The following is a 57,671-nucleotide window of genomic DNA, read 5'->3' as shown; positions in this document are numbered from 1 at the left end:
GCCTCAGCTACATCGTCGCCGCGCTCTTCGGCGTGCTCTGCGCCTCCGGCGGGGTCCGCCTGGCCGTCCTCCTCCTCGCCGGAGGGGACATATCCCACAGGGCCGGCGCCAGCCTCGCACTCATCGCCCCCGTCGCCGTCGCCCCTATGCTGTGGGGCGTGTGGCAGGGGTGGGTCTACCGGGTACGGCCCCGTCCCCTGGGGGTCCTCCTCTCGGTGTGCTGCGCCGCGGCGGCCGTCGCGGTCGGCGCCGTCGTGTTCCTGCGGGGATTCTGAGCAGCGGCGCCGCCTTTCCCGTGGTCACTCCCACAGCCCGCGCCAGTGCCCGCGCGCGGTGAGACGCTACCCTTGAGTGGACACACCACGACTACCGACCTGCGAGGGGAAATACAGTGTTCGACGCTCTGTCCGAACGGCTGTCAGGCATCTTTGCCTCCATCCGGTCCAAGGGCCGCCTGACCGACGCCGACATCGACAAGACGGCCCGCGAGATCCGCCTCGCGCTGCTCGAGGCCGACGTCGCCCTCCCGGTGGTCAAGGCCTTCATCGCCCAGCTCAAATCGCGGGTCAAGGGCACCGAGGTCTCCCAGGCGCTCAACCCCGAGCAGCAGATCGTCAAGATCGTCAACGAGGAGCTCGTCGAGATCCTCGGCGGGGAGACGCGGCGGATCAACTACGCCAAGCAGCCCCCGACCGTCATCATGCTCGCCGGCCTGCAGGGCGCCGGTAAGACGACCCTGGCGGGCAAGCTCGCCTCCTGGCTCAAGAAGGACGGCCACTCGCCGCTCCTCGTCGCCGCCGACCTCCAGCGCCTCAACGCCGTCGACCAGCTCAAGGTCCTCGCCGAGCGCGCCGGCGTGGACGTCTACGCCCCCGAGGCCGGCTCCGGCGCCGGAGACCCGGTCCAGGTCGCCAGGGACTCCCTGGCCGAGGCCGAGCGCGCCGGGCGCGACGTGGTCATCATCGACACCGCCGGACGCCTGGGCATCGACGAGGAGATGATGCAGCAGGCGCGCGACATCCGCGACGCCACCAAGCCCGACGAGACCCTCTTCGTCATCGACGCCATGATCGGCCAGGACGCCGTCTCCACCGCGGAGGCCTTCCGCGACGGCGTCGGCATCTCCGGCGTGGTGCTCTCCAAGCTCGACGGCGACGCCCGCGGCGGTGCGGCCCTCTCGGTCCGCCACGTCACCGGGCAGCCGATCATGTTCGCCTCCACCGGCGAGAAGCTCGCCGACTTCGACGTCTTCCACCCCGACCGGATGGCCTCCCGCATCCTCGGCATGGGCGACATGCTCACGCTCATCGAACAGGCCGAGGCCGCGTTCGACGCCGAGCAGAAGGAGGAGATGACCCAGAAGCTGATGGAGGGTGACGACTTCACCCTCGAGGACTTCCTGGCGCAGATGCAGTCCATCCGCAAGATGGGCCCCATCGCCAACATCATCAAGATGATGCCCGGCGCCGCCCAGATGAAGGACCAGCTGGAACAGGTCGACGAGAAGCAGCTCGACAAGACCACCGCCATCATCCGCTCCATGACCGCCGAGGAGCGGCGCAACTCCAAGGTCATCAACGGCTCCCGCCGCCTGCGCATCGCCAACGGCTCGGGCGTGACGGTCAACGACGTCAACCAGCTTCTGAACCGCTTCAAAGAGGCGCAGAAGATGATGAAGAACATGACCGGCATGATGGGCATGGGCGGCGGCACCAAGGCCACCAAGTCCAACAAGGTCAAGCGCAAGGGCAAGAAGGGCAAGAAGAAGACCGTCAAGCGCGGCGGCCCGTCCCGCAACCCGATGGCCGGCCAGGCGCCGCAGCTGCCCCCGGGCATGCCGGGCGGCCAGATGCCCGAGCTCCCCGGGGCGCAGGAGGGAGGGGGACTTCCCTCCGGCCTCTCGCAGAAGGACATCAAGAAGTGGATGAAGGAGCAGGGCGAGTAGCGCCCCGATAACACAGCGTCAAGGGAGGCCCTCGGGCCTCCCTTTTTCCATGCGCCGACACCGCTCCGGCCGCCGGGAACAACGCGGCCGCGACACGCCGTTTCCCACATGTCGAACCGGAGGTTGACCCGGGGCGCCCTTCGATGCCATAATCTCTACCAATTTGGTAGGAATAAAGGTCGGAGGACGCCATGCAGACACTGCTTCTCGTGGGAGCGGTCGGGTTCGTCGCCCAGGTGATCAACGGCAGCCTCGGCATGGGCTACGGAGTCACCACCAGCTCCTTCCTCCTCGCCATGGGACTCGCCCCCGCCGCTGCCTCCGCCACCGTCCACCTCGCCAAGATCGGCAGCGCCCTCACCTCCGGATTCGCCCACTGGCGCTTCGGAAACGTCGACTGGTCCGTGGTCGCCAAGGTCGGCATCCCCGGCGCCGTCGGCGCCTTCATCGGCGCCACCGTCCTCGCCCGCCTGCCCATCGCCGCCGCCCGCCCGGTCATGTCCCTCGTCCTCCTCCTGCTCGGCCTCTACCTCCTCGCGCGGTTCACCCTGCGCAACGTGCCCAAGCCCGTCGCCGGAAACCGCCCCGGCGTCCGCTTCCTCGTCCCCCTCGGGCTCGTCGGCGGCGTCCTCGACGCCACCGGCGGCGGAGGCTGGGGCCCGGTCGGCACGCCCGCCCTCATCGCCGGCGGACGCATGGAACCCCGCCGCGTCGTCGGGTCCGTCGACACCGCCGAGTTCCTCGTCGGCGTCGGCGCGACCCTCGGATTCGCCCTCAGCCTCGACCACCAGGAGGTGAACCTCGGCTGGGTCGGCGCCCTGCTCGTCGCCGCGCTCTTCGCCGCACCGCTCGGCGCCTGGCTCGTCAGCAAGTTCCCCTCGCAGGTGCTCGGCGCCGGCGTCGGCGGACTGCTCGTCTTCACCAACGTCTACGGCCTCCTCACCCTCGTCTCCTGGGGGTACCTCGAAGCCGCCCTCATCGGCGCCGTCCTCGTTCTGTGGGGCGTCGCCATCGCGCACACCGTGCGCGTGCACCGCCGCAAGGCCCGCAACGCCGGAGACGTCCGCACACCGGAGGCCGAGCCCGTCTGCGCCGAGTAACCTTGGGGTCGCATCCGTCCCCGAGCGAGAGGTCAACGATGACCGGTACCAGAGGCCCCTGGCATTTCCGCGCGGTCTGGCTCCCCGACGACACCGTCCGCGACATCTACATCGACGGCGACAGCCTCGGCTTCGAGCCCGTGCCCGGCGCCGAGACCCTGGAGACGACCGGCTACGCGCTCCCCGGACTGGTCGACGCCCACTGCCACATCGGAATCCGCTGCGGCGCCAAGCCCATCGAGTCCGTCGACGACGCCCGCGCGCTCGCCTACCAGGACCGCGACGCCGGCGTGCTCGCCATCCGCGACGCCGGATCGCCCTACCCCTATCCCGAGCTCGTCGGCGAGGACGGCATCCCCCGGCTCATCCGCGCCGGACACCACATCGCCGCCTCGAAACGCTATCTGCGCGGGATCGGCCTGGAGTGCGAACCGCACGAGGCCGTCGCCGCGCTCGCCCGGCAGGCCAAGGAAGGCGACGGCTGGGTCAAGCTCGTCGGCGACTGGATCGACCGCTCCGAGGGCGACCTCGCCCCGTCCTTCGAACCCGAGATCCTCACCGCCGCCATCAAGGCCGCCCAGGCCGAGGGCGCGAAGGTCGCCGTGCACACCTTCTCAGAGGAGGCCGTCCAGTGCGTCGTCGAGGCCGGCGTCGACTCCGTCGAGCACGGCACAGGGCTTTCCACCGACGTCATCGACACCATGGCGCGCCAGGGCACGGCGCTCGTCCCGACCATGATCAACATCGAGACCTTCGACGACATCGCCGACCAGGCCGCCGAGAAGTTCGCGACCTACGCCGACCACATGCGTCGGCTGAAGGAAGGTTTTCCACAGGTCGTGCGCCAGGCCGTGGAGGCCGGGGTGAAGGTCTACCTCGGCACCGACGCCGGCGGCGGGATCAACCACGGACTCGCCGCCCGCGAGATGCGGCTGCTTCACGAGAAGGCGGGACTGGACCTGCCCGGCGTGCTGGCGCGGTCGTCGTGGGAGGCGAGGGAGTGGCTGAACATCCCCGAGGGCCTCGGCGACCTCGTGCTCTATGAGAAGGACCCGCGCACGGACATGGGAGCGGTCTTCGAGCCCAAGAGGATCGTCCTGAAGGGTCAGGTCATCCGCTGACTTCCCGGAGTGCCGCGCCGACGGCGCCAATGTCTAGAGACTCTGGAATCGGCGGAAAGAGCGCCCACCCACGTCAAAAATCGGTGTTGCGCGAGGTCAAAAGAGTCCGTGCTAAGACTGTCCTGTCGCGGACACAACAGCATCGTTGTGTCCGCGACAGGACAGTCTTTGTTAAGCTGCGTCCATGGAGTTTTACAATAGGACCGAAGAGCTGGCGCTGCTCAACGACAGAATCGACTCGGACGAAGCCGATCTCCTGGTCGTATACGGCCGCCGCCGTGTCGGAAAGACAGAACTCCTCTCACATCTCGCCGAGACACGGAAATCGCTCTACTTCGAGGCGACGGACACGGTAGCGGCAGAGCAGCTGAACGACCTGACCCGCGAACTCGCCCTCGCGTCGGGAAGCGATCTGCTCAGAAGCCAGCCGCTGGGCTCCTGGGAAGCGGCCCTGGCCGCCATCGCCGACTATGTCGGAGACGAGCGGACTCTGATCGTGCTCGACGAATTCCAATACCTCGCCGTGCAGTCACCCGAACTGGAGACCACACTGAGCCGGTGGTGGCGGATTCAAGGCCGGAAACTGCCCGTGACCCTGGTGCTGGCGGGCAGTGAAATCTCCTTCTTCGAGGACGAAGTGCTCGCCGGGCAACTGTACGGCCGTCGGACGGGCCAGCTCAAGGTTCAACCGTTCCTGGCGAAAGAGGCGGCCCTCTTCCATCCCGGATACTCATACGAGGACAAGGTCCGGGCCTACTCCGTCTGTGGAGGGATACCCTACTATCTCGAACTCTTCCGAGGCGACAGGCCACTGGACGAGACGCTCCTCCGTTCGGTGTTCCAGAGGACCGGCCTGCTCCACGACGAAGCCGAACTCATGATCCGGCAATCCATCGCCGACCCCACGAACTACATGGCGGTACTCCGCTCCATAGCGCAGGGACACAACAAGAACAGCTCCATCCGCGATCGGACGGGCCTGGAACCGTCCCACATCACCAAAATCCTGACCGTGCTCATCCGCCTCGGGCTCGTCGAAAGACTGCGTCCGATCACGGCGTCTCCCCGGGTCAAAAAAGTGGCGTACACGATCAAGGACCAGTTCCTGCAGTTCCATTTCCGATTCGTGGAGCCCGGCAGGTCGCACTTGCGCACGAACAAGCTCGCTGAAACGTATGTGCGGGACAAGGTGCTGCCGGAACTCGACCACCACGCGTCCATGGCCTGGGAACAGATCAGCCGGGAACACGTTATGCTCACCGATCCGAACGTCGCGGCCGTCGGACGGTGGTGGGGCCATGTGCCCACCGGAAGGGGCAGACATGTGGAAGAGCGTGAAATCGATGTCGTCGCCGTCGACGCGGAAGGCGCTCCCATCGTTCTGGGAATGTGCAAATGGACCGTGAACAAAGTCGACTTCGACGAACTTAACCTACTCGATCGGTTGGCCGGGTCTGTGGAAGGGCATACCGGCGAAGAGCAGAGAATCCTGTTCTCACGCAGCGGTTTCACCGACAGAGTGAAGGCGCACGCCGAGTCGGACCCGAAACTCCGCCTGGTCACGCCGGTGGACGTATACGGGTGAACGGAGGACTGCGCGCGCGTCGCGCTCCAGCGGACCACAGTGAATGGACGGGTGGCTCGCCGGAATCCCGGACTGCGGCCGGACGTGAGTCTCGCTCGTATCCGTGAGCGGGGCTCACGGAGTGAACGGCGGACTTGTCCGGTAGAGGTCGCCGATGGCATAGGCGGACTTGCCCTGGACCTTGTCCGGCAGGTATCTCCCCGGCGCGGTCTTCAGCTCGTCCCTGAGCGCCCCGCCGACATTGCCACCGTCCTCGAAGCCCTGGAAGTCGGTGGCCGACTGGTTCAGACCGTCGCGCACGGCGTCAATGGTCGACATCGGCTTCCCGTAGGAACTCGACAAGAAGGTGCGGTTGGCCGGGATGTTCAACCACGTCACGTCCTCCGAATAGGCCTCGATCTCGAACGCCACCATCTGCTCGAACGTTCCGGGAGGCCCTCCTCCCGGACGGTTGAACTGCTCGATGTGCTTGAACTCGTGGCGCAGCACCAGGACACCGATGAACCGGAGCGTCTGGATCGCGTCGAGCAGGTTCCCATTGGCGACGGCCGGCATCACGTCCCTCACCAGCTTCCTCACGTTCACGTACACATCAGTGCCGCTGTTGGTCCACGCCGAGTAGTCCGTCCGCTCGAAGTCGGCGCCGTTGTCGTGCAGGCGCATGGGGATCAAGCGGACGTTCGGCGGCAATATGCCCGCCCGGTCCGCCTCGAACCTGAACAGGAACAGGACCAGATCCTCCACGGCGTCGATCGCCGAGTTCTGCAGAAACGCCTGGACACCCGTGCCGGCCGCCGCCGGGGACGCGGCTCCCAGGGCCGCCGCCGTCGCGCCGATCAACTGCGGAGAGGCTCCCACGGCACTGTCGGAGAAGGCCTGCTCGCTCGAGAAGCCGCCCGACCCGGTCCCCGGCCCCACGAGATTCGCCTGCTCCAGGAAGTCGGTGAACCCCGGGTCGACCCCGGGCATCTCACCGGGCCTCACCGGACCCCGCAGACCCCGGTCGTTCGAGATGCCGCGCTCGTCCAGGTCGCGACCCTGGTTGATGTGCGCGCCCTGCACGCTCGGACTGGCACCGGACAGGCCGCCCGAACCCCCGTCCGAGCCCCCTCCGCCGGCGGACTTGTTCGCCTTCCACAGGTCGGCGGCGGCCTTGCCCATCTCGGTGGCCTGCGTGGTGGCCGCCTTGAAGTTCTCGCTCGCGATCTTCCCCGCCTCGGTGGCGGCGGACAGAGTGCCCGCGCTCGCCCCCTGCGCGACCTGCTGGGTTCCGGCCAGTCCGCTCATGTCGCGGAACATGCTGCCGTTGGCGAGCGCGCCCAGCGCCGCCGTGAGCCCGGCCGGCTCGGGCAAGGGCGCGGCGTTCTGCATCGTCACCACGGGCTGGCCCAGCTGTCCCGGAGTGAGGTCCTCGGCCTGGGCCCTGGAGCCGGGCGTGACGCCGGTGATGTCCGGCGGCTCCAACGGGATCGGCGAGTCCTGCCAGTTCCAGAAGCGGGTGATGTCGAGCTTCTCGGCGGAGTTGGACCGGCCCAGGACGGCCTCGGCGAAGACGCCTCCGGTCGGGATGGGCACCAGTCGGTCGTTCTGCTGCTTGGGCAGGGACTTGCCCCGGCTGCGGTCGAACAGGTCGTCGAGCACCTCGCCCCAGGTCCGGTCGTCGCCGAGCCCTGAGGTATCGGACTCCCGGGCGGGGGCCCGCAGGACGAGGTAGTTGCCCGCCACGGCCACCGGGGTGGGCTCGATCTGGTCGACCAGCGGCTCGCCGTCCCATTCGTGTCCGGCCAGCAACTGCACCAGCGACGCCGAGTCGAGGCGGGAGAAGACCGCCTCGGTGTAGTAGCCCCGGTTGCTCTGCAGGTGGGTGAGCAGTTCGTCGCGGCGGTCGGAGGTGTCGGACTCCAGATAGGCCGCCCGCTGCATCCTCCGCGAGTCGGTCAGGTCCAGATTGACCACCGCGCTGGCGAGCCGTCCGCCGACCTCGAAGGTCAGCGTCATCGAACCGCGTTTCTGGTCGCCGTCGTCGCGGGCGACGCGGATCTTCTCGATCTGGCGGAGGAACACCGGTTGGGTGAAATCGATCTGGTCGGTGCCGTCGGCAAGGGGAAAGGTGTCCTTCGAACTGTCGCTCCCGGGACGGTCTATGTGGACCTTGTCGATGCCCACCGACTCGAAGCTGAGGGAGACCAGCCGGGCGTCGCCGGGAATCTCGGCGACGACCGAGCCGGGCCTGACGACGGTGGGCAAGGAGAGCGGCCCGATGATCCCGGTGCCGGTCTCGGAGGCGGCGGCGCTCGCTCCGGCGGCGGGTGAGGCCACGACCGAGCCGCTGGCTTCGGTGAAGACGTCCCCCTGCTGGTGGAAGAGTATGTCGTCGGCGACCGAGAGGGGCCGGTGAAAGCGCCTCGCCTCGCGCACGGTCACCGTGCCGGCGGGGTCCTGGAGCAGCCCGGCGGCACGGACGTTCAGCGCCGCCTCCATGAGCTGGGCGCGGAATCGGGCCACCAGGTCCATCCCCTTGTCCGAGGTGAAGTCCAGGGGCTTGAACGGGAGGAACAGGACCCGGGTGAGGCGGTTGAGCTCGACGGCCACCCGGTAGATCTGGACGACCTCGTAGTACTGGACGGTGAGGGCGTGCATGTGGTTGTAGTTGGCGACCACTCGCGTGCTCACCTCTTCGTGCTCGGCCTGGGAGACTTCCCGGACGGCCGTGGCACGCCGGTTGCGCACCGAGGTGGAGTGCTGTTCGGTGCGGTCGTTGACCCGCTGCGTCATCTCCGCCATGACTTCGCGCGATCCGACCGACCAGGACGTACTCGTCGCGCGGGACGAGGTTGTGGACTGCTGCGAGGACTTCGAGCCGCCCAGGCCGAAGCCGAGGACGCCCGAGACGCCCTTGAACATGCCGGCGACTCCGCCGCCCACGCTCCCGGCGAACCCCTTGGCCTTGCTCGACGACTCGGCCCAGCCGGTGGTGATCGACCCTCCCGACTGCATCTCGTTGGCCACGGCGTTCTGGACCTCGCTGATGGAGCGGGCGTGGGTCTGCGAGCTGTCGAGCTGCTCGGCCTCTTCGACGGTCTCCGCAGCGGTGGCCCGGGTGCGCCGCGACCAGTCGACCACGGCCACGCGGGTGGCCTCGCCCGGAGCGAGCGCGAGGGAGTGGATCATGTGGCCGAGCGTGATGCCCTGGGCGAACCAGGACTGGGAGTAGTCGGCGAGGACGCCCACGGCGGGCGTCTCGAACCCCACGTCGCCGGACCCGGCGAGGTCGCCCAGGTCGACGGCCCTGGACACGGGAGTGCGATCGCGGATTTCCTGGCCGAGGGACTCGCTGCTCGCCTTCCTGGCGCGGTCCTCGTCGACGGTTCCGAGCATGAACAGCGTGTCGTAGTAGACGCGCTCGGTCGGGTACTCACCGAACCGGGGGCGCAGTTCCTCGGCCTGGCGTTCCTCGACGTCGCCCAGGTCCGTGCCGAGCGCCTCGGTGACCATGTCGTGGGCCAGGCGCCGGGGAGGCCAGTGGGCGAGGTCGCGGATGGTCTGGACGTGGAGGGCCTCCTTGACGCGCGCGCCGGTGGTGAGGCCGAGCCCGCGCAGCGACGTGACATCCAGGTCGGGGACCTCTTCGAGCGGGGTGAGGGCGGCGGAGTCGGAGAGGATGTCGGCGGCGATCAGCTCCACCGGAGTGCGGGAGGCGCTCGCGGCCGTGGCGGCCTGGGCGAACAGAGAGGACGATCCCAGGTCGAAGACGCTGGTGATGTTGATGTCGGCGAGGGCGGTGGCGGCGTCGACCCCGACGCCGAGAAGGACGTCGACCGGTCGGCGGAGGACCTCGGAGAGCGTCAGGTCGGCGGCCGACGAGGTCAGAGAGTCGCTGTAGCGGGACATGGAGAGTCCTTCCCAAAAGTGGCGTCCACCCTTGACCCTACTCTTTACTATGAAGTAGATCACTTTGATGGGAGTTCGGCTGACATCCCGGAACACCGGCAGGGGCCCGGACGCGGAACCGGCGTACGCAGGAGCGCCCGGGGCCGAGATCGAGAAGCTCGGCAGGTGCACGCATTCAGGACGAGAAACGTCCCGGTGCGGACACAACGGATCCGTTGCGCCCGCACCGGGACGTCTTAGGCCCTCACCGGATTATTCAGGAGGTGAACACCGCGGTCCCCCAGGCCGGAACGGAGACCGTTCCACCGGAGAGCTCGGCGTCCCGCATCGGCTCGTCGAACGACTCCCGCAGCACCGGGTGCAGCTCGTAGTCCGAGTCGAGCCCGTCCACGGCGGCGTGGAGGTCCTCTCCGCCGTTGTTGAACACGACCACCATCGACTCGTGCTCCTCTCCCAGTCCCGACAGGTCGACCTCCATGGCGATCACACCGGGACGCCCCTCCGCCTCGTGGAAGGACACGCGCTCGCGGACCTCGTCGGCGTCGCCGAGGCTGAACGCCTTGGTGGACGAGGCGATCCGCAGCAGTTCCAGGTACTTCTCCTTGGCCAGCAGCACGTCGTCGCAGTCGGGGGCCTCCACGGCGGCGAGCGTGTCCGCCGCGTAGTCCCAGTGGTGCTCGCTGGTCCACCGCGGCGGCATCCCGGCGGGGAACCCGTTCGCGCTGTCGCCGAAGCCTTCGGCGTTCGCGCCGGCGGAACACTGCCAGCGGATGGCGTTGAACCAGTCGCCGGAGTCGTACGAGTCGCGGTCCAGCGACTTCGACCGCATCAGCTCGCTCCCGGCAGTCACCAGGCCGGCGCCCTGGTTGAATACCGTGGTCGACAGGTTCAGCACCTGGGCCCGCGCCCGGTCGGTCCCGGAGGCGGAGGCGTCCAGCTTGTAGGCCAGCGCGTCGAACAGGATCTCGTTGTCGTGGGCGTCGACGTAGTTGACGACGTCCCCCGGCTGCTCGGCGTACCCGGCGGGCGAGCCGTTGTAGTCGATCTCGTCGCCCCGCACGGACCGCCCCTCGTGGTCGAGCATCTCGTAGGCCGCGAGGTTGCCGACCAGGCCGATCTTGACGAGGTCGGCGTTGTGCCCGGCCCCGTCGCCCTGGCCGGTGCCCCAGCCCTGGTGGGTCGGGTCGTCGTCGAACGGTCCGCCCCCGCGGGCGCCGTCGCGCAGCCGGTCGTTGAAGGTGGCGATCCCGGTGCCGGCCATGGTCGTCTGGGACGCCTGCTCGAAGCGGGCCCCGTCGGCGACCTCGCCGAAGTTCCATCCCTCGCCGTAGAGGACGACGTCCGGGTCGACGGCCGCGACCGCCTCTTGAACACGCAGGAGGTTCGCCTTCGGGTGGTGCCCCATGAGGTCGAAGCGCAGCCCGTCGACCTTGTACTCGCGGGCCCACAGCTCGGCCGAGTCGGCGATGAAGCGGTCCATCATGGCGTGCTCGGGCGCCGTGTTCTGGCAGCAGGTCGACGTCTCCACGTTCCCGTCGGCGTCGAGCCGGTGGTAGTAGCCGGGGACGATCCTGTCGAAGACCGACTTCTCGCCGGCCCCCGAGGCGGAGGTGTGGTTGTACACCACGTCGACGACGACTCGCAGACCGAGGTCGTTGAGCGCCTTCACCATCTCGCGGTACTCGCGGATTCGCCGCGCCCCGTGCGGATCGGTGGCGTAGGAGCCCTCCGGGGTGTTGAAGTGGTGCGGGTCGTAGCCCCAGTTGTAGGCGTCGTCGGCGCGGACCTCGCCCACGCACTGCTGCTGCTCCTCCGACGCGCCGCCGTGGGAGGGCAGGTCGCAGTCCGGCTGTGCCGCACCGGTCTCCGGCACGGTGGCGAAGTCGAAGGTCGGCTGCAGATGGACGTGCGTCATTCCCGCGTCGGCCAGCTCCTCCAGGTGCCGGACGGAAGCCGAGTCCTCTTCGGCGAAGGCCATGTAGGTGCCCCGCAGCTCCTCCGGCACGGTGGGGTCGGCGACGGAGAAGTCGCGGACCTGCACCTCCCAGATCTGGGCCTCCTCCAGGGCGGCCGCCGCCGGCTTCTCATAGCCGTCCCAGCCCTCCGGCTTGAGGTCGGCGTCGTCCAGGTCGACGATCTGGCTGTGCGTCGAGTCGGCCGCCAGCGAGACCGAGTAAGGGTCGGTGACCGAGGCGGTCTCGAAGGCCCCGGTGGCCGGCTGCCAGGCGGAGACCCGGTACCGGTAGTACTTCCGGTCCCAGTCCTTGGCGCCCTTGACGCTCCAGACGCCGGTCCCGGAGTCGTACTCCATCTCGTGGTCGCTCGGTTCGCCGTCGGGCGCGTCGAACAGTTCCAAGTGGACGGACGTGGCGGTCGGCGCCCACACGCTCAGCCGGGGCTTCTTGCCCTTCCAGGTGAGGCCCAGCGGTTCGTCGGCTGCCGGCGCGGCATAGAGGTCGTCCAATACTCCGGGAATCTGGACGCCGGTGGCGTTCAGCAGGGTCCCGTCGTGCCTCTCCTCGACGACCGCCAATTGAGTGCGCAGGAGCTCCCCGGCGTTCTCGGTGTCCACGCGGAACGCCGAGTAGTCCCACAGGTGCGGGTTCGCCTTCCTCAGGTGTTCGGGCAGTCCGCCGACCGGCGTCAGCGGGACCGAGGAGAAGTCGCCGACCACGGCACCGTCCTCGATCGCGAGGCCGCCGTCGGCGCTCGACAGGAGCCGGTGCGCTTTTCCGTCGGTCTCGGTGCGGGGCAGGGCCACGGTGTCCTCGCTGAGCCAGTGCGCCCGGCTCTTGGACAGGTCCGGGTTCTCGCCCGGTTCCACCGCGCCCGAACCGGGCCGCACGTAGCCGGGCGTGCTCTCGACGATCCAGACCTCATTGCCGAATTCTGCCGTGTCCAGCAGCTGGTCATCGGGCAGGTCCTTCTCGTCGCCCCGGTGGAGCACGTAGGAGAGCGCCTCCGCGCCCTCTTCCAGCGGGACAGAGTAGACGGCGCCGAACCGGTCGGTGCGGTCGGGCTCGATCCCGCCGTCCCAGTCGGTCGGGGTCTCCGCCCCGGCCCAGACGTGGGCCTTCCAGTCCTCGTAGTCGCCTCCGTCGCGGCGGTAGTGCAGGACCGCTTCGTTATCGGCGGCCGCCCGGGAGTCGTGCGCGCCCTCGGGCGTAACCCACAGGTCGCCGACGCGGGCGGGCTCGACCAGGATGTCCTCGGGGTGGGCGCGGTCGTCGCCCTTGTGGACGATCAGGCCGAGCTCCCCGTTCACGTCCTGGACGGGCACGTCCCAGTAGGCGCCCCAGGAGTCGGTCCCGCTGGGCTGCAGGGGTTCTTCCCAGGGGGTCTCTTCGGCGGCGGCGCTGCCCCAGACGTGCAGGTCCCAGTCGGGTTCGGGGTAGCGGACCCTGACGTGGCCCCGCGCCTCGGCCAATGAGGTATGGACTTCCTCGGATCCGGCCTCCAGCCATATCTCGTCGTTCACCGACGGGTCGAACTCGCGGTCGCTCTCGACCAGCTTGTTCCCCTCGGAGTCGATGACCAGGAATCCCACATTGGCGGCGTCGGGCGCGAGCTTGATCGAAGCGAAGGAGCCCCACTCGGACTCGCCCCAGAACGGGTTGCTCTCCGGCCAGGTCGTGCTGGACCGCTCGTCGACGTCGCCCCAGGCGTAGACGCCGTACTCGTCGGCGTCCCCGTCGAAGTGGATCGTTGCCCAGCCCGGTGCCGAGCCCGACTCGTCCGGGGTGGCGACGGTCGTCGTCCCCTTCGCGGAGGCGGTCCGGCCGTCGCGGTCGACAGCGACGGCCTTGACCTCGATCTCCGTCGCCCCGGCCAGACCCTCGAGGTCCAGCGCCACGGCGTGGTCGGGGCCGCGCGACGTGCCGAGGTGGAACCAGTTCGATCCGTCCACAGTGGCGGCGAAGACGACCTGGGCGAGCGGGTCGCCCTGGACGTTCGCGCGGAAGGAAGCGGTGGTGGCCGACTCATCGGGGACGTCCAGCCCGATCTCGGGGGCCTCCCCGGTCGGGGCGCCCTCGCCGGAGCGGAAGACCGCGGCGGACAGTCCGTCCACCTCGACGGTCGCCTCGCCGTCCGCGACGGCGGCCGTTCCCTCGCCGTAGACCGGTTCGAGGGAGGAGGCCCCGGTCGGGACCGTGACCGAACTCGGATCCACCGCGTTGGACAGGACGGCGAGGTACTCCTCGCCGGTCTCCGGGTCGCGTGCGGTGATCGCGAAGGCGTTGTCCGACACGGCCCGCACGGTCTTGACGCCGTCGGCGAGCGCGGGGTGGTCCTTGCGGAGCGCGCCCAGCTCGGCGATCGCCTGGTAGAGCGGGTGTCCGGTGTCGTAGTGGTCCTCGCCGTGGCCCTTGTCGGTGCCGATCACCGGCAGGTCCTGCCACTCGGGCACCTCGGAGGCGAAGAGGGACTGCCGGGAGGCGTCGTCGCCTCCGTGGCCGACGAATCCCTGCTCGTCGCCGTAGTAGACGACCGGCTGGCCGCGCGTGAGGAACATGGCCTGGTGGGCGAGGACCATCCGGTCGAGCCACTCGCCCTCCGGGTGCTTCTCGGTGATCCCGCGGCCGATACGGCCCATGTCGTGGTTGGACAGGAACGTCGGGAGGGAGTAGGCGTCGGTGCCGCGCGCGGTGTAGAGGTAGTCCTGTGCGGCCAGGTCGGCCATGGCGCCGGGTGCTCCGCCGGAGGCGAAGGACGAGGCGGCGCCCTGGAATCCGAAGTCCAGTGTGGCGTCGAGCTTCCCCTGCCGGACGTAGGGGCTCGTCTCGGAGGGGTCGCCGGAGTAGACCTCGCCGAAGGCGAAGAAGTCGACGCCCTCCCGCTCGGCCCGGGTCTTCACGCCGTCGACGAACCGCGGCCAGAACTCCATGTTGACGTGCTTGACCGTGTCGATGCGGAATCCGTCGACGCGCATGTCCGCGATCCACTGCGAGTAGACGTCGACCCAGCCGTCCACGACCTCGGGCCTCTCCGTCCACAGTCCGTCGAGGCCGGCGAAGTCGCCGTAGGTGACCGACTCGCCGGCCCAGGTGGAGTCGCCCCGGTTGTGGTAGTTCGCCGTGTCGTTGAGCCAGTCGGGGTTCTTCGCGTCCTCCCTCCCCTCGGGGATCTCGGGGGTGTGGGGGAACGAGGATCCGTCCACTTCGGGGAACCCGTCTCCGGAGGCGTAGGCGGCGTCGTCGAAGGCGTTGCCGTCGGTGTCGGTGTAGGGCGAGTCCTCCTTGGACACGTAGCCGTTCCCGTCCTCCGCGTACTGGATGACGTCGGCGGTGTGGTTGACGACGATGTCCAGGTAGACCTTCATGTCGCGCTCGTGGGCGGCGCCGATGAGGGACGAGAGGTCCTCTTTGGTCCCCAGGTGCGGGTCGACGTCGAGGAAGTCGAGGCCCCAGTAGCCGTGGTAGCCGGCCCCGGTCCACTCCTCCGAGGACTGGACCGGCGCGTTGACCACGACGGGCGTCAACCACAGGGCGGTGGTGCCGAGGCCCTCGATGTAGTCGAGGTTCTCCTCCACGCCCTGGAGGTCGCCGCCGTGGTAGAAGGCCTCACCGGTCGGGTCGTGGCCGTGGTCGAGCGGGCCCCCGTCGATGCCGCCGGTGTTGTTGCCGGGGTCGGCGTCGGCGAAGCGGTCGGTGAGGACGAAGTAGAACTGTTCGGCGGGGTGCTTCTCGCGGGCGGCGAGCCGGGCGAGTTCGCCGTCGTCCGGCTCGGCGGCCCAGACGGTGTCGCCGGACGGGGTGGTCTGGTCGGGAGGCCCGCCGCCGGGTGCCGTGCATCCTGCGAGCACGGCCCCGATGGCCAGGGCTCCCGCCGTATAGCTTCCAGTACGCCGCATTGCGTACTCCTCTCCGGGGTGGGAAACGCGGGCAGGGTGTGTGCAGGAAATTAACACAACATGAAGGAGATTGCAAATATTGCAAGATCTTGCAAAGACGGGCGCCGGCGAGTGCGGATAGATACTGAGTATGTTTCTGGGCCGGAAAAAGGGACCGGGAAGGGAGGATAGCGCGATCAGGTCGCGTCGTCGAAGGAGGCGCGGCTGCGGGGCGCCTCGGACTGCGAAGGGGCGTCCGAGGACTCGGAGGCGTCGGTGGAGGCGGACTCCGAAGACGTGCGCTTCGGTTTCGTCGACTCGCGGACCGCGCGGCCGGCGTCGTCGGCCTCGCGGGCGAGCTTCTGCGACTCGTCCGACAGCGGCTTGGTGGACTTCTTGAGGTCCTCGGCGGTCGCCTTCAGGGGGTTGGTCAGCATCGCCTGGTCGTCCTCGGACAGGACGTGCTTGCGCACGAACGCCTTCGGGTTCAGGTCCTCCGGCTTGACCTCCGTGCCGATCTCGCTGGAGAGGGTGTCCGCGGCGTTGGTCGCCATGGAGCGGAGCTTCGAGATGAACCGCCGGAGGTTGGCGATGGCCCCGGGGATCTTGTCGGGGCCCCAGAGGAGCAGGGCGAGCAAGATGAGGATGAGGAATCCAGGTCCCCCGATATTGCCGAGCACGTCCACCTCGCTTGCCGAATTGACAGGGTTCGGCTCCGCAGCCGGGAGAGGGGGCGCGGGGCCGATCTCAAGCGTAGGCCCCGCGCCGGTGAATGGCAACGGGGGCCGGGCAGAGATGGTTAACAATTCCGTTAACGTCACTGCCGGATCTCGGCGGGCGGGTCGGCCCGCCCGCCGCTTCGGGTCAGTCGGAGCCGGCGGCCAGCTCCACCTGCACGCTGTCGTCCTCGCCGTCGCGCCGGTACTCGACCGTCACCGACTCGCCCGGGGCGTGCTTGCGCACCAGGGCGACCAGTTCGGTGTTGTCCGTCACCGGCTTCCCGGAGAAGGAGAGGAGGACGTCGCCGCTCTTCAGCCCGGCCCTCTCGGCGGGGGAGTCCTTGACGATCTCCTGGAGCTCGACCCCGACCCCGGCCTTGGGGCGCCCGAGCGTGGCGCCGAAGACGGTCCGCGAGGCCTTGCCGGTCTCGATGATCTCGTCGGCGATGCGCTTGGCCTGGTTGATCGGGATGGCGAATCCGATGCCGATATTGCCGGCCTGCCCCTGCTCGTTGGCGAAGGAGGCGATGGCCGAGTTGATCCCCACGACCTGCCCGGCCATGTCGGTCAGCGCGCCGCCCGAGTTGCCCGGGTTGATCGCGGCGTCGGTCTGGATCGCGGCCATGACCGACTCGGTCGACCCGTCGTCGCTCTGCGTCATCACGGGGCGGTCCAGCGCCGAGACGATGCCGGTGGTCACCGTCGAGGACAGGCCCAGCGGGGCGCCGATGGCGATCACCGGGTCGCCGGAGGCGAGCTTGTCGGAGTCGGCCAGCTTCATCGGCTGGAACTCCTCTCCCTCTATTTTGATCACCGCCACGTCGGAGGCCGGGTCGCTCCCGATCGGCTCGGCCTCGAAGATCCGCCCGTCGGAGAACTGCACCTGGAGGCCGTCGACGGGTTCGTCGCTCCCGGCGGCGGCCACGTGGTGGTTGGTGAGGATGTGGCCCTCCTTCGAGATGACGAAGCCCGAACCGTTGCCGCCGTCCGGCGTCAGGATGGTGACCACGGACGGCAGGATCTCCTCGACCACCCCGGCCACGGAATCGGGGTCGCGGTCGACGACCGGGTCGCCGCCGGCGGAAGTCGTGCCCGTGACGGGCTTCAGGTCGCCGAGCAGGTAAGTCGAGAGGACCGCGCCCAGCACCGAGGCGATCACCGCGGTGACCGCGCACAGCACCGTGACCGCACCGAGCCCGACCGTCTTGGGCGCCGGCGGCGGTGGGACGGACGGTTCGGTGGGAGGCGGCGGCGGAGCCGGCAGCCGGACCTGCGCGGGAGACTGTGGATTGCGCCAGGGGTCCTCGGCGGCCCCCGGATTCCAGCTGGCGGAGGAACCGCCCAGCGGAGGGGGAGTGGCCTGGGGCCCGGGAGAGTTGGCAGCGCTCATAGTGCAATTCTCTTCGACTTCGTGTACCGGCGGGTGGATTTCGGCCCACGGGGAGGCCCCGAGGGCTGACTACAGTCTGCCTCAGCCCGTCGAGTCGGGGAACGGGGGCGCGGCTCGGAGTTCGTTGAGATTCGGGTCGCGGACAGGGAGGGAGGACCTGGCGGGGAGCGCTCTTCCCGGGGCACCGTCGTCCGGGCGGCGGTCGGGGAAGGAGCGGGACGGCGCCCGGGAGGGCACCGTCCCGGGGTCTTCATCGGACACGGAGTCCGCCGTGGCGGACGCGTCCCGCGGGCCGACTCGGAGGCGGGGTTCCGCGCCCGCCGACCGAACCCGGAGGGACGGGTGCGGGCCGCGGGTTCCGAGGCCGCCGGCCGGACCCGGCGCACTGGGCGGGGGCGGCCGACAGTCGGGAGTCCGCGTGCGGGCGGCTGAGGTTGGTTCACCACCGTGCGACCGCGGAACGGGGTGGTAGGGAGGGACCGTTATTCGACTAGAGCGACTTGCAGTTCCTTGGCGAGGGTCTTGGCCTCGTCCTCGGTCATCTCCACGACGAGCCGGCCTCCGCCCTCCAGCGGGACGCGCAGGATGATCCCCCGCCCCTCCTGGCTGACCTCCAGAGGGCCGTCGCTCGTTCGCGGTTTCATAGCCGCCATGTTTGTCTCCCCTCGGTGAGCAATGTCGCAGCTGCGACCTGACGTAGCTGAGTCAATTTTCCCCTACCGGCCCGTCGGGGTCCAATCCGGCCCCAGTGTGTTCTCCGAAAAATCGCATTTCGCCCAAATCGACATATGCTTGATAACCGAAATCTCATGGTAGAACACGTGTTTTAGAACAGGACCGGGGTCATTGACTTGCGTCACACCCCCGGCGGGCGCAGAGGGGGAGCCGCCCCGGCGGCTCCCCCTCTGCTTATCGCCTCTTCCGGTCAGGTCGTCCGGTGGTGCTTCGGGCGGACGACCATCCACACAATGAGCGCGGCGATGCCGGCCCCGGCGGCGACGGCCGCGATGAACGTGTTGTAAGTGCCGGGCAGACCCAGGTCGAAGAACTCGGCCAGCGGCGGGATGAACAGAGTCAGCGCGAAGGCCCCGCCGCAGCAGAGGACCAGGACGCCCTTCCAGAGGCGGTAGGGCCGCGACACGAGGGCCAGGGCGGTCAGCGCGACGGCGAAGAGCACGATGGCGGCCGTCGTCTGCCCCGGGGTGGCGCCGTCGACCTCGCTGGGGGTTCCGCCGGTGCCGTGCCACCAGACGGCGACATAGGCGCCGAAGGTCGCCAGGGCGGCGATCAGGCCCGCGGGGATGGCGAACCTGAGGACCCTGGTGACGAAGCCGGGCCTCGCCCTGTCGAAGGTCGGCGCCAGAGCGAGGAAGAAGGCCGGGATGCCGATCGTCAGCGAGCCGATGATCGTCACGTGGATGGGGAAGAAGGGGTAGGGGAGCGCGTCGGTGTCCCCCGCCCACGCGACGACCGCGCCGACGGCGATGAACAGGGCGAGGCAGATCGAGTAGATCGTCTTGGTGAGGAAGAGGTTGGAGACGCGCTCGATATTGCCCAGCACGCGGCGCCCCTCGGCCACCACGTGCGGCATGGTGGCGAACTCGTCGTCGAGCAGGACGATCTGAGCGACCGAGCGGGCGGCGGGAGAGCCGGAGCCCATCGCGATGCCCAGGTCGGAGTCCTTGAGCGCCAGGGTGTCGTTGACGCCGTCGCCGGTCATGGCGACAGTGTGCCCCTTCGACTGCAGGGCCTTGACGAACGACCGCTTCTGGTGGGGGCTGACGCGGCCGAAGACGGTGTTCTCCTCCAGCACCCGGGCCAGCTCCGCCGGGTCGTCCTCGGGCAGGGTGCGGGCGTCGACGGTGTTGCCCGCCCCGGCGACGTCCAACTGGGCGGCGACCGCGCCGACGGCGGCGGGGGAGTCGCCGGAGATGATCTTGACGGCCACGCCCTGCTCGTCGAAGTAGGCGAGCGTCTCGGCGGCGGTCGAGCGGAGGCGCTGCTTCAGGACGACCAGCGCCCGGGCCTCGACGCCGCGGGCGCCGCCGGTCGTGGTGGCCTCCTCGGCCGTCGCGAGCACCAGGACGCGAAGGCCCTGGGCGGAGAGGACGTCGGCCTCCAGGGCCGTGGGGTCGTCGCGGTCGAGCAGGACGTCGGGGGCGCCGAGCAGCCAGGTGCCGTTGTCGGTGAAGCGCACGCCGCTCCACTTCCGCGCCGAGGAGAAAGGCATGGTCTCGATGACCCGCCAGCCGGGATCGGCGACGCCCTCGGCGTCGAGGTACTCCTCCACGGCCCGCATGGTCGGATTGGGGCTGTCGTCGGCGTGCGCGAGCGCCGAGAGGACGACGGTGACCGACAGGCCGTCGAGCGAGGCGTCGTCCTCGGCCCGCTCGACCGGGCGGATCTCCTGGACGTCCATGCCGCCCTCGGTGAGCGTCCCGGTCTTGTCGAGGCACAGCACGTCGGTCCGCGCGAGCCCCTCGATGGCGGGCAGCTCCTGGACGAGGCACTGGCGCCGGCCCAGGCGGATGACGCCCACCGCGAAGGCGATGGACGTCAGCAGGACCAGCCCCTCGGGGATCATCGGCACAATCCCGGCCACTGTGGACAGGATGTTGTCGAGGACGCTGTCGCCGTTGGCCAGCGCCTGGCCGAGGATGAGCAGCAGGGCGATGGGGATGATCAGCCAGGTGATGATCTTGATGAAGCGGTTGATGCCGTCGCGCAGGTCCGAGTGGGAGAGGTGGAACTGGCTGGCCTCCTCGACCAGCTTCGCGGCGAAGGACTCGTTGCCGACCCGCTCGGCCCGGAAGAGGCCGGTGCCGGCGACGACGAACGATCCGCTCTTGAGTTCGTCGTCGAGGTCCTTGGCCACCGGGTCGGCCTCCCCGGTCAGCAGCGACTCGTCGACCTCCAGGTTGGACGACTCGACGACCGGGCCGTCGACGAGGATCCTGTCGCCCGGGGCGAGGCGGATCAGGTCGTCCTTGACGATGTCGACCGGGGCGTGCTCGTCGGCCTGGCCGTCGCGGACGATCGTCACCTTGGCCTGGTTGACCAGGGACAGCTTGTCCAGCGTCCGCTTGGCCCGGACCTCCTGGAAGGTCCCGATGGCGGCGTTGACGACGATCACGAATCCGAAGAGGCCCTGCTTGAAGCCGATCCAGCCGTCCTGGTAGACGGCGACGGAGATGGCGATGACCGCCAGGACGAAGATGACGGTGTTGAACAGGGTCAGCAGGTTGGCCCGGAGGATGGCCGAGAGGGGGCGCGAGGTGCGGCGCTTGGCGTCGTTGACGAGGCCTGCTTGGCGGCGCTCTTCCACCTCGGCGGAGGTCAGTCCGAGGCGGGAGTCCAGAACGGGTGTAGTCACACCGCAAAGTTTAGGCTATGAGGACACTTATATGGCCCGTTGGTCGACGCCGGTCACGCGGCCCCTCCCGGAGGCGGGGGCGGCCGGAGGCGAGCCCCGCCGCGTGCCCGCCCTCGCGCCCTGCCGCGCCCGCCGCGCGCCCGCCGCGCGAAACCCATGTGGCTCCCGGCCCCGGTCACACGTAAGATGGTCGGCATGGCCAAAGTACTCACAAGTCAAGCCGAGGACTTCCCTCGCTGGTATCAAGACGTCGTCTCCAAAGCGCAGCTGGCCGAGAACGGGCCGGCCAAGGGCCAGCAGGTGATTCGACCGACCGGCTTCGCCCTGTGGGAACGCATGGTCGACGAGCTCGACGAGCGCATCAAGGAGACCGGCACCGAGAACGCCTCGTTCCCCCTGCTGATCCCCGAGTCGTACTTCGCCAAGGAGGCCGACCACGTCGAGGGCTTCGCCCCCGAGGTCTGGATGGTCACCCACGGCGGCGGCAAGGAGCTGGAGGAGAAGCTCGCCGTGCGGCCCACCTCCGAGGCCATCATCGGCGAGTACATGGCCAAGTGGACCAAGTCCTACCGAGACTTGCCCCTGCTGCTCAACCAGTGGGCCAATGTCATGCGCTACGAGCTGCGCACCCGCCTGTTCCTGCGCTCCTCGGAGTTCCTGTGGCAGGAGGGCCACACCGCCCACGCCTCCTACGAGGACGCGCACGCGTTCACCCTGCGCATCCTCCACGACGTGTACGCCGACTTCATGGAGAACGTGCTCGCCGTCCCGGTGCTGCGCGGCATCAAGACCGTCGACGAGCGCTTCGCCGGCGCCCTGAACACCTTCTGCGTGGAGGCGTTCATGCGCGACAACAAGGCCCTCCAGATGGGCACCAGCCACGAGCTGGGCCAGAACTTCTCCAAGGCCTTCAACATCCAGTTCCAGGGCGAGGACGGGCAGCAGCACCTCGCCTGGACCACGTCGTGGGGAACCTCGACGCGCATGGTCGGCGGGCTCATCATGTGCCACGGGGACGACTCGGGACTGCGCGTCCCGCCGAACCTGGCGCCCGTGCAGGCCCACGTCATGGTCGTCAAGGACTCCGACGAGGTGCACGCCGAGGCCGAGCGGATCCACGCGGCGCTCAAGGCCGCCGGCGTCCGCGCCAAGCTCGACCTGCGCGGCGACGTGGCCTTCGGGCGCCGCGCGGTCGACGCCGAGCTCAAGGGCTACCCGGTCCGCATCGAGATCGGCCCCCGCGACCTCAAGGAGGGGCAGGCCACCATCGCGCGCCGCATCGCCGGCACCAAGGAGCCGGTCGCCCTGGACGGCGTCGTCAAGGCCGTCGAGGCCGCCCTGGAAGAGGACCAGAAGGCCCTGTTCGACGAGGCGCTCGACCGCCGCGTCTCGGCCACCCGCGAGGTCGCGACCCTGGCGGAGGCCGTCGAGGTCGCCCAGACAGGGCTGGCCCGCGTGCCGTGGAGCGCCGTCGGCGTCGAGGGCGAGGCCGAGGCCGCCAAGTCGGGCGTCACCGTCCGCTGCCTGCAGCGCGAGGACGGCTCGGTGCCGGACACCCTCGAGGAGGAGGGCCTGGTCGCGTACCTGGCCCGCGCCTACTGAGCCGCCGCGTCCGGGCGGCCCGCCGGGCTCCGCGACGGGCGGACGTTCCTCCAGGTCGGCCGCCGTGCCGGGCGGTCCGGCAGTTAGACAGCCCACGCCGGGGGTCCGAGACGAGGTCTCGGGCCCCCGGACTGCTATGATTGGCCACTGTATTTCGGCTTTCGGGCGGCTGCCCTCTTCTACCGCGACGTGAGCCAAGTCGAGCACGGTCCTAGCCGTGCGGCGAGTCCATTTCTCCACGTGGACGAACCGCGCCGCGAACCCGTGCGTGTCCTCAATGGAGATAAATCAAGTGGCAGTCAAGATTCGCCTCACCCGTATGGGCAAGATCCGTTCGCCCCAGTACCGCATCGTCGTCGTCGACTCGCGCGTCAAGCGCGACGGCAAGTACATCGAGAACCTGGGCATCTACCAGCCGAAGGCCAACCCGTCGGTCATCCAGGTGAACTCCGAGCGCGTCCACCACTGGCTGAAGGTCGGCGCCCAGCCCTCCGACACGGTCCGCAGCATCCTGGCCCGCACCGGTGACTGGCAGAAGTTCAAGGGCCTCACCGCCCCGGGCGAGCTGAAGGTCGCCGAGGCCAAGGTCGACCGCGACACCCAGTACGAGGCCGCCCTGAAGGACGCCGGCATCGACCGTGCCGCCGCGCCGGTCGCGGAGCCCAAAAAGGAGTCCAAGAAGGAGGCCTCCGAGGAGGCCAAGACCGAAGAGGCTCCTGCGGAGTAAGGGCTTCCTGGCGTGCTACTGTACTTGTAGCCGAGGCGGACAGCACGCCTAGAAGTCTCTACCGCGGCGCGCGGAGCGCAGGCCGACGAGCCGGCGTGGGGCCGCGGTCGCCCAGCGGTGGAGGCGAGCAAGCCTCCAGCGAATTCACAGAAAGTGGGAACCGCCCATGTTGCGACCGGCGCTTGAGCATCTGGTCAAAGGTATCGTCGCCCATCCTGACGATGTTCGGGTCCGACTGGTCGACTCGCGGCGCGGCAAGCGCCTCGAAGTGCGCGTCCACCCCGACGACCTGGGAACGGTCATCGGCCGCGGGGGCCGCACCATCAACGCGCTGCGCCAGGTGATCACCTCTGTCGGTGGTCGCGGTGTCCGCGTCGAGGTCGTCGAAGGATACTAGGCGACACGCAAACGCAGAGAAGCCCAGCGGTGACGCTGGGCTTCTTTTTTCGGTTCATATGAGAGGGATTCACATATGGAAGAGGTAGTGGTCGGCCGCGTGGCCAAACCACACGGGCTCAAAGGCGAGGTCGCCGTCGAGGTGCACACCGACGAGCCCGAGTCGCGGTTCACCGCCGGCAGGGTCTTCCGCACCGACCGGGGAGAGCTGACCGTCGAGTCCGTCCGCTTCCACAAGGGCCGGCCGATGCTGCGCTTCGCCGAAGTGCCCGGCCGCAACGAGGCCGAGGAACTGCGCGGGCTGTACCTGCGCATGGACATCGACCCCGACGAGGTCACCGGCGAGGACGAGTTCCACGACGTCGACCTGCTCGGGCTCACCGTCGTCCACGAGGGCGAGGCGGTCGGCGAGGTGCAGCGCGTGGACCACGGCCCCGCCTACGAGACCCTCGTCGTCAAGCGCCGGGGGACGCATCCCGCGCTCATCCCCTTCGTCGAGGCCATGATCGTCGACATCGACCTCGACGAGGAGACCCTCACCGTCGACCTCCCCGAGGGACTGCTGGACCTGTTATGCGCATCGACATCGTCTCCGTCTTCCCGGAGTACTTCGCCCCCCTCGAACTCTCCCTCATCGGCCGCGCCCGGGAGCGGGGCCTGCTCGAGGTCAACACCCACGACCTCCGCAAGTGGACGCACGACGTCCACCACTCCGTCGACGGCCCGCCCGCCGGCGGCGGCGCCGGCATGGTGATGAAGCCCGGCCCGTGGGGCGAGTGCCTCGACGAGCTCGTCCCCGGCCCCGAAGTGCCGCACCTGCTGGTCACCTCCCCGGCCGGACGGCCCCTGACCCAGGAGTTCGCCCGCGAGCTGGCCGCCGAACCGTGGCTGCTCTTCGGCTGCGGGCGCTACGAGGGCCTCGACCAGCGCGTCGTCGACCACGCCTCCGAGCGCATGCGCGTCACCGAGGTCTCCCTCGGCGACTACGTCCTCTTCGGGGGAGAGGTCGCCGCGCTGACCGTCGTCGAGGCCGTCACCCGGCTCCTCCCCGGAGTCCTCGGCAACGCCGCCAGCCTCGACGAGGAGTCCCACACCGGCGGGCTCCTGGAGGCGCCGGCCTACACCAAGCCCGCCGAGTGGCGCGGCCACGAGGTCCCCGACGTGCTGCGCTCCGGCGACCACGGCAAGGTCGACCGGTGGCGCCGAGATCAATCTCTCATCCGCACCGTCGAGCGCCGGCCCGATTTGATCGCCCGACTCGACCCGGGTACCCTGGACGAACGTGACCGGCGTCTGATCGAGCAGGCCGGGCTCGCTCCGCCTCGAGACGATGAGGCAGAATCAAAGGGTTGACGCCTCCATGCGGGGTGCGTCGACAATGCGGTTCGCGGACTCCGGTCCGCGCCTATCCCGACGTCCCGACCGGGACCACTCGGGATTGTAAGACAACTACGACTTTCAACGAGGTTCTCATGAACATTCTGGATGAGCTGAACGCGCAGTCGCTGCGCGCCGACGTCCCGGACTTCCGCGCCGGCGACACCGTCCGTATCCACGTCCGCGTCCAGGAGGGCTCCCGCTCGCGTATCCAGGTGTTCCAGGGCACCGTCATCCGCCGCCACGGCGCCGGAATCGGCGAGACCTTCACCGTCCGCAAGCTGAGCTTCGGCACCGGCGTCGAGCGCACCTTCCCGGTGCACGGCCCCATGATCGACAAGATCGAGATCGCCGCCCGCGGCAAGGTCCGCCGCGCCAAGCTCTACTACCTCCGCGACCGCGTCGGCAAGGCCGCGAAGGTCAAGGAGAAGCGCGAGAAGTAGACTCACCGCGTGGGAACGCGCAAGAGACTCCGCAAGCCGCCGCCCGCAGAGGGCGGCGGCTTGTCGCGTACCGGGGGCCCGGAGGGCGGGCAGGCCGGCGACTCGACGGTCATGATCCCGCGCCTGAGGATGCGCAAACCCCGCCGCCCCGTGACCGACTCCCGTCTGGCGCACGGCAACCGGCGCCACTACCTCTCCCTCTGGATCGAACTGCCCCTCCTCCTCGTTGTCGCCTTCTGCGCGGCCGTGCTGCTGCGGACCTTCGTCGTGCAGCCCTTCTTCATCCCTTCCGGATCCATGGAGCGGACCCTGGAGGAGGGCGACCGCGTCATCGTCCTCAAACTGACCGCCGAGCTGCGCGAGCCCCAGCGGGGCGAGGTCGTCGTCTTCCGCGGCACCGACAAGTGGGCCCCCGAGACCCGCGTCGACGAGAACGGCGGCGTGCCGGGCACCGTCCTGAGGACGCTGTCCGACCTCGTCGGCCTCGGCCAGCCCGACGAGAAGGACTTCATCAAGCGCGTCATCGCCACCGAGGGCGACACGGTCGCCTGCTGCGACGGGGACGGCAACGTGACCGTCAACGGCAGTCCCCTCGACGAGTCCGAGTACCTCTACGAGAACGCCCCGCTCGACCTCCCGCCCGGAACCTGCCACTCCCGCGTCTTCGACGAGGTCACCGTGCCGGAGAACCACGTCTTCGTCATGGGCGACCACCGCGGCGACTCGCGCGACTCGCGCTGCCAGGGGCCGGTGCCGGTGGAGAACATCCTCGGGAGGGCCGTCTACCTCGCCTGGCCCACCTCGCGCGCGGGGCCGCTGGAGATCCCCGAGGCGTTCTCCGAGCTCGATTGACCGGCGCCCCATAGATGTTTGTGAGATTCTAAGCAACGACCGCGTTCTCACGGTGTGTGATGAACCCTGCGTGTGAACGGGCGGGTGAGGCGAGCGCCGGAGCGGCGACGCCTTAGACTCGTAGTGTGATCGATGAAGGCAGCAACCCCAAGCCGGACCCCTCGTCCGAGGGCGGCGACCCCGAGCAGGACGCCAAGGCACCCGAACGCAAGAAGACCTCCCTGTGGAAGGAGATCCCCATTCTCCTGGGGATCGCGATCGTGGTGGCGATCGTGGTGCGCTCCTTCGTCATGCAGACGTACTTCATCCCCTCGGGGTCGATGGAGCACACACTCGACATCGACGACCGCGTGCTGGTGAACAAGCTCGTGTACCTCTTCGACGAGCCCGACCGCGGCGAAGTGATCGTCTTCCACGCGCCCGACTCCTGGAAGACCTTCCCCGGCAACGGGGACGAGGAGTTCATCAAGCGCGTCATCGCCACCGGCGGCGACACCGTCGAGTGCTGCGACGAGCAGGGCCGCATCCTGGTCAACGGGCAGCCGCTCGACGAGACCGAGTACCTCTACACGGACGACGCGACCGGGGAGCGGGACGCCCCCAGCCGCGACAAGTTCTCGGTGACCGTCCCCGCCGACCGCCTGTGGGTCATGGGCGACCACCGCTCCGACTCCGGCGACAGCCGCGAGAGCTACGTCAGGACCGGCGACGTCACCCAGTCGACGATCCCCGAGGACGAAGTGGTGGGCAAGGCCTTCGCGCTCTTCTGGCCGTTCGACCGCGCCCGGTGGCTGTCGATCCCGGACACGTTCGACGACGTGCCCGCCAGCCCGCCGGCCCGGTGACGCTCCGCCCGCGACGCGCCCGGGTGTCGCGCCGGGCGGGACTCTACGCCTGTGAATCGGCGCTGGCGAGGAACGGCCTCGGCCCCGTCGCCGGCGTCGACGAAGCGGGGCGCGGCTGCTGCGCCGGCCCCCTCGTGGTCGCCGCGGTGGTCCTGCCCCCCTCCAGCCGCGTCCCCGAGCTGAACGACTCCAAACTGCTCACCGAGGCCGGCCGCGAACGCGTCTACGCGGCCCTCGAACGCAGCCGCGTCCCCTCGGCGACCGTGGTTTACGAGGCCTCCGAAGTCGACGCGCGCGGCGTCGGCGCCTGCAACCTGGAGGGCATGCGGAGGGCCGTGGCCCGCCTCGAAGCGAGGCCGCGCTACGCGCTGACCGACGGGTTCGCTGTCAGCGGAATGCCCTGCCCCTCGCTCGGCGTGGTCAAGGGCGACCGGACGGTGGCGGCCATAGCCGCCGCCGGAGTCGTCGCCAAAGTCGAACGCGACCGCCGTATGCAGGAACTCGACGCCCTCTACCCCGAGTACGGCTTCGCCGGGCACAAGGGCTACGGCACCGAGGGCCACATGCGGGCCCTCTCCGAACACGGCCCCTGCCCCGAGCACAGGATGAGTTTTTCCAACGTCGCCGCCCTCGCGGGAGCGGGGCGCGCGGACGGGCGAGTAGAGTAGAGAAGCCACGCAATAGGAAGCCTCAGGGGGAGCATTGAGCGCTGAAGATCTCGAAAAATACGAGACCGACATGGAGTTGAAGCTCTACCACGAATACCGCGACATCGTCCGACAGTTCACCTACGTGGTCGAGACCGAGCGGCGCTTCTACCTCGCCAACGCGGTCGAGGTCCACGTACGCGGCTCGGAGTCGGAGACCTATTTCGAGGTGGAGATGACCGACGCCTGGGTGTGGGACATGTACCGTCCGGCCCGGTTCGTCAAGACCGTCCGCGTGCTCACGTTCAAGGACGTCAACGTCGAAGAGCTGGACAAACCCGAACTGTCCCTTCCCTAGCGTCCGGATCCCGGGAGGTGGGGCGTGCGTCTCAGCGGCGCTCGGCCCCCGGCCCCACTGGTTAAGATGGCTGCGTGTCAACTCTTCGCGAAATAGCCGGGACGTATACGAACCTGTCGTCGAACTCGGCCGAGCACCTGCAGCGCCTGGTGTCCGAATGGCAGCTCCTCGCCGACCTGTCCTTCGCGGACTTCCTCCTCTGGGGAGCGGTCGCCGACCGCCCCGGCACCTACGTCTGCCTGGCCCAGGTCCGCCCCACGACCAGCCAGACGGCCTACGAGGAGGACCAGGTCGGCCGGTTGATCTCCGGCATCGAGGCCCAACCGGTGCACACCGCCTTCACCGAGAAGGCCATCTACCGCGAGGGCGACCCCGTCTGGCACGGCGACGTCGCCGCGCGGCACGAGTCCATCCCGGTGCGCCGGCGCGACCGCAACCAGGTCATCGCCGTGGCGGCCCGCGACACCAACCTCTCCGACACCCGCTCGCCCTCCCACCTCGAACTCAACTACCTCAAGACCGCCGACTACCTGGTGCAGATGCTCAGCGACGGCGGCTTCCCCCCGCCGCTGCTGCCCGGAGAGCCCACCACGGCCCCGCGCATCGGCGACGGCCTGGTCCGCATAGGCGCCGACGGCCTCGTCCGGTACGCCTCCCCGAACGCCCTGAGCGCCTTCCGCCGCATGGGCGTCACCGGCCACTTGCGCGACCGCAACCTCATGGACCTCATCCGCAACCTGACGACCGACCCCGACGCGGGAGCGGACTCCGCCAAGCGCATCGGCGAGGCGCTAGCCGGGGAGACGCCGCGGCGCCGCCAGATCGAGGCCAAGGGCGCCACGATCCTCATGCGCGCGCTGCCGCTGCGCCCCGAGGGCAAGGCGGCCGGGGCGCTCGTCCTGGTGCGCGACATGACCGAGATCCGCCGCCTCGACCGCGAGCTGGTCACCAAGGACGCCACGATCCGCGAGATCCACCACCGCGTCAAGAACAACCTGCAGACCGTCGCCGCGCTGCTGCGCCTGCAGGCCCGGCGCGTCGGAGTCCCGCAGGCGAGGCTGGCCCTGGAGGAGTCGGTGCGCCGCGTCGCGTCGATCGCCCTCGTCCACGAGACGCTCTCGCAGTCGAACGACGAGGCGGTGGGCTTCGACCTGATCGTCGACCGCGTCGCCTCCATGGCCGCCGAGGTCTCGGCCGCCGAGTCGAAGGTGGTGCTGCGCCGCGAGGGCACCTTCGGCGTCCTCCCCAGCGAGGTGGCGACCCCGCTGGTCATGGTCATCAACGAGCTCATCCAGAACGCCGTGGAGCACGCCTACGAACCCGGAGCGGCCGGGGAAGTGGTCATCGACGTGGAGCGGGACGGCGACTACTTCACCGTCTTCGTCCGCGACTTCGGCAGGGGGCTGCCGGAGGGCTTCTCCGTGGCCAACTCCAACCGCCTGGGCCTCCAGATCGTGCACACCCTCGTGACCGGCGAGCTGCGCGGGACGATCGAGATGCGCCCCGGACCGGAGGTCGGCACCGAAGCGGTGCTGAAGTTCAACCTGCAGTAGCCGCCGCGGCCGGCCGCGCGAGAGCGCCGGACTGAACGAGGGGGGAGCGGTTCGCCGCTCCCCCCTCGTTCAGTCCGCTCCTACTCGCTGCCGAGCTTCACCTCGACCGTCTGCGACTCGCCGTCGCGGTCGAAGGAGACCGACAGGCTGTCGCCCGGCTGCTTCTCCTTCACCGCCTGCACCACCTCGGCGGCCGTGGTGATGTTCTCGCCGTCGATGGCGGTGATGACGTCGCCGGCCCGCAGGCCCGCCTCCTCGGCTGGAGAACCCTCCGACACCTCGATGACCATGGCCCCGTCCTGCACCTGCGCCACGCGCACGCCCAGGTAGCCCTGCTCCACCGAGCCCTTCTCGATGAGCTGGTCGACGACCTCCTCGACCTGGTTGGACGGGATGGCGAAGCCCAGCCCGATGTTGCCCGACTCGGTCGAGGCGATCGCGGTGTTGATGCCGATCAGCTGCCCGGACCCGTTGACCAGGGCGCCGCCCGAGTTGCCCATGTTGATGGCCGCGTCGGTCTGGATCAGCCCGTCGAGGGTCTCCGAGGAGGTCCGGCCGAAGCCCTGGTCGTTCTTGTCGGAGATGGACAGGGACCGGTTGAGCGACGAGACGATCCCCTGCGTGACGGTGCCCTGCAGGCCCAGCGGCGAGCCGATGGCGATCGCCACGTCGCCCACCTGCAGGCCCGCCGAGTCGCCGAACTCCATCGGCCTGAGGCTGTCGCTCGCGTCGACCTTGATCACGGCCAGGTCCTGGCTCGGGTCGGCGGCCTTGACGACGCCCTCCGCGGAGGAGCCGTCGGAGAAGCGCACCTCGACCCGGTCGGCCCCGGAGACGACGTGGTTGTTGGTGACGATGTAGCCGTTCTCGTCGTACACCACGCCCGAACCCTCGGAATTGCCCGCGACGATGGCGACCACCGACGGCGTGACCTCGTCGGCGATCTCCGTGTAGGTCTTGCCCTGGCCGGCGTCCATGGACGGCGACTGGACGACGGTCGTGTCGCCCCCTCCGGCGAAGTAGCCGGCGACGCCGCCGGCCGCGCCGCCGAGGAGGAGGGCCACCAGGCCGATCGCGACGACCCTGCCGGCCGACCCCTTCTTCCTCGGCTCCGGCGGCGGACCGCCGACCGGAGCGCCCGCCCCGTACGGCGGGGGAGGAGGCGTGGAGCCCGGAGGCATCATCTGCGTGTTGTTGAACGGCTGCGGGGACCCCGAGGCGGTGAAGGCGGCGGCCTCGCCCTGCGGCGACTCGCGCGGACCGCCGTTCGATGCCGCCGCGGCGGGCTCAGCGGGATCAGAGGGCGCGGCGGGCGCGGCGGGCATGACCGGATCAGCGATCTCTGAGGGCCCGGGAGGCGGAGTCTCAGGCGATTCTGAGGCGGCGGGGAAGGTCCGCGTCGCGTCTTCGGCGGGGGGCCGCGGTTCGGAGTGCGGCGGTCCGGCGGCGTCTTCACTGGTGGACGGCGTCGGGCCCGCCTCTTCGGAAGGGCCCCGGTCCGGTTCGGGGCGGTTTTCGTCAGTATCGCTCATGCCATAGAGGATGCCTGGTCAGAGTGTGTCTTCGCTGGGAAAACGACCTAAATTGTCTCAGAAGACACCACAGGGCGACGCCGGTCAGCGTTCCTCCGGCTCGCCCTCGGAGGCGGCCTCCGGCGGCTCCACGACGTGTAGTTCCACCGTGAAGCACGCGCCCTCGCCGAGGGCGGACTCCACCGCGACCGAGCCGTGGTGGGCCTTGACGATCGCCGCCACGATGGCCAGGCCCAGGCCGTGGCCCCCGGACTGACCCGGCTGCGAGACGGGCCCGGCGGTCCGGTAGAACCGCTGGAACACGCGCCTCCGGTCCTCCTCGGTCATGCCCGGGCCGTCGTCGCGGACGTCGACGGCCACCGACGACCCGTCCTCGGAGAGGCGCACCGCCAGCGTCACCTCCGTCCCCGCCGGGGTGTGCCGCACGGCGTTGCCCAGCAGGTTGTCGAAGACCTGCCGCAGGCGCGACCGGTCGCCCGCCACGACGACGTCGCGGTCGGGGCCCTCGTAGGCGAAACCGTGGTCGGCGCCCGAGACCTGGGCGGCCGAGACGGCGTCGACCAGGATCGACGTCAGCTCCACCGGACGCAGCTCGATGGGCCGCTCCTGGTCGAGCCGGGCCAGCAGCAGCAGGTCGGAGACGAGCAGGCCCATGCGCTTGGCCGACTCCTCGATCTGGCCGATGTAGTACTGGCGGTCGCCCTCCGGCATGCCCGGATTGGTGCGCACCAGCTCGGCATAGCCGCGCACGCTGGTCAGGGGCGTCCGCAGCTCGTGCGAGGCGTCGGCGATGAACTCGCGCATCCGCTGCTCGGAGTGCAGGGCCCGCTCCTCGGAGCGCTCGCGGTCGCGGATGGAGACCTCGATCTTCTTGAGCATCGAGTTGATGGCCACGCCCACCCGGCCCATCTCCGTCTGCGGGTCGCGGTCGGGAACGCGGCGCGAGTAGTCGCCGGCGGCGATGATCGCGGCGGTAGTCTCGATCTGCCGCAGCGGCGAGAGCGAGGCGCGCACGAGGCCGGCGCCGAGCGTGGCGAGCCCGGCCAGCACGCCGGTCCCCACGAGGATGATGACCCACACCAGGCCCGCCACGGCCTGGTCGAAGTGGTCCAGCTTGTAGGTGAGCGCGTAATACGCCGGCCCCGTCCCGTCGCCGCCGGAGTCGACCGGCAGCGCCAGGACGCGCCAGCGCACCGAGCCGTCGGCGGCCAGGGCGGTGAAGGCCCGCCCGTCGGCGTCCACGACGTCGTCGACGGTGAACGAGGGCGCCGCGTCGGGCTTGTTCGGCCGCATCTCCTGGCGGCCGTCGGCGTACACGGCGAAGAAGTAGTACTGGGTGGGCCGGAACGAGTTGTCCGACTCGGTGCTCTGGGCGATCTCGGCGGGTTTGAGGCGCTCCAGGCGGTTCTTCAGCTCGGCGTCGACCGTGGAGAGGAAGTAGGTGTGCAGGGCGACCAGAGCGGCCACGGAGATCAGCACGAGCGAGCCCGCGACCAGGACGAGAACCGAGGCCGTCAGCCGGACCCGCAGCGGCGTGCGGTCCCACTTGCGCCGCAGGCCGCGCCGGAAGTCCCCCGCCTCGCGGCGCATTCCCCCGAGCACGCCGGGCCCCTACTTCGTCGGCTCGCGCAGGACGTAGCCGATCCCGCGCAGGGTCTGGATCAGCTTGGGCTCCCCCGTGTCGACCTTGCGTCGCAGGTAGGAGACGTAGGACTCGACGATTCCGTCGTCGCCGCGGAAGTCGTAGCGCCAGACGTGGTCGAGGATCTGGGCCTTGGACAGCACGCGCCCGGCGTTGATCATGAAGTACTGCAGCAGCTTGAACTCGGTGGGGGACAGCTGCACGGGGTCGCCGCCGCGCCACACCTCGTGGGTCTCCTCGTCCAGCTCGAGGTCGGCGTACTTCAGGCGCGCGGGGCGCGGCAGGTTGCCGTCGGCGCGGCGCAGGACGGCGCGGATGCGCGCCACGACCTCTTCCAGGGCGAAGGGCTTGGTCACGTAGTCGTCGCCACCGGCGGCCAGGCCGCGGACGGTGTCGGAGGTGTCGTCGCGCGCGGTCAGGTACACCACCGGGGTGGCGTCGGAACCCGAGCGCATGCGCTTGACGATCTCGAATCCGTCCAGGTCCGGCAGGTTGACGTCGAGCACGACCAGGTCGGGCCTCACGCGGGCGATCTGGCGCAGCGCCTCGGTCCCGGTGGCGGCGGTCTCCACCCCGAAACCGGCGTAGCGCAGGGACGTCGCCAGCAGTTCGCGGATGTTCTCCTCGTCCTCGACGACGAGCAGTGCTGCCTCGGTATCACCTGTGCTGTCCGACATGGCACCTCCCTTTCACTGCCTCCCCACATTACGCGACAGACCCGATCGGGCGACAAGCCGCGGGGCGGGGGAGTACCCCGCGACAACCCCTGTGGTGTAGATCAATCACGTTCTCCCCGCGGGGTGCGCGGCCGTGTCGCACCCCTGGTCTAGACTCTGCCGAATGACCGGCCTCGCGCATCTGCCGTCCGGCGGCCGAGTCGGATAGACTGGACGGGGCAAGCGGATGCCGCGGCCGAGAGCGGCGGCGTCCAACGATATCCGCACACGACCCCGGTCCGGTTCCCCGGACCGGCGACGAACTCTGTGATTGCAGGTGAGCCACAGTGACGCTCTCTATCGAGACCACTACCGCCGACCACACCGACCCCGCCTCCAAGGACGAGGCGAAGGGTCCCTCGCGCGGCTCCGCGGTGACCGTCAAACTCGCCGGCGAGGTCGACTACGCCACCGCGCCCCAGATCCGGACGGCCATCACCGAGGCGCTCGAGGCGGGCGGGGTGAGCGTCGTCCACGTCGACGTCGCCGACGTGACCGTCCTCGACTCGACCGGCATCGGCACCATCGTCGTCGCCTACCGCATCGCCCGCGACATGGGCGTGAGCCTCGCCGTCGTCAACCCCAACCGCTTCATCACCCGGCTGTTCACCGTCGTCGGGGCCGAGGAGCTGCTCGCCGAGCCGACCGACACCTTCACCGCGAAGGACGCGGCGACCGCGAACTGAGACCCGCAAACCATTGAGCACACCCCCGTTGGTGATTCAATCCGCAGCCGGGCAGTGCAATTTTAGAATTGTCACATTGCGCTCTATCCTGGCTGTAGGAAGACCCATGTCTTCGCTCCGGAGCGGCAGGGAACGCATCCACCCCGCCGCCGGGGGCAGAGCAACCAAGCGTCCGCTACAGAAGAGGCGATGAAGCCGTGTCGAGTTCGACTCCGGGCAATCCGTTGACCGATTTCGGAGCCAATGAATGGCTCGTCAACGAGATGTATGAACGTTTCCAGGAAGACCCCCAGAGCGTGAGCCCGCTGTGGAGGGAGTTCTTCTCCGATACAGTCGCCGGCGATCAGACCCCGGCCGCGGAGGCCGAGGCGACCCCCTCCCCGAAACCCCAGCCCGAGAAACCCGCGCCCGTGAGCGCCGCGCCCGCGAGCGAGACCGCCGCGGCGAAACCGGCCCCGGCCGCCCGGCCCGCCCCGGCCCAGCCCGAGAACACGCCCGCGAAGTCTTCCACCCAGCAGCCGAGAACCGAGAAAGCCACCACTGTGAGCGAAGCAGGCACCAAGCCACTCAAGGGCGTCGCCGCCAAGGTCGCCCAGAACATGGACGCCTCCCTGTCCATCCCGACCGCCACCAGCGTCCGCGCCGTCCCGGCGAAACTGCTCTTCGACAACCGCGTGGTCATCAACAACCACCTCAAGCGCTCCCGCGGCGGCAAGGTCTCCTTCACCCACCTCATCGGCTACGCGCTCGTCCAGGCCCTCAAGGCCTTCCCGGGCATGAACAACTCGTTCGCCACCGACGAGAAGGGCAAGCCGCAGCTGGTCGTGCCCGAGCACATCAACCTCGGCCTGGCGATCGACCTCGCCAAGCCCGACGGCTCGCGCACCCTCGTCGTACCCTCCATCAAGGCGACCGAGGAGATGGACTTCCGCCAGTTCTGGCAGGCCTACGAGGACCTCGTCCGCAAGGCCCGCAACAACAAGCTGACCATGGACGACCACCAGGGCGCCACCGCGACCCTGACCAACCCCGGCGGCATCGGCACCGTCCACTCCGTGCCGCGCCTGATGAAGGGCCAGGGCCTCATCGTCGGCGTCGGCGCCATGGAGGTCCCCGCCGAGTTCGCCGGAGCCAGCGACGAGACCCTCGCCGAGGCCGCGATCTCCAAGATCATGACGGTCACCTCGACCTACGACCACCGCATCATCCAGGGCGCCGAGTCCGGCGAGTTCCTCAAGACCGTCCACCAGCTGCTGCTGGGCGACGAGTTCTGGGACTCCGTCTTCGAGAGCCTGCGCATCCCCTACGAGCCGGTCCGCTGGACCCGCGACGTGGCCAAGACCCACGAGGGCCAGATCGACAAGGCCGCCCGCGTCGTCGAGCTCATCCACGCCTACCGCGTCCGCGGCCACCTCATGGCCGACACCAACCCGCTGACCTACGAGCGCCGCCAGCACCCGGACCTCGACATCCGCTCGCACGGCCTCACCCTGTGGGACCTGGACCGCACCTTCGCCGTCGGCGGCTTCGCCGGAGAGCAGCGCATGACCCTGCGCGACATCCTCGGCGTCCTGCGCGACTCCTACTGCCGCCGCGTCGGCGTGGAGTACATGCACATCCAGGACCCGGAGGAGCGCGCCTGGCTGCAGGAGCGCATCGAGCGCCCCTTCGCCAAGCCGGACGTGGCCGACCAGAAGCACATCCTCGGCCGCCTCAACGCCGCCGAGGCCTTCGAGACGTTCCTGCACACCAAGTTCGTCGGACAGAAGCGCTTCAGCCTCGAGGGCGGCGAGTCGCTCATCCCGCTGCTCGACCAGGTCCTCACCTCGGCCGCCCGCGACGACCTCGACGAGGTCGTCATCGGCATGCCGCACCGCGGCCGCCTCAACGTCCTGGCCAACATCGTGGGCAAGAAGCTGTCCAAGATCTTCACCGAGTTCGAGGGCCACATCGACCCCAACTCCGTGGGCGGCTCCGGCGACGTCAAGTACCACCTCGGCATGACCGGCACCTTCCACACGCCGGCCGAGGACGCCGACACCACGGTCTCCGTCACCGCCAACCCGAGCCACCTGGAGGCGGTCAACCCCGTCGCCGAGGGCATCGTCCGGGCCAAGCAGGACCAGATCGACCTCGGCGAGGACGGCTTCACCGTCATGCCGCTGCTCATCCACGGCGACGCGGCCTTCGCCGGCCAGGGCGTCGTGGCCGAGACGCTCAACCTCTCCCAGCTGCGCGGCTACCGCACCGGCGGCACCGTCCACGTCATCGTGAACAACCAGGTCGGCTTCACCACCGCCCCGGCCCACTCGCGCTCCACGCTCTACTGCACCGACGTGGCCCGCATGGTCCAGGCGCCGATCTTCCACGTCAACGGCGACGACCCGGAGGCCGTCTGCGAGGTCGCGAAGCTCGCCTTCGCCTACCGCCAGCAGTTCCACAAGGACGTCGTCATCGACATGGTCTGCTACCGCCGCCGCGGCCACAACGAGGGCGACGACCCGAAGATGACCAACCCGTCGATGTACAACGTCATCGACTCCAAGCGCTCGGTCCGCAAGCTCTACACGCAGGACCTCATCGGGCGCGGCGACATCACCATGGAGGACGCCGAGGAGGCGCTCGCCGACTACCAGGCCCAGCTGGAGCGCGTCTTCCGCGAGACCAAGGAGGCGCTGGCCGACACGCAGGGCCCGACCCCGTGGCACAACGACCCGGCTCCGCTCAAGGAGATCGACACGGCCGTCGACGCCTCGACGATCGCGCAGATCGGCAAGGCGCACATGGAGCTCCCCGAGGGCTTCCAGCCGCACAAGGCCGTCCGCCGCGTCCTGGAGAAGCGCGCCGAGAGCGCCGTCTCCGGAGGCATCGACTGGTCCTTCGCCGAGATCCTGGCCTACGGCTCGCTCCTCATGGAGGGCCGCGACGTGCGGCTCGCCGGACAGGACTCGCGCCGCGGGACCTTCGTGCAGCGCCACAGCGTCGTCATCGACCAGAACAGCCAGCAGGAGTACACGCCGATCGCGAACCTCGGCGAGGGCCACGGCCGCTTCTTCGTGTACGACTCCCTGCTCAGCGAGTACGCCGCCATGGGCTTCGAGTACGGCTACTCCGTGGAGAAGCCCGACACGCTGGTCAAGTGGGAGGCCCAGTTCGGCGACTTCGCCAACGGCTCGCAGACGGTCGCCGACGAGTTCATCTCCTCCGGCGAGGCCAAGTGGGGGCAGCGCTCCGGCATGGTCCTGCTCCTGCCGCACGGCCACGAGGGCGCCGGCCCGGACCACACCTCCGGCCGCCCCGAGCGCTGGCTGCAGATGGCCGCCGACGACAACATGCGCATCGTCAACATCTCGACTCCGGCCAACTACTTCCACCTGCTGCGCCGCCAGGCGCTCGACGACGTCAAGAAGCCGCTGGTGGTCTTCACGCCGAAGTCCCTGCTGCGCAACAAGGCCGCGGTGTCCTCCGTCGAGGACTTCACCCAGGGCCGCTACCAGCCGGTCATCACCGACCCGGGCACGGCCGACGGAACCGTCGACCCGGCCAAGGTCGAGCGCGTCCTGCTGTGCAGCGGCAAGGTCTACTACGACCTGCTCAAGGCCCGCGCCGACCGCGGCCGCGAGGACATCGCCCTGGTGCGCGTCGAGCAGCTCTACCCGCTGCCGGCCGACGAGATCCGCGCCGCCCTGGCGCAGTTCCCCAACGCGACCGAGACCGCCTGGGTCCAGGAGGAGCCGGCCAACCAGGGAGCCTGGAGCTACATCGCGCTGAACCTGCTGGAGAAGATGGACGGCGTGCACCTGCGCCGTATCTCCCGCCCGGCCGCCGCCGCGCCCTCCACCGGTTCGCCGAAGGTCCACGACGTCGAGCAGAAGGCGCTCATCGACGTCGCCGTCCCGAACAAGTAGGCGACCCGACCGGCTGAGGCACGGCCCGGCTCCCGGGGGAGTCCGAGGACCGCCGACGCCGGCACAGCACGACAGCGGGGGCCGCGTGAGATCTCACGCGGCCCCCGCTTCTTCCGTTCGTCCCGTACCGGGGTCTGCCGGGATCCTCAGTCCGGATCCCGCGCCCACAGATTCCCCTCCCGGGACTCGCTCCCCGCCACAGCCGTTGACGGGGCCCGGGCCCTCCGTTCCCGGCCGGCCGGTTCTCGCCGCTAAGTTCCTTGGCCCCGGCGGCCGGTCCCGGTTCGGGCCCGCCGTCACTGCCTCACGAGGCACGACGAGGGCGTCCAGCCGACCGTCGTGCCCGAGCGCACGCGGATCCAAGTATTTTCCAGCGTCAGTCCGGCGCAGCTGAGGGCCTTGCCGCCTTCGACGGCGGAGCAGGAGCCGGCGACCTCGGTGTCCTGCGAGAGCCGCACGATGCGCTTGGCGCTCATCTTGGTGTCGCTGAAGATCGAGGCTCCGAAGGCCGCCTGGACGCGGTACTTGCATCCGATGGCGAGTTGCTCCTGCAGGTCCTCGTCGTACAGGGCGTGCTTGGCGCGGATGCGCCGCGCCGAACCGGTGCTCTCGGCCTCGCCGGAGGCACCGTCGGTGGCCGTGTCGGCCCCGCCGGCGACGGCGAACGCGGCCTCGCCGTTGCTCAGGTCGGCGGTCTCCGCGGCGATCGCGGCGGCCGGCGGCCCGGCGTTCCGCTCCTCTGACGGTGCCGGGCCCGCGGCCACCATACTGGCCTCCTGTGCCAGCAGGATGACCGCCGCGACGGCGGCGCCTGCTATGACCAGCCGCTTGACGACCTTCTGCCGCCAAACGCGCTGGACACCGGTCGTCACGCCGGTCCAGAGTCTTTTCACCGGTTTCATGGCCTCTCCCTTCGGGGGTCCGGCGGGTTCCGTCCCGCGGACGCGCTACCCCTTAGCGTGAGGCCGACTCAGATTTTGCGCAGGGAAAACACGCAAAACCCTCGGGATCGTCGTAATTACGACAATGTGCACCGTAAGTCTCCGGGCGGCGTTTCCCTAGGTGATTGCTTCCTGTCGGTGGTGACTGCGGAATCGCGCCCCGGCAAGCCGTCTCCGTCCTTTCGCGCGGTCGGACGTCCGCCAGGACGCCTCGACCACGCGCAAGAACGGATCCGACGCGCTGGGACACGATTCCGCTCCTTGTGTGGAACCCCAGGTCGCCGCCGACGCTCCGCACGGTGACGGTGGGAAACCTTCAGCTAGTCGTTGACTATGGCGATCTTGCCGAAGACCTCCTCGGAGGCGAGGCGCTCGAACCCGCTCCGGGCGTCAGAGAGGGCGAAGGTCGAGTCGATGAGCGGCCGGACCCCGGCGGAGGCGCAGAACTCGATCAGGCCCTCCAACTCGCCCCGGGTGCCCATCGTGGACCCCAGGATCTGGACCTGGCGGAAGAAGAGGTGCCGCCAGTCGACGTTCACGTCGAAGCCGGCCGTCGCCCCGCAGACGACGAGCCGGCCGCCGGGCTTCAGCGACTTCACCGAGTAGGGAACCGTCTCGCCGCCCACGGAGTCGATGACGCAGTCCATGCGCTCCGGCGCCCTCTCGCCCGGTTTCAGGGCCGTGGCGCCGAACTGCTCGGCGGCCCTCGCGGCCCGCTCTTCGCTGCGGCTGGTCACGTAGACCCGCGCTCCGATCGCCCGGGCGAGGACCATGGCGGCGGTGGAGACCCCGCCGCCGGCGCCGTGGACGAGAACCGCACTGTCCTCAGTGACCTGTCCTCGGGTGGTCAGCATGCGCCACGCGGTCAGGTAGGCGGTGGGAAGGCAGGCGGCTTCCGCGAAGCTCCAGCCCTCGGGGAGCGCGACGACGTTCCGCGCGGGAACGGCCACGGAGTCGGCGATGGTGCCGGGGTGGTGCTCGGACAGGAGGGTCCGCTTGGGATCCAGGGTCTCGTCGCCGTCGACCGGCTCGCCGATGACGGAGTGGAGGACTACCGGGCGCCCTTCGGTGTCGACGCCCGCGGCGTCGGTGCCGAGCACCATCGGGGCCTGCTCGGCGCGGAGCGCCACACCCTGCAGCGCCCACAGGTCGTGCCGGTTGAGGGTGGCCGCCTTTACCTGCACGCGTTGCCAGTCCGCAGGTACCTCGGGGGCGTCGAGCTCTCCCACGGTGAGCGCGTCGAGGGGCTTGTCCGGGTTGACCGTGTGTGCGTAAGCGGCGAACATGAAAGACCTCCGTCGTTGGATTTCAGTGCCCCCATGGTGGCATACGGTGCCGGTAACGAATCGGTTGCGGGGCAGGCGAAGGCCCCTCCGGTTGTTCCACAGTGCGGACGATCCGCTGCGGCGCATCCATATCGTGGAAGGCCCCGGCGATGTGATTGACCTCTGCCTCTCTTACGCGGGACTCGCGATGACGTCGGCCCCCGGCCGGGGTAAGGTCAGTGTCGGAAACACAATTCGCTAATCGAGAAGCGGGAGGGGCGCATGTTCAAGCCTCTAGTCAAGCGGCTGCTGCCGCACGCCCATGTTTCGGCCCACTGCGACCTGCCTTGCGGTGTCTACGACCCGGCACAGGCCCGTATCGAGGCCGAGTCGGTCAAGGCCGTCTGCGAGAAGTACCAGGCCAATGAGGACCCCGAGTTCCGCACCCGCGCCATGCTCATCAAAGAGCAGCGCTCCCACCTGGTGAAGGAGCACCTGTGGGTGCTGTGGACGGACTACTTCAAGCCTCCGCACTTCGAGGCCTACCCCGAGCTGCACACGCTCATCAACGAGGCCACCAAGCTCGCCGGCGCCGCCGGAACCAAGGGCGCGGCCGACCCCGAGGTCGCGGACAAGCTGCTGGCCAAGATCGACGAGATCGCCAAGATCTTCTGGGAGACCAAGAAGTAATCAGGTCGCCTTCCGCGTCAGAGGATTGAGCGGGGCGCTTCGGACCACGGTCCGGGGCGCCCCGTCGTCCGTCTCGGGGTGGAGGCGGCCGGATCCCGGGAGTCCGCCTTCCCCGGTACCGGGTCGGAAACGGGACCGGCGAGAGGCGGACGCGCACTGGAACCGGGCCCGAAACCGGACCCGCGAGAGGCCGACGCGCACTGGAACCGGGCCCGAAACCGGACCCGCGAGAGGCCGACGCGCACTGGAACCGGGCCCGAAACCGGACCCGCGAGAGGCCGACGCGGAGGACGACGGACACGCGGTCCGATGTCGCGCAACGCTCTTGCCGCAGAATCGGCTCGGCGGCGTTTTCCGGTCGGGAATTCGAGCGGGCCGGGTAGGCTAGGAGGGAGTCGGCCGATCGGACGAGGGCCGCAGGACCGAACGGAGTGAGGTAAGGGCGTGGCATACCAGGAAGGCAGAGACGACGTGGTTCTCCTGACCATACCCGCCTTGAGCGGTTACTTCTCCGTCCTGCCCACCGCCGCGGCCGCCGTCGCCACCCGCCTGGGCTATTCGCTGGAGGAGATCGAGGACCTCCGAGCGGCCGTCAACACGGCCGCCCACCTGCTGTTCTCGGACGCGCGCGGCGAATCGGACCTGGACTGCCGGATGGAGGTCAGCGACGACCAGCTGTGCATCACCATCAACGGCGCCGTCACGCCCATCGAGGGCGGCTACGAGTGGAACATGCTGTCGGCGCTCGCCGACGCGGTGGAGACCGGCCCGAGGCAGGTGCGCATCAGACAGAGCCTTCCGCGCACGGAGGCCGAGGCCGACACGCAGCGCCACCACATCTGAGCACACGCGAAGAGGGGCGGTGGGGAACCGATCGGTTCCCCACCGCCCCTCTTCGGCGGTCTTCTCGGCTCGCCGCCCGTGGAGGGCGCCGCCGGAAATCTCCCCTCGGGCCGGTCCCGCCGGGCTCGCACGGCTGACCGCGTCGAGCGATGCGACGCGCCGACATCGGCCGGCGACGCGACCCGGAACTCGCTCCGCAGGCCCCGCAGGGCTCAGCGGGCCGGGAGTCCGCACCGCGGACTCCGCGACCGGGCTCGCGGCCCTCGGAGCGTCCTGCTAGGCCTGGACGGCCACGGGGGCGATGTAGCCGTCGCGCTGCTTGAGAGCGCGGCGCTCCAGCTCGCTTAGCCCGCCCCACACGCCGGCGTCCTGGCCGGTGGCGAGAGCCCACTCCAGGCACGACTCGCGCACCGGGCAGCGGTTGCATACGGACTTGGCCAGCTCCACCTGAGACAGCGCCGGTCCCGAATCGCCGATGGGGAAGAACAGCTCCGGGTCCTCGTCGCGGCAAATGGCCTCGTGACGCCAATCCATCAAAATCTCCTTGCTTGACATTAGTGGTCGGGTGTTGTGCGGGATGCTCGGTGGTCGCTCGATCGGGGGACCGGAGTCGTCGGCGGCCCGGTTCGGAACGCTTAGCTTGTGAACGGTTTCACAAGCCGACGCGCGAATCCGTATCGCGGAAACGACGGCGAGTCGGTCGCCCGGCCGCGCGAGGCGGACGTGGCGCGCCTTCGTGCCCCTGCTCGACGCGGGTGTCGGAGACAGGCGGCTTCCGGATCCGCGATTCCTCATCGAACCGCCCGGTCATACGCCGGTTTCGAACTCGGTAGGGGGTCGCTGACATTCGCCTGAAGCGATATGACAAACTCCAATAGTAGTGATGCCACGCCGTCCGATGGATCCAGTGATCCGCATCATGGTCCGACGGGCGACGAGTTGCCATATCGACTTCCGGTGTTCGCAGAGACCGCACCTGTTCGGTTCCTCGTGAGGCCTATCGCGGAGTCGGCAAGGCACAGGCCCGGTCGGCGATTGCGTGCCCATGGGTACTGAGGACAAGCTGTCCACGGGCAGGCAGTCGTTGCCGGGGCGCGAGCGCGCCGGTACTACGATGGCACATCACGGGGGAAGAACGAAACGACCAGTCCCTCGGCTGCGGGACGTCCGCTGGATCCGCTTAGAGAGCGGCGAGCGGGCGGCGCAGGCCGACGGGCTCCCTTGTGCATCTATCACACACCATAATTCAATATTCTGTTTTCAAGTCTCAACACCGCCGCAATCTGACGGCGTGTTCTACACTGCCTGTTTCAGGGCCTGATGTCAATAGTCTGACTCATATTTTTCCCAAGTTGTTAACAGTCTTTCCTTCGAACGAGTGTCGTAAAACATCTGTTCGGAGGCACTGTCTGGGACTGCCCCGATACCGGCCGTCCGGTCAAGCCGCCACCCTCAATGCCTGCGGCACCGCGGAAAGCGACAATTCCCGACGCTCTCCAAGATAATCGCCATCGAGATGGAATGGCTGAGGTTGATCGGCCTGGAGCCGAATTGATGACAAATCGTGATAAGTCACCGCATGTTTACCATCGGGAACCTCGCGGCCTGACATCAGCGCCGCCGCCGTGTGCGCGGCGGCCGACAACCCGAGTTTACGCAAAACCAGGGCGTCAAGTCCAGTATTAAAGGACGCCCGCGCGTTGAGATTCACCGGGAAGCTCCCGACGTACGTCCACGGGGCGCAATTCTGGACCACCACCATCCCCGTCGACGGGTCGGCGATCCCCGATGGAAGGCAGACGCCGATCGAGTCGGCCTGGGCCCCAATCGTGTTCACCTCCGCCATGATGGCGCGCATGTACAGCGCGGGGGAGGAGCGGCGCCCCTTTCGCCGGTACTCCTCGACACGCCGGATGACCGACGCGTCCCAGCCGAGTCCCGTCGTGAAGGTGAACAGCCGCGAGCGCGAACCGTCGTCCACCCTTCCGAGGGACACCTTGCGGTACCGTCCCGTCTCGAGGCGGTGCCCTATCGCCCAGACGGCCCGGCGGCGGTCGGCGGGCAGCCCGAGGGCTCGCGCGAAGACGTTGGTGGACCCCCCGGGGATGGGCCCCAGCACGGGCGACTCCTCGGCGGTCCGGCCGTCGGCCAGGAGCCCGTTGACGACCTCGTTGAGCGTCCCGTCGCCGGAGAGCGTGAGTACGACCGGAAGGCCCCGCTCGGCGGCCCGGGCGGCCAGCTCCTCGCCGTGGCCGCGGGCGCGCGTGAACTCCACCATGGGCCGCGCGTACTCCTCGAGGGAGCGCACCACGCGCCGCAGGCGGCGCGGCGAAGTGGCCGTTGCCTTCGGATTCACTATGAGGAGGGCACGCATACAGCCACTTTAGCCGCAAACGGCACTCCGCGATACTGTAGTCAGGTGAGCTCACAGCAGATGGAGAACGCGGAGTCGCCGGAGCGGACCGATCGCCCCGGCTCGGTGAAGGGAGCGGTCGCCCTCTTGGCGGCCATGGCCCTGGGCATGGTCGGCCTGGCCGGCTATGCCGTGTACGACGGCCTCGTGCACAACACCGACGGCTTCATGCCGGCCCTGGGAATGACGCTGGTGTACGCGGTCCTGGCCGCGTTCTTCGGCTTCGCCGCCAAGGGCCTGTGGGAAGGGCGCAACACCGTCTCGCGGGGCATGTTCGGAGCGCTCATGCTCGCCCCGGTGGGCTACTTCCTCAAGGAGTCGGGCGGCATGGAGGCCGCCCTCGCCGTGTGGACCGTGATGATCCTGCTCGGCGTGGCACTGATGTCACCCTCCACCAGGGAGTTCGTGGGATTCAACGACCGGTCCATCGGCACCGGGGACGAATAGATGATTGCTTCCTGTCGGTGGTGACCGCGGAATCGCGCCCCAGCACGCCGTCTCCGTCCTTTCGGGTGGTCGGACGTCCGCCGGGACGCCTCGACCGCGCGAAAGAACGGATCTGACGCGCTGGGACACGATTCCGCTCCTTGCGTAGGACACCGGATCGCCGCCGACGCTCCGCGCGGCGCCGACGGGAAATATCCATATAGGCCGGCCCCTCCGAGCGCCGGCGGCGCCGGGGAGACCGGCCTTCGAACGAGTTGTCAGACCAGGACGCCGACCTCGGCGTTCTTCCTGTCCTCCAGCAGCCGCAGCAGCTCGGTGGACGGCCCCAGCGGGGGACCGGCGAAGTCGGCCCCGGCCTCCAGGGCGTCCTCGACGGCCCTGTCGCAGAGCATCCCCGGAGCGATGAAGTAGTGCAGCGCGGCGACGCGCCGCGCCCCGCCGGCCCGCAAACGCCGGACGGCCTCGCCCGGACGGTTCCCCGGCCCGGTCGCGAAAGCCTCCAGGGCGGGCACCTCCAGCAGATTCCCCACCACGCGCGCGACGTCGGCGACATGGGCGCGACCCGACTCGACCGACGTTCCGGCGGCGGAGACCACCACGGCGTCCACCGACGGCAGCGACCGCGTCAGCGAGTGCGCGAGCCCGGTGTCGCCCACCGGAGGAGCGAGCGAGACATCGACACCCAGCTCATCTCTGATGGACCGCGCCGCCTCGGGAATGTCGACCCGGGAGTGGTAGGCGTCGGTCAGCAGCAGCGGGACGAGCGTCAGCCGCGAGTGCCCCGCGCGGGCCAGGCTCTCGGCCACGGCCAGGGGCGTCGGGTCGTTGAAGCCCAGGAAGCCCGGGAGCATCCCGGCGGCGATGGCGATATTGTGCACGACGGCCGCCGAGCGCGGATCCCTGCTGCCGTGGGCGACGAGGACCGCCGGAGCGGCGGACTCGGCGCGGCGGTGCGGAACGGCCCTCATGAGTGGATCCCGCACTCGGTCTTCTCCAACCCGGCCCAGCGCCCGGCCCGGCCGCCCCCGCGAGCGGTGCACGGCCAGCAGCCGACCGACTCGAATCCCATGGAGATCAGCGGATTGACCGGAATGGAATGCTCGGCGATGTAGTCCTGGACGTCGCGCTCGGTCCACTGCGCGATCGGGGCGACCTTGACCTTCTGGCGGTTGAGGTCGAAACCGACAACCGGCGTCTCCGCGCGGGTCGGGGACTCGTCGCGGCGCAGGCCCGTGGCCCAGGCGTCGTAGTCCTTCAGCGCCCGGTTGAGCGGCAGCACCTTGCGCAGGGCGCAGCATTCGTCGGGGGAGCGGTCGAACAGGCGCGGCCCGAACTCGCCGTCCTGGCCGCCGACGGTCTGCTCCGGCTCGATGTCGCGGATCGTGACGTCCATGGTGCTCCGCACCAGGTCGCGGGTCCGCAGCGTCTCGGGGAAGTGCAGGCCGGTGTCGAGGAAGACCACGTCGACGCCGGGAGCCACCTGCGAGGCGAGGTGCACGACGACGGCGTCGGCGAAGGAAGAGGTCACGCACATGCGCTCGCCGAACTCGCCGAACGCCCACTCGAGGATCCCGTGGGCCGAGCGGCCCTCCAGGTCCCGTCCGGCCTCCTGGGCGAGGTCGCGCAGGTCGAAGGGGTCGCGGGGAACTGTCTTGTCCGAGGAACTGGTGTTCATTCTGCTTCCTGTTCTGGCCTAGGGCGCCTTGGGCGAGCCGCCCCCGAGATCGGGGACGGGCGTCGTCGCCGGCGCCTCCATGCCGTGGTATCGGACGGTGAAGATCCGGGTGCAGGAGTGGCAGTGCCACGCGCCCTTCACCTCACCGGTCTCGTCTTCGTGCGGAACCAGGTCTTCGTCGCCGCAGTACGGGCAGAGGTAGGGGACCATGCGCGCGCTCACTGGAGGTCCCCCTCCTCGGCGCGGTGCACCCACTTGGCGAAGGACTCGCCGCTCTCGCGCTGGTCGAGGTAGCGGCGGGTGAGGCGCTCGACGTAGTCGTCCAGGTCGGCCGAGGCGACCTTGAGGCCGCGGGCCTTGCGCCCGAAGGAGGCCTGCGAGGCGTGCCCGCCGCCCAGGTGCACCTGGAAGCCCTCCACCTGCTCGCCGTCCTTGAGGACCAGCTGGCCCTTCAGGCCGATGTCGGCCGTCTGGGTGCGGGCACAGGCGTTGGGGCAGCCGTTGAGGTGCACGGAGATCGGCACGTCCAGCTCGGGGATGCGCCTCTCCAGCTCGGCGACGAGGTCGCGGGCGCGGTCCTTGGTGTCGACGATGGCGAGCTTGCAGAACTCGATCCCGGTGCACGCCATGGTGGAACGGCGCCACGGGGACGGGTTGGCGCTCAGGCCCACCGCCTCCAGGTCGGCGACGACGGCGTCGACCTTCTCCGGGGCGACGTCCAGGACCAGGAGCTTCTGCATGGGAGTGGTGCGGACCCGGTCGGAGCCGTGCCGCTCGGCCACGTCGGCCAGCTTGTTCAGCAGCTCGCCCGAGACGCGGCCCGCCACGGGGGCGGCGCCGATGTAGAAGTTCCCGTCGGCCTGCTTGTGCACGCCGATGTGGTCGATCAGCTTCTCCGGCACCGGCGGCGCCTCCAGGCGCGGCAGTTCGCGGCCGAGGTAGTGCTCGCTCTCGAGGACCTCGCGGAACTTCTCGGCGCCCCAGTCCTTCACGAGGAACTTTAGGCGGGCGCGGGTGCGCAGGCGGCGGTATCCCCAGTCGCGGAAGATGCGGACCACGTTGACCCACACCTCGGCGATGTCCTCCTGGGAGACCCACACGCCCAGCCGCTGGGCGAACATCGGGTTGGTGGAGAGGCCCCCGCCGACCCACAGGTCGAAGCCCGGCCCGTGCTCGGGGTGGTGGGCCCCCAGCAGGGAGATGTCGTTGCACTCGTAGGGGATGTCCGGCAGCCAGGAGATCGCCGACTTGAACTTGCGCGGCAGGTTCGACAGGGACTTGTCCCCGACGAAGTGGTCGTAGATCTCCTCGATCTGCTCGGTCGGGTCGATCGCCTCGCCGTCGGCCACGCCGGCCACGGGCGATCCCAGGATGACGCGCGGGCAGTCGCCGCAGGCCTCCTGCGTGTCCAGGCCGACCTCCTCCAGGCGGCGCCAGATCTCCGGCACGTCCTCGATGCGGATCCAGTGGTACTGGACGTTCTGCCGGTCGGTGACGTCGGCGGTGTCGCGCGCGAAGTCGGTGGAGATGCCGGCGACGGCCCGCAGCTGGGCCACCGACAGCTGTCCGCCGTCCATGCGCACGCGCATCATGAAGTAGCGGTCGTCCAGCTCCTCGTCCTCCAGAGTGCTGGTCTTGCCGCCGGCGATCCCTGGACGCCGCTGCGTGTACAGGCCCCACCAGCGAAAACGACCCCGCAAGTCGGCGGGGTCAATGGAGTCGAAACCGTTGTGGGCGTAGATGCCCTCGATGCGGGCGCGGACGTTGAGCGGGTTGTCGTCCTTCTTGCCCTGCTCGTTCTTGTTGAGGGGCTCCCTGTGCCCCAGGGCCCACTGCCCCTCGCCGCGCTTTCGGCGCTTGCGGGGTGAGGTCTCGACGGGTGTGGCAGACACGGTGCGGCTCTCCTTATAGGTCCGGTGAAAGCTGGGAAGCATGGCCGCGGACGGACGGCGGCCGGTAACTCAGGGCGCTCTGCGGCCTCGACGGCGGGGCGCGGAAGGAATCCTCCGAACGGAGGGCTCAGGCGCTCACGGGCATGCGCATTCGCATGCGACACATGGCGCTGAAGACACGACACAGGTCTACGTGGCGACGGGCCACACCTCGGAAGTCGTGCACAGGAGACATGCGCCCAGTCTGCCACAGCCGGACGCGAAGAACGAGCGCCTTCCCGAAGGGTGGACGCTCGTTGTGGGAAATCGCGCCGACGGCCGGTCGGCCGTCACGCCAAGGCGCGAATCGATAACGGTATGCGATTGTCGGCGGCTCACGCCGCCTGCGACGTCAGCTGCTTGGGAACGTTGGGGCGGAGCACCGCCGGCGGACTGCCCGAGTCGAGCCACGTGGCCAGCCGCTTGCGGTCCACCAGAGTGATCCCCAGGTGGCGGGCGAGCGAGTCGTTGCGCAGGCCGTAGTTCATCCAGTGCAGGTCCCCGCTGGTCACCAGGACGGCGAAGTCGCACTTCCAGCGCGGTTTCGCCTCCCAGCCGAGCGCCTTGAGGTGGCGCTCGCCCATGCGCCGCATGGTCCCGTCGTCCTTCTTCGCCCGCACGAGGACCCGTTTGCCGTCCACGAGCGTGACCACGAAATTGCAGCCCAGGTCGGACCCCTTGTGCCCGAAGCGCTTGACGTGCTTGGCGTCCAGGTCCGTCAGGAGGCCCCCGACCGCCTGGTCGAACTGCGGGACCGGCAGCGTGTCGAGATCCTGCATGATCTCTTCGCGCTCCCGCGTACCGAGGTCGTACTCGCCCGCGCTCCTCCAGTTCCTGCCGAACAGGATCCAGGAGCAGAGCGCCGTGGCCGCCGCGATGGCGGCCAGGGAGGCGAACCAGACCCATTGCCGTGCGATGAAGTCCAGGGCGAAATACCCGGCGACCAGCAACGCCGCCGGAATGCCCAGCCGAATCAACCAAGACATGAAAACGACCCCCGCGTCAAGAGTGGTTATCGGATGTATGGGTGTTCCCCACGCCCGAAGGCGTAAGAACAGGTGGATGCAGACTGTAGTGACGAGTATTCCGGATGTGCGGTGCTTTGAACACCATCATGTCCTTAAAACGACAAGTCGGGCATGCGGACTGCACATGCAGACGCGCCCGGGCGGGCGCCGGACGCGAAGTCCGCAACTTTCGGAGCAACCTGGCCGAAACCCTGATCCATCTTAGGCAATACTGGCTACGTGTCAAGATGCGAATACGGTCGGCTCATCCTGCTGGGAGCCCCCCTGGGAAACCCCGGAGACGCCTCTCCCCGTTTGAAAGAGGCCCTCTCCAGCGCGGACGTCATCGCCGCGGAGGACACGCGGCGCCTCAAGCGGCTCCTGGGTGAAATCGGGGTGAACTCGGAGGCCTCCCTCGTCAGCTACTTCGAGGGCAACGAGAGCGCCAAGACCGCCGGCCTCGTCGAACGCCTGGTCGGAGGAGAGGACGTCGCCGTCATCACCGACGGCGGCATGCCCTCGGTCTCCGACCCCGGCTTCCGGCTCGTACGCGCCGCCATCGAAGCGGGCGTCGCGATCACCTCCGTGCCCGGCCCCAGCGCCCCCACCACCGCGCTGGCGCTCTCGGGCCTGCCGTCGGACAGGTTCAGCTTCGAGGGGTTCCCGCCCCGCAAGGGCGGAGAGCTGCGGCGCACGCTGGACGAGCGCAAGGACGACGGGCGCACGGCCGTCTACTTCGAGTCGCCGCGCCGCGTCGAGGCGACCCTGGTGGCGATGGCCGAGGTCTTCGGCGCCGACCGGCCGGCGGCCCTGTGCCGCGAGTTGACCAAGACCTACGAGGAGGTCCGCCGGGGGACCCTCGGAGAGCTGCTGGAAGGCGTGCGGGCCGACGCGCCGCGCGGCGAGATCACCCTCGTGGTGGCGGGATCGACCGGCCCCGACGCCTCCGAGGCCACTCCCGAGCGGCTGGCCGACGAGGTCGCCGAGCTCGAAGGACGGGGCACGCCGCGCAAGGAGGCGATGAAGCAGGTGGCCAAACGGTACGGCCTGTCCAAGCGCGACGTTTACGACGCCCTGCTCGATCGCTGAGGGAGCACCGTCACCCCCGCTGGTCAGAGCCTCGTGGGCGGCCGCGGCGGCGACTCGCACGGTTCCCTCCCGGGACTCTTCCCGGCCGAGAAGGGACCATTCCACGACGGAAGGGGCCCGACCAGCGGTCGGACCCCTTCGACGGTCTCCCGTCGGATCGCCGTTGCGCTAGAGGTCGCTGAACCGGAAGGTCTTCCAGGCCACGGCCGCGAAGACGGCGGTGAAGGCCAGGATCATCCCCACCTGCGGCAGCACCGCCACCGGGCTGAGGCCGAAACTGGCCACGCCCTGGATCGCCTCGTTGAGGTAGCGCATGGGATTGGCGTAAGAGACCAGCTGCAGCCACGTCGGCGACTCCGACAGCGGGTACATGGCCCCCGAGGTGAAGGCCATCGGCATGGTCACCAGGTTCGACAGGCCCGCCGCCCCCGGGGAGGTCTTGGCGATGCCGCCGATGATGACGCCCATGGAGATGAACATGGCCGTGCCCAGGATCGCCAGGGGCACGGCGAACCACGCCCAGCCGGACATCTGGTAGCCGAAGACGGCGACGGCCGCAGCGAGGAACACCGCGACCTGGATGCAGGCGACCACCACGTTCACCGTGATGCGCGAACCGACGACCACCCCCGACCCGGCCGGGGTGATCCGCAGCCGGCGCAGGATCTTGGTGCGCTTCCAGTCCACCAGCGTCCCGGCGGTGTTGAACACCCCCGCGATGGCGATCGCCCAGGCCAGCATGCCCGGGGCGAGGAACTGGATCATGTCGAACTCCGAGCCCGACACCGCCTCGGAGTCCACGGCGACCGGCGGATCGATCCCGTACTCCTCCTTGACCAGGTCGGCGTTCTCCGCCGCGAGGGCCGCCTCGACGGCGTTGCGCGCCGACGGCCCCGACGAGGGATTCTCGGAGTAGTAGACGGTGACCGAGTCGCCCTCCTGGACCACGGCCGCCCCCGCCCGGTTGTCCTCGATCCGCTCGATCGCCTCGTCCCGGCCGTCGACGCTCTCGACGTCCATGTCGTCGCCGGAGTAGCCCTCCAGCGCCGGGACGTCGCCGGCAACCAGCACGCGTGGGGTCGAATCGGCGGCGCCGCCGAAGATCAGCGACAGCAGCGCCATCATGATCAGGGGGAACAGCAGGGAGAAGAAGACATTGGCCTTGTCGCGCTTCCAACCCGTCCACTGGGCCTTGACCAGCGCCTTGTACGGACTGGCCTTAACGGCTGCGGTGCTCGCCATCAGTCTCTCCACTCCCGTCCGGTGACGCCCAGGAAGACGTCCTCGAGATTGGCCGTGCGCACCGCCAGCCCCTCCAGCGCACCCGCCTCGGCCAGCCGAACCAGCAGGGCCTGCGGGTCGCGCGTCTCGAACTCCACGGTGCCGTTCTCACGCTGCACGCCCAGATCGGTCAGGTCCTCGACCTGCGCGTCGCTCAACTGGTGCGCCCCGACCTTGATGTGCGTCGGCGCGTCGAGGCCCGCGACGAGCGAGGCGGGGGAGTCGAGGGCGAGAATGCGCCCGGAGTCCATGATGGCGACGCGGTCGCAGAGGAACTCGGCCTCCTCCATGTAGTGCGTCGTCAGGACCATGGTGCGGCCCTCGGCGTTGATCTTCCGCAGCAGCTCCCACATGTTCCGCCGGGCCTGCGGGTCGAGCGCCGAGGTCGGCTCGTCGAGGAACACCACCTCCGGGTCCCCGATCAGCGCGCAGGCGATCGACAGGCGCTGCTGCTGGCCGCCGGAGAGCTTCTCGCACCGCTGCCTGCGGTGCTCGGAGAGCCCGACCACGTCGAGGATCTCCTCCACGCGCTCCTCCGGCTGCCCGTACAGCTGCGCGTACGTCCGCAGCTGCTCGGTGACGGTCAGGAACTCGAAGAAGGCGTTCGTCTGCAGCTGGACGCCGATGCGGGAGGTCAGCTCGGCGGAGTGCGGCCACGGGGAGCGCCCGAGAACGGCCACCCTCCCCCCGTCGGGCTCCAGGATGCCCTCGATCATCTCCAGCGTCGTCGTCTTGCCCGCCCCGTTGGGGCCGAGAATGCCGAAGAACTCGCCCTCGCCGACGGAGAACCCGACGCCGCGGACCGCCTCGACCGGGGGAGCGTTCCGGGGCCGGAACGTCTTGCGGAGGTCTGCGACCTCAATGGCGGAATCCATGGTGACACCATAGCCCAGCGCCGGCTGTGCACCGCATCACCCGCTTTCGATTTTCGCAGGTGACACAGGGTGCGACAGGTCATCGGGCGCGCCGGTGCGGCAGAGGACGCCCCGCTCGGGGGCGATGTTCCCGCCACGGGTGACGTAGGGTGCGGACCCGGCTGCGGCGCAGGCACTTCGGACGGAGCCTCGCCGCAGGTCGCCTGTGTTCGCATGGCATAGTGCCAGAAAGGACACAGCCCTGTCCGACATTGCCCGCCGCCTAAGAAAATGGAGGACCACCCATGGTCATGGGACCGACGCACGCCATGAGCGGCGCCGCAGCCTGGCTCACCGGATCGGCCATCGCCGCCTCGTTCGGAGTGGAGCAGACCGCCGCCGAACTCGCCGTGGGGACCATCGCCTGCGCAGGCGCCGCCCTGTTCCCCGACATCGACTGCGCCGGAAAGGTGACCACCAACAAAGGCGGTTCCACCGTGGCGCGCGCCTTCGGGCCCGCCTCCATGATCGTCGCCGAAGGGGCCGAGCGCGTCGCCTACTGGTTCTACCTCCTGACGAAGACCAAGAAGGACCGCAAACGCAAGAACGGCCACCGCACGCTCACCCACACGCTCATGTTCAGCGTCCTCATGGGCATCCTGACCGGGTGGCTCGCCGCGAGATTCGGCAAACCGGCGGTCATCGCCATCCTCTTCGTCCTCACCGGACTCGCCGTCCGCGGACTCATGGCCACCACCGTCAAGAAGAAGGGGTGGATCGTCACGACACTGGCGTCGGTGGCCTGCGCCTACGGCATGTTCCACCTCCTGGAACCGGGCCGCTCCTACTGGGTCCTCGGACTGGCCATGGGCGTCGGCTGCGTCATCCACATCTTCGGCGACATGATCACCAAACAGGGCTCGCCCCTGCTCTTCCCCGTCCCGTTCAACGGCAAGGTCTGGCACAACCTCGGACTGCCCCGCGCCGTCGCCCTCCGCGCCGGCGGCAAGCGCGAGACCCGCTACGTCATGCCGGCGCTGACCGTCGTCGTCGTGCTCGGCTGGCTGTGGCACCTCCCCGAAGTGCAGCAGATGGTCACGGGCGCCTGAGGGACCGCGAACGTGAAAAGGGGCCGCCTCGGCGGCCCCTTTCTCTATGCGTTCCTCAAGGTTCCGGCATGCCCCGCGCGGCGCTACGGAACCCGCATCGCCCCCGACGCCACGGTCACGGCGCTCCCGCCGACGGAGACGGACTTCAGCTCCCCGCCCTCCACGGTCGTCTTCAGATCGAGCGTCGACGGCCGGCCCATCTCGGCGCCCTGCGAGACGGTCAGCTCATGGACGCCGTCGCCCTTGAAGGCCCCCACCGAGAACAGGTAGACGCCCAGGCACAGCGCCGCCGAACCCGTCGCCGGGTCCTCGGGAACGCCGAGGCCCGAACCGAACAGGCGCACGTGCGCCGTCCCGGCGGCCAGGTCGTGGTTGAAAAGGTAGACCTTCGGAGCGAAGCCGGACTTGGCCGCCGCGCGCCCGACCGCGTCGGCCTTGACCGGCAGCATGTAGTGCTCCAGCCCGGCGCTCGCGGTGCGGGCGGCGCCGGCCTGGTCCGACTCCGACAGGCCCGCGGCGCCCAGCAGCGGGCCGGCGTCCATGTCGTCGCCCAGGTCGATGGCCTTGCTCGTGAGCCACGCGTGGTCCCCGTCGACGACGATCGTCATCACCCCGGCCTTGGTCTCCTGCATGACCGTGTAGGTGCCCTCGGGATCGGCCGTCAGGCGGTCCTTGTTGCGGCGCACGTACTCCACGGCCGCGCCGATGGACGGGTGCCCGGCGAACGGGAGCTCCTCGGCGGGGGTGAAGATCCGGATCCGGTAGTTGGCCAGCGCCTCGGACGGAGGGAGGAAGAAGATCGACTCCGAGTAGCCGAACTCCCTGGCGAGGTCCTGCATCTGGTCGGCGTCGAGGTCGGAGGCGTCGTAGACGACGCCCAGCTGGTTGCCCGCGAAGGGCCGGTCGGTGAAGACGTCGAGGATGGAGAATTCGAGTGTGTCGTTGTCTGGCATGCCCCCATTATGGGCTCGCATCCGTCGAAAGGAGTAGTTCTTCCGGCCCTCGCGTTGGACGACGCCCGACGGCCGCCCGGGGAGGATGGGCCTATGAACGGAAGATGGACACGCGGACTGGTGATCGCCGCGATGGGGACCGCGGTACTGTCGGCCTGCACGACGGAAGGTCCCGGCGCGCCGGACCGGCCGGCGGGGTCGGAGAGTTCCGGGGCGAACGAGTCGGGTACCGGGTCGGAGGGAGGAGCGGACGTGGAGAAGCTCAACAAGGTGCTCCTCGCGGCGGCGAGCGAGGGCGACGCGGCCGGAGCGCGCGAGGCGGTGAAGGCCGGAGCCGACGTCGAGGCGCGGGACGGCGAGGGGCGGACGGCGCTGTTCACGGCCGTCATCGAAGACCATGTGGACGTGGCCGAGGTCCTGGTCGAGCACGGCGCCGACCCGGACGCGCCCGACTCGCGCGGCGAGAGCCCGTGGGTGAACACGGGCGTGACGGGCAGCGTCGCCATGATGGAACTGCTCCTGCCGCTGGAACCCGACCTGGCGCAGTACAACCGGTTCGGCGGCACGGCCCTCCACCCGGCCTCCGAGCGCGGGCACGTCGACTACGTCCGGGAGGTTCTGGCGCAGAGCGACATACCGGTCGACAGGGTCAACGACCTGGGCTGGACGGCCCTACTGGAGGCCGTGTACTTCGGCGACGGGGGAACCGACCACCAGGAGATCGTGCGGCTGCTGGTCGACGCGGGCGCGGACGCCTCCATCGAGGACTCGTCGGGCCTCACGGCCCTGGACCACGCCCGCGCCGGCGGCTACGACGAGATCGTCAGGATCCTGGAGGACTGACGGAGGGCCGGTGGACTGACGTACGGCCGGAGAACTGACGTACGGCCGGAGAACTGACAGAGGACCGGAGGTCTGACTGAGGACCGGAGAACTGACGGTGGACGGGTGGGCTGACGGAGGACCGGAGGGCCGGCGTAAGACCGGAGAACTGTTGGAAAGCCGGAGGACCGACGTAGGACTGGTGGACCGATGGAAGTGACGGCAGGGGACGTCGGCCGGCCGCAGGCCCGTTTCCGTATGACCGTATTAATACGATCATACGGAAACGGTGTCGCTCAGTCCTTCAGTCCTCGTTGGCGGTCATGCGCAGCACGTTTCCGATAAGGCGCAGGCCGGAGGCCTTTTCCGAGGTCAGGATGGACTCCGGATGGAACTGGACGCCGAACCAGCCGCGCAACGGGTCCTCGACCGACATGGCCACGTCCCCTAGCGCCGACGTCATGATCAGCCCGCCGGTCACCTCGTCGGGCGTGGCGTAGAGAGAGTGGTAGCGGGCGGTCTTCACATGGTCGCCCAGCCCGTCGAACAGGCCGCCGCCGAAGACCTTCACCTCGCCGGGACGCCCGTGGGCGGGCTCGTCCAGCTCGGACAGCTGCCCGCCGGAGTACTCCACCATCGCCTGCAGGCCCAGGCAGACGCCGAACACCGGAACCTCCCGCTCCTCCAGAACGCGCAGCAGCCCCGCCGTGTCGAAGTCCGTCGGCCGACCGGGCCCGGGCGAGAGCACCACCAGGTCGGGACGGTAGCGGTCCAGGACCTCCGCCGTGTCGAAACCGAACCGCAGCGTCGTCACCTCGCACCCGTGCTGGCGGAAGTAGTCGGCCAGCGTGTTGACGAACGAGTCCTCGTGGTCGACCAGCAGGACGCGCCGCCCCGCGCCGGCCTTGCCCCCGGCCAGGTCGATCGGCGTGGCCTCGGCCCGCGAACTGCGCCGCCCCTCGGCGGCCTCCAGCAGCGCGCTCGCCTTGAGGAAGGTCTCGGCCTCCTCCAGCGCGGGGTCGGAGTAGTAGAGGAGGGTCGCCCCGGCGCGCACGCACGCCATGCCGTCCCGGATGTGCGCGGTGCGCAGCGTGAGGCCGGTGTTCATGGAGCCGTCGACGCCGACGAACCCGACCGCGCCGCCGTACCAGCGCCGAGGGGTCTTCTCATGCTCCTCGATGAAGCGCATCGCCCAGGTCTTCGGCGCGCCGGTGACCGTCACGGCCCACATGTGGGTGAGGAAGGCGTCGAACGCGTCCATGTCGTCGCGCAGGCGCCCCTCGATGTGGTCGACGGTGTGGATCAGGTGCGAGTACAGCTCGATCTGGCGGCGCCCGATGACGCGCACGGAGCCCGGCACGCACACACGGGCCTTGTCGTTGCGGTCGACGTCGGTGCACATGGTCAGCTCGGCCTCTTCCTTCTCGGAGCCGAGAAGGGACAGGATCTGACTGGCGTCCTGCAGGGCATCACCGCCCCGGGCGATGGTTCCCGAGATCGGACACGTCTCGACGCGCTTTCCGTTCACGCGCACGAACATCTCCGGGCTCGTCCCCACCAGGTACTCGTCTCGGCCGAGGTTGAAGAAGAACTCGTAGGGGGACGGGTTGGAGGCCTTGAGGCGCTCGTAGAAGGCGGCGGGGGAGTCGCAGGCGGCGTACATCTCGTGGCCGGGAACGACCTCGAAGAGGTTGCCCGCTTTGAACTCCGCCTTGGCCTGTCGGACGACCTCGGCGTAGGACCCCGGTTCGGGGTTGGACGGCAGGACGGTCGCGGGGGTGTAGGCGAACTCCTCGCCCGAGCGCTCCAGGCCCTCGGTGGAGCGGCCGTCCACGGTGAACTCGTAGCGGTGCAGCTTGGCCACCTCGCGCTTGCGGTCGACGACGTAGACCTCGTCGGCGAAGTGGAGCACGGCGTCGCGCAGGCCCTCGGGTCGCTCCTTGGCGAACTCGACCGGCTCGAACTGGTAGGCCAGGTCGTACCCGAAGGAACCCCAGAACCCGAGGTAGGGATCCTCACAGGAGAAGGCCTCGACGATGGAGCGCAGAGCGGTGAAGGCGGTCGACTGCCGGGAGCGCAGCTCCTCGGAGACGACGCCCTCGCTGCGGGGGAC

The 57,671-nt window shown here is 69.3% G+C and carries 45 protein-coding genes and 1 pseudogene (2 of these 46 running past the window's edge); 24 read left to right on the top strand and 22 right to left on the bottom strand.

Annotated elements, in window-relative coordinates:
* From ACFTE1_RS15425 to ACFTE1_RS15405, 5 genes are all read left to right on the top strand, one after another.
* A protein-coding gene (locus ACFTE1_RS15425; RefSeq protein ID WP_380621131.1) for a hypothetical protein crosses the window boundary here: on the top strand, positions 1-275 show its final stretch. The gene continues 388 nt to the left of window position 1, outside the view; 275 of the gene's 663 nt are visible here — the last part of the coding sequence; its start codon lies off the left edge, out of view; it ends in the stop codon at positions 273-275.
* A 116-nt stretch (positions 276-391) separates the two neighbouring features.
* Positions 392-1,945, top strand: a complete 1,554-nt coding sequence (ffh, locus tag ACFTE1_RS15420) for a signal recognition particle protein (RefSeq protein ID WP_380621129.1) — start codon at positions 392-394, stop codon at positions 1,943-1,945.
* A 191-nt stretch (positions 1,946-2,136) separates the two neighbouring features.
* A complete protein-coding gene (locus tag ACFTE1_RS15415; protein ID WP_380621127.1) occupies positions 2,137-3,045 on the top strand; it encodes a sulfite exporter TauE/SafE family protein in 909 nt (302 codons plus the stop codon).
* A gap of 38 nt (positions 3,046-3,083) precedes the next feature.
* Positions 3,084-4,166: an amidohydrolase family protein gene (locus ACFTE1_RS15410; RefSeq protein WP_380621125.1), complete on the top strand. Its 1,083-nt coding sequence runs from the start codon at positions 3,084-3,086 to the stop codon at positions 4,164-4,166.
* Positions 4,167-4,350: 184 nt separating this feature from the next.
* On the top strand, positions 4,351-5,751 hold the full coding sequence (locus tag ACFTE1_RS15405) for an ATP-binding protein (protein ID WP_380621123.1): 1,401 nt from the start codon (positions 4,351-4,353) through the stop codon (positions 5,749-5,751).
* A gap of 114 nt (positions 5,752-5,865) precedes the next feature.
* Here the strand turns inward: ACFTE1_RS15405 and ACFTE1_RS15400 are convergent, their stop codons facing one another.
* The 6 genes from ACFTE1_RS15400 to ACFTE1_RS15375 all read right to left on the bottom strand — a co-directional run bounded on the left by ACFTE1_RS15400 (position 5,866) and on the right by ACFTE1_RS15375 (position 20,954).
* A complete protein-coding gene (locus ACFTE1_RS15400) occupies positions 5,866-9,642 on the bottom strand; it encodes a hypothetical protein (protein ID WP_380621121.1) in 3,777 nt (1,258 codons plus the stop codon).
* Between the two features lie 256 nt (positions 9,643-9,898).
* Positions 9,899-15,493, bottom strand: coding sequence for a pullulanase-type alpha-1,6-glucosidase (pulA, locus tag ACFTE1_RS15395; protein ID WP_380621119.1), 5,595 nt, complete (start codon positions 15,491-15,493; stop codon positions 9,899-9,901).
* 176 nt (positions 15,494-15,669) lie between these two features.
* Complete coding sequence (locus tag ACFTE1_RS15390; RefSeq protein WP_380621117.1) at positions 15,670-16,152, bottom strand: preprotein translocase subunit TatB; 483 nt, start codon at positions 16,150-16,152, stop codon at positions 15,670-15,672.
* Positions 16,153-16,336: 184 nt separating this feature from the next.
* Positions 16,337-17,581, bottom strand: a complete 1,245-nt coding sequence (locus ACFTE1_RS15385; protein WP_380621115.1) for a S1C family serine protease — start codon at positions 17,579-17,581, stop codon at positions 16,337-16,339.
* A 482-nt stretch (positions 17,582-18,063) separates the two neighbouring features.
* The gene (locus ACFTE1_RS15380) at positions 18,064-18,234 is read right to left on the bottom strand and encodes a DUF3117 domain-containing protein (RefSeq protein WP_380621113.1); all 171 of its coding nucleotides are present in this window, start codon (positions 18,232-18,234) and stop codon (positions 18,064-18,066) included.
* 272 nt (positions 18,235-18,506) lie between these two features.
* Positions 18,507-20,954, bottom strand: coding sequence for an HAD-IC family P-type ATPase (locus ACFTE1_RS15375; RefSeq protein ID WP_380621111.1), 2,448 nt, complete (start codon positions 20,952-20,954; stop codon positions 18,507-18,509).
* 195 nt (positions 20,955-21,149) lie between these two features.
* On the opposite strand from ACFTE1_RS15375, the gene proS reads away from it, so the two are divergent.
* The 11 genes and pseudogenes from proS (at position 21,150) to ACFTE1_RS15320 (ending at position 29,754) form a co-directional block, all read left to right on the top strand.
* Entirely contained in the window at positions 21,150-22,556 is a 1,407-nt protein-coding gene (proS, locus tag ACFTE1_RS15370) for a proline--tRNA ligase (protein ID WP_380621109.1), read from the top strand.
* A gap of 292 nt (positions 22,557-22,848) precedes the next feature.
* Positions 22,849-23,283 carry a 30S ribosomal protein S16 gene (rpsP, locus tag ACFTE1_RS15365; protein WP_380621107.1) on the top strand — a complete coding sequence of 145 codons (435 nt, stop codon included), beginning with the start codon at positions 22,849-22,851 and terminating at the stop codon, positions 23,281-23,283.
* Between the two features lie 166 nt (positions 23,284-23,449).
* Positions 23,450-23,680 carry an RNA-binding protein gene (locus ACFTE1_RS15360; protein ID WP_380621103.1) on the top strand — a complete coding sequence of 77 codons (231 nt, stop codon included), beginning with the start codon at positions 23,450-23,452 and terminating at the stop codon, positions 23,678-23,680.
* Between the two features lie 75 nt (positions 23,681-23,755).
* Positions 23,756-24,232: pseudogene (gene rimM / locus ACFTE1_RS15355) on the top strand (ribosome maturation factor RimM); the annotation flags it as partial.
* A 20-nt stretch (positions 24,233-24,252) separates the two neighbouring features.
* Complete coding sequence (trmD, locus tag ACFTE1_RS15350; protein WP_380621101.1) at positions 24,253-25,032, top strand: tRNA (guanosine(37)-N1)-methyltransferase TrmD; 780 nt, start codon at positions 24,253-24,255, stop codon at positions 25,030-25,032.
* Between the two features lie 119 nt (positions 25,033-25,151).
* Positions 25,152-25,499: a 50S ribosomal protein L19 gene (rplS, locus tag ACFTE1_RS15345; RefSeq protein ID WP_380621099.1), complete on the top strand. Its 348-nt coding sequence runs from the start codon at positions 25,152-25,154 to the stop codon at positions 25,497-25,499.
* Between the two features lie 9 nt (positions 25,500-25,508).
* Positions 25,509-26,351: a signal peptidase I gene (gene lepB / locus ACFTE1_RS15340; protein ID WP_380621097.1), complete on the top strand. Its 843-nt coding sequence runs from the start codon at positions 25,509-25,511 to the stop codon at positions 26,349-26,351.
* Positions 26,352-26,572: 221 nt separating this feature from the next.
* Entirely contained in the window at positions 26,573-27,196 is a 624-nt protein-coding gene (gene lepB / locus ACFTE1_RS15335) for a signal peptidase I (protein WP_380621697.1), read from the top strand.
* Entirely contained in the window at positions 27,193-27,864 is a 672-nt protein-coding gene (locus ACFTE1_RS15330) for a ribonuclease HII (protein ID WP_380621095.1), read from the top strand. Before lepB (ACFTE1_RS15335) ends, ACFTE1_RS15330 begins: the two co-directional genes overlap by 4 nt.
* Positions 27,865-27,898: 34 nt before the next feature.
* On the top strand, positions 27,899-28,201 hold the full coding sequence (locus ACFTE1_RS15325; protein WP_380621093.1) for a DUF2469 domain-containing protein: 303 nt from the start codon (positions 27,899-27,901) through the stop codon (positions 28,199-28,201).
* A gap of 74 nt (positions 28,202-28,275) precedes the next feature.
* A complete protein-coding gene (locus ACFTE1_RS15320; RefSeq protein ID WP_380621091.1) occupies positions 28,276-29,754 on the top strand; it encodes a sensor histidine kinase in 1,479 nt (492 codons plus the stop codon).
* A gap of 80 nt (positions 29,755-29,834) precedes the next feature.
* Here ACFTE1_RS15320 and ACFTE1_RS15315 read toward each other — a convergent pair whose 3' ends face one another.
* From ACFTE1_RS15315 to ACFTE1_RS15305, 3 genes are all read right to left on the bottom strand, one after another.
* A complete protein-coding gene (locus tag ACFTE1_RS15315) occupies positions 29,835-31,286 on the bottom strand; it encodes a S1C family serine protease (RefSeq protein WP_380621089.1) in 1,452 nt (483 codons plus the stop codon).
* Between the two features lie 84 nt (positions 31,287-31,370).
* Positions 31,371-32,888 (bottom strand): sensor histidine kinase, encoded by a 1,518-nt coding sequence (locus tag ACFTE1_RS15310; protein WP_380621087.1) that lies wholly within the window; start codon positions 32,886-32,888, stop codon positions 31,371-31,373.
* A 9-nt stretch (positions 32,889-32,897) separates the two neighbouring features.
* Entirely contained in the window at positions 32,898-33,605 is a 708-nt protein-coding gene (locus tag ACFTE1_RS15305; protein WP_380621085.1) for a response regulator transcription factor, read from the bottom strand.
* Between the two features lie 326 nt (positions 33,606-33,931).
* On the opposite strand from ACFTE1_RS15305, the gene ACFTE1_RS15300 reads away from it, so the two are divergent.
* Together ACFTE1_RS15300 and ACFTE1_RS15295 are read left to right on the top strand one after the other, a co-directional pair.
* Positions 33,932-34,330, top strand: coding sequence for an STAS domain-containing protein (locus tag ACFTE1_RS15300; RefSeq protein ID WP_380621083.1), 399 nt, complete (start codon positions 33,932-33,934; stop codon positions 34,328-34,330).
* A gap of 197 nt (positions 34,331-34,527) precedes the next feature.
* Complete coding sequence (locus ACFTE1_RS15295) at positions 34,528-38,238, top strand: multifunctional oxoglutarate decarboxylase/oxoglutarate dehydrogenase thiamine pyrophosphate-binding subunit/dihydrolipoyllysine-residue succinyltransferase subunit (RefSeq protein WP_380621081.1); 3,711 nt, start codon at positions 34,528-34,530, stop codon at positions 38,236-38,238.
* A gap of 296 nt (positions 38,239-38,534) precedes the next feature.
* Here the strand turns inward: ACFTE1_RS15295 and ACFTE1_RS15290 are convergent, their stop codons facing one another.
* Positions 38,535-39,140, bottom strand: coding sequence for a hypothetical protein (locus ACFTE1_RS15290; RefSeq protein WP_380621079.1), 606 nt, complete (start codon positions 39,138-39,140; stop codon positions 38,535-38,537).
* Positions 39,141-39,499: 359 nt separating this feature from the next.
* Positions 39,500-40,363 (bottom strand): zinc-binding dehydrogenase, encoded by an 864-nt coding sequence (locus tag ACFTE1_RS15285; protein ID WP_380621077.1) that lies wholly within the window; start codon positions 40,361-40,363, stop codon positions 39,500-39,502.
* A 363-nt stretch (positions 40,364-40,726) separates the two neighbouring features.
* Here ACFTE1_RS15285 and sodN point away from each other — a divergent pair, with 363 nt between their 5' ends.
* Positions 40,727-41,134 (top strand): superoxide dismutase, Ni, encoded by a 408-nt coding sequence (sodN, locus tag ACFTE1_RS15280; RefSeq protein WP_380621075.1) that lies wholly within the window; start codon positions 40,727-40,729, stop codon positions 41,132-41,134.
* Between the two features lie 444 nt (positions 41,135-41,578).
* Positions 41,579-41,977 (top strand): anti-sigma regulatory factor, encoded by a 399-nt coding sequence (locus tag ACFTE1_RS15275; RefSeq protein ID WP_380621073.1) that lies wholly within the window; start codon positions 41,579-41,581, stop codon positions 41,975-41,977.
* Between the two features lie 276 nt (positions 41,978-42,253).
* Here ACFTE1_RS15275 and ACFTE1_RS15270 read toward each other — a convergent pair whose 3' ends face one another.
* Together ACFTE1_RS15270 and ACFTE1_RS15265 are read right to left on the bottom strand one after the other, a co-directional pair.
* Positions 42,254-42,511, bottom strand: coding sequence for a WhiB family transcriptional regulator (locus tag ACFTE1_RS15270; RefSeq protein ID WP_380621071.1), 258 nt, complete (start codon positions 42,509-42,511; stop codon positions 42,254-42,256).
* Positions 42,512-43,415: 904 nt separating this feature from the next.
* Positions 43,416-44,351, bottom strand: coding sequence for a diacylglycerol/lipid kinase family protein (locus ACFTE1_RS15265; RefSeq protein WP_380621069.1), 936 nt, complete (start codon positions 44,349-44,351; stop codon positions 43,416-43,418).
* 45 nt (positions 44,352-44,396) lie between these two features.
* Here ACFTE1_RS15265 and ACFTE1_RS15260 point away from each other — a divergent pair, with 45 nt between their 5' ends.
* Positions 44,397-44,837 (top strand): hypothetical protein, encoded by a 441-nt coding sequence (locus tag ACFTE1_RS15260; protein WP_380621067.1) that lies wholly within the window; start codon positions 44,397-44,399, stop codon positions 44,835-44,837.
* 257 nt (positions 44,838-45,094) lie between these two features.
* Here ACFTE1_RS15260 and ACFTE1_RS15255 read toward each other — a convergent pair whose 3' ends face one another.
* The 5 genes from ACFTE1_RS15255 to ACFTE1_RS15235 form a co-directional block, all read right to left on the bottom strand.
* Positions 45,095-45,820 (bottom strand): sirohydrochlorin chelatase, encoded by a 726-nt coding sequence (locus tag ACFTE1_RS15255; protein WP_380621065.1) that lies wholly within the window; start codon positions 45,818-45,820, stop codon positions 45,095-45,097.
* Positions 45,802-46,512: a phosphoadenylyl-sulfate reductase gene (locus ACFTE1_RS15250; RefSeq protein ID WP_380621063.1), complete on the bottom strand. Its 711-nt coding sequence runs from the start codon at positions 46,510-46,512 to the stop codon at positions 45,802-45,804. The genes ACFTE1_RS15255 and ACFTE1_RS15250 overlap by 19 nt, the downstream gene beginning before the upstream one ends.
* An 18-nt stretch (positions 46,513-46,530) precedes the next feature.
* Positions 46,531-46,734, bottom strand: coding sequence for a hypothetical protein (locus ACFTE1_RS15245; RefSeq protein WP_380621061.1), 204 nt, complete (start codon positions 46,732-46,734; stop codon positions 46,531-46,533).
* Positions 46,731-48,446, bottom strand: a complete 1,716-nt coding sequence (locus ACFTE1_RS15240) for a nitrite/sulfite reductase (RefSeq protein ID WP_380621059.1) — start codon at positions 48,444-48,446, stop codon at positions 46,731-46,733. Before ACFTE1_RS15240 ends, ACFTE1_RS15245 begins: the two co-directional genes overlap by 4 nt.
* A gap of 332 nt (positions 48,447-48,778) precedes the next feature.
* A complete protein-coding gene (locus ACFTE1_RS15235) occupies positions 48,779-49,429 on the bottom strand; it encodes a restriction endonuclease (RefSeq protein WP_380621057.1) in 651 nt (216 codons plus the stop codon).
* Positions 49,430-49,690: 261 nt separating this feature from the next.
* Between ACFTE1_RS15235 and rsmI the strand changes: the two genes are divergently transcribed.
* The gene (rsmI, locus tag ACFTE1_RS15230) at positions 49,691-50,539 is read left to right on the top strand and encodes a 16S rRNA (cytidine(1402)-2'-O)-methyltransferase (RefSeq protein ID WP_380621055.1); all 849 of its coding nucleotides are present in this window, start codon (positions 49,691-49,693) and stop codon (positions 50,537-50,539) included.
* A 168-nt stretch (positions 50,540-50,707) separates the two neighbouring features.
* Here the strand turns inward: rsmI and ACFTE1_RS15225 are convergent, their stop codons facing one another.
* Together ACFTE1_RS15225 and ACFTE1_RS15220 are read right to left on the bottom strand one after the other, a co-directional pair.
* Entirely contained in the window at positions 50,708-51,781 is a 1,074-nt protein-coding gene (locus ACFTE1_RS15225; protein ID WP_380621053.1) for an ABC transporter permease, read from the bottom strand.
* Positions 51,781-52,695, bottom strand: coding sequence for an ABC transporter ATP-binding protein (locus tag ACFTE1_RS15220; protein ID WP_380621051.1), 915 nt, complete (start codon positions 52,693-52,695; stop codon positions 51,781-51,783). The genes ACFTE1_RS15225 and ACFTE1_RS15220 overlap by 1 nt, the downstream gene beginning before the upstream one ends.
* 284 nt (positions 52,696-52,979) lie before the next feature.
* On the opposite strand from ACFTE1_RS15220, the gene ACFTE1_RS15215 reads away from it, so the two are divergent.
* Positions 52,980-53,783 (top strand): metal-dependent hydrolase, encoded by an 804-nt coding sequence (locus tag ACFTE1_RS15215; protein WP_380621049.1) that lies wholly within the window; start codon positions 52,980-52,982, stop codon positions 53,781-53,783.
* Positions 53,784-53,866: 83 nt separating this feature from the next.
* On the opposite strand, the gene ACFTE1_RS15210 is transcribed toward ACFTE1_RS15215, so the two are convergent.
* On the bottom strand, positions 53,867-54,736 hold the full coding sequence (locus ACFTE1_RS15210; RefSeq protein ID WP_380621047.1) for a PhzF family phenazine biosynthesis protein: 870 nt from the start codon (positions 54,734-54,736) through the stop codon (positions 53,867-53,869).
* 93 nt (positions 54,737-54,829) lie between these two features.
* On the opposite strand from ACFTE1_RS15210, the gene ACFTE1_RS15205 reads away from it, so the two are divergent.
* Entirely contained in the window at positions 54,830-55,579 is a 750-nt protein-coding gene (locus ACFTE1_RS15205) for an ankyrin repeat domain-containing protein (RefSeq protein ID WP_380621045.1), read from the top strand.
* Positions 55,580-55,862: 283 nt separating this feature from the next.
* Here ACFTE1_RS15205 and ACFTE1_RS15200 read toward each other — a convergent pair whose 3' ends face one another.
* Positions 55,863-57,671, bottom strand: partial view of an anthranilate synthase component I gene (locus ACFTE1_RS15200; RefSeq protein WP_380621043.1) — the 3' portion only. 318 nt of this gene lie beyond the right edge of the window; only the last 1,809 of its 2,127 coding nucleotides appear in the window; its start codon lies off the right edge, out of view; the stop codon is at positions 55,863-55,865.

The sequence above is a fragment of the Salininema proteolyticum genome, assembly GCF_042685645.1.
Lineage (GTDB): Bacteria > Actinomycetota > Actinomycetes > Mycobacteriales > Micromonosporaceae > Salininema > Salininema proteolyticum.
The sequence above is the reverse complement of the archived record's forward strand: the minus strand, read 5'-3'. Positions and strand labels throughout refer to the sequence as shown.

Coding starts and splice junctions, on each gene's coding strand:
- ACFTE1_RS15415 (WP_380621127.1), top strand. CDS start 2,137: ATGCAGACACTGCTTCTCGTGGGAGCGGTCGGGTTCGTCGCCCAGGTG.
- ACFTE1_RS15410 (WP_380621125.1), top strand. CDS start 3,084: ATGACCGGTACCAGAGGCCCCTGGCATTTCCGCGCGGTCTGGCTCCCC.
- ACFTE1_RS15405 (WP_380621123.1), top strand. CDS start 4,351: ATGGAGTTTTACAATAGGACCGAAGAGCTGGCGCTGCTCAACGACAGA.
- ACFTE1_RS15400 (WP_380621121.1), bottom strand. CDS start 9,642: ATGTCCCGCTACAGCGACTCTCTGACCTCGTCGGCCGCCGACCTGACG.
- pulA (WP_380621119.1), bottom strand. CDS start 15,493: ATGCGGCGTACTGGAAGCTATACGGCGGGAGCCCTGGCCATCGGGGCC.
- ACFTE1_RS15385 (WP_380621115.1), bottom strand. CDS start 17,581: ATGAGCGCTGCCAACTCTCCCGGGCCCCAGGCCACTCCCCCTCCGCTG.
- ACFTE1_RS15380 (WP_380621113.1), bottom strand. CDS start 18,234: ATGGCGGCTATGAAACCGCGAACGAGCGACGGCCCTCTGGAGGTCAGC.
- proS (WP_380621109.1), top strand. CDS start 21,150: ATGGCCAAAGTACTCACAAGTCAAGCCGAGGACTTCCCTCGCTGGTAT.
- ACFTE1_RS15360 (WP_380621103.1), top strand. CDS start 23,450: ATGTTGCGACCGGCGCTTGAGCATCTGGTCAAAGGTATCGTCGCCCAT.
- trmD (WP_380621101.1), top strand. CDS start 24,253: ATGCGCATCGACATCGTCTCCGTCTTCCCGGAGTACTTCGCCCCCCTC.
- rplS (WP_380621099.1), top strand. CDS start 25,152: ATGAACATTCTGGATGAGCTGAACGCGCAGTCGCTGCGCGCCGACGTC.
- ACFTE1_RS15315 (WP_380621089.1), bottom strand. CDS start 31,286: ATGAGCGATACTGACGAAAACCGCCCCGAACCGGACCGGGGCCCTTCC.
- ACFTE1_RS15305 (WP_380621085.1), bottom strand. CDS start 33,605: ATGTCGGACAGCACAGGTGATACCGAGGCAGCACTGCTCGTCGTCGAG.
- ACFTE1_RS15290 (WP_380621079.1), bottom strand. CDS start 39,140: ATGAAACCGGTGAAAAGACTCTGGACCGGCGTGACGACCGGTGTCCAG.
- sodN (WP_380621075.1), top strand. CDS start 40,727: ATGTTCAAGCCTCTAGTCAAGCGGCTGCTGCCGCACGCCCATGTTTCG.
- ACFTE1_RS15270 (WP_380621071.1), bottom strand. CDS start 42,511: ATGGATTGGCGTCACGAGGCCATTTGCCGCGACGAGGACCCGGAGCTG.
- ACFTE1_RS15265 (WP_380621069.1), bottom strand. CDS start 44,351: ATGCGTGCCCTCCTCATAGTGAATCCGAAGGCAACGGCCACTTCGCCG.
- ACFTE1_RS15250 (WP_380621063.1), bottom strand. CDS start 46,512: ATGAACACCAGTTCCTCGGACAAGACAGTTCCCCGCGACCCCTTCGAC.
- ACFTE1_RS15240 (WP_380621059.1), bottom strand. CDS start 48,446: ATGCTTCCCAGCTTTCACCGGACCTATAAGGAGAGCCGCACCGTGTCT.
- ACFTE1_RS15235 (WP_380621057.1), bottom strand. CDS start 49,429: ATGTCTTGGTTGATTCGGCTGGGCATTCCGGCGGCGTTGCTGGTCGCC.
- ACFTE1_RS15225 (WP_380621053.1), bottom strand. CDS start 51,781: ATGGCGAGCACCGCAGCCGTTAAGGCCAGTCCGTACAAGGCGCTGGTC.
- ACFTE1_RS15220 (WP_380621051.1), bottom strand. CDS start 52,695: ATGGATTCCGCCATTGAGGTCGCAGACCTCCGCAAGACGTTCCGGCCC.
- ACFTE1_RS15215 (WP_380621049.1), top strand. CDS start 52,980: ATGGTCATGGGACCGACGCACGCCATGAGCGGCGCCGCAGCCTGGCTC.
- ACFTE1_RS15210 (WP_380621047.1), bottom strand. CDS start 54,736: ATGCCAGACAACGACACACTCGAATTCTCCATCCTCGACGTCTTCACC.
- ACFTE1_RS15205 (WP_380621045.1), top strand. CDS start 54,830: ATGAACGGAAGATGGACACGCGGACTGGTGATCGCCGCGATGGGGACC.